This is a genomic window from Streptomyces sp. NPDC005281 (assembly GCF_040607495.1).
Taxonomy (GTDB): domain Bacteria; phylum Actinomycetota; class Actinomycetes; order Streptomycetales; family Streptomycetaceae; genus Streptomyces.
In genome coordinates this window covers 171,488-229,158 of record NZ_JBEXGX010000013.1, presented here as the reverse complement: position 1 = coordinate 229,158, position 57,671 = coordinate 171,488, and the positions used below count along the sequence as shown (strand labels likewise).

Annotated in this window: 43 protein-coding genes and 1 pseudogene (1 of these 44 cut by a window edge); 28 read left to right on the top strand and 16 right to left on the bottom strand. The window is 72.4% G+C overall.

From position 1 onward, the window contains the following. From ABZV42_RS20245 to ABZV42_RS20205, 9 genes are all read left to right on the top strand, one after another. Positions 1-447: the end of an NADH:flavin oxidoreductase gene (locus tag ABZV42_RS20245; RefSeq protein ID WP_355978993.1), read on the top strand. 672 nt of this gene lie to the left of the window's left edge; the window shows 447 of its 1,119 coding nt (coding positions 673-1,119); its start codon lies beyond the left edge, outside the window; the stop codon is at positions 445-447. 166 nt (positions 448-613) lie between these two features. Further along, entirely contained in the window at positions 614-1,828 is a 1,215-nt protein-coding gene (locus ABZV42_RS20240; protein WP_355978995.1) for an MFS transporter, read from the top strand. A 314-nt stretch (positions 1,829-2,142) separates the two neighbouring features. Then, positions 2,143-2,487 (top strand): LuxR C-terminal-related transcriptional regulator, encoded by a 345-nt coding sequence (locus ABZV42_RS20235; RefSeq protein ID WP_355978997.1) that lies wholly within the window; start codon positions 2,143-2,145, stop codon positions 2,485-2,487. Between the two features lie 213 nt (positions 2,488-2,700). Further along, entirely contained in the window at positions 2,701-4,119 is a 1,419-nt protein-coding gene (locus ABZV42_RS20230) for an acyltransferase domain-containing protein (RefSeq protein ID WP_356053000.1), read from the top strand. A 74-nt stretch (positions 4,120-4,193) separates the two neighbouring features. Continuing rightward, the gene (locus tag ABZV42_RS20225; RefSeq protein WP_356052997.1) at positions 4,194-10,640 is read left to right on the top strand and encodes an SDR family oxidoreductase; all 6,447 of its coding nucleotides are present in this window, start codon (positions 4,194-4,196) and stop codon (positions 10,638-10,640) included. Then, a complete protein-coding gene (locus ABZV42_RS20220) occupies positions 10,637-12,130 on the top strand; it encodes a cytochrome P450 (RefSeq protein WP_356052995.1) in 1,494 nt (497 codons plus the stop codon). The genes ABZV42_RS20225 and ABZV42_RS20220 overlap by 4 nt, the downstream gene beginning before the upstream one ends. After that, the gene (locus tag ABZV42_RS20215) at positions 12,127-14,661 is read left to right on the top strand and encodes an SDR family NAD(P)-dependent oxidoreductase (protein ID WP_356052992.1); all 2,535 of its coding nucleotides are present in this window, start codon (positions 12,127-12,129) and stop codon (positions 14,659-14,661) included. The genes ABZV42_RS20220 and ABZV42_RS20215 overlap by 4 nt, the downstream gene beginning before the upstream one ends. Continuing rightward, positions 14,658-15,899 (top strand): cytochrome P450, encoded by a 1,242-nt coding sequence (locus ABZV42_RS20210; protein ID WP_355979006.1) that lies wholly within the window; start codon positions 14,658-14,660, stop codon positions 15,897-15,899. Before ABZV42_RS20215 ends, ABZV42_RS20210 begins: the two co-directional genes overlap by 4 nt. Beyond that, positions 15,896-17,335, top strand: coding sequence for a carotenoid oxygenase family protein (locus ABZV42_RS20205; protein WP_356052990.1), 1,440 nt, complete (start codon positions 15,896-15,898; stop codon positions 17,333-17,335). The genes ABZV42_RS20210 and ABZV42_RS20205 overlap by 4 nt, the downstream gene beginning before the upstream one ends. Positions 17,336-17,417: 82 nt before the next feature. Here ABZV42_RS20205 and ABZV42_RS20200 read toward each other — a convergent pair whose 3' ends face one another. Continuing rightward, positions 17,418-18,179 (bottom strand): SDR family oxidoreductase, encoded by a 762-nt coding sequence (locus ABZV42_RS20200; protein WP_356052988.1) that lies wholly within the window; start codon positions 18,177-18,179, stop codon positions 17,418-17,420. Positions 18,180-18,330: 151 nt separating this feature from the next. Between ABZV42_RS20200 and ABZV42_RS20195 the strand changes: the two genes are divergently transcribed. Continuing rightward, the gene (locus ABZV42_RS20195; RefSeq protein ID WP_355979012.1) at positions 18,331-19,815 is read left to right on the top strand and encodes an aldehyde dehydrogenase family protein; all 1,485 of its coding nucleotides are present in this window, start codon (positions 18,331-18,333) and stop codon (positions 19,813-19,815) included. A gap of 43 nt (positions 19,816-19,858) precedes the next feature. Here the strand turns inward: ABZV42_RS20195 and ABZV42_RS20190 are convergent, their stop codons facing one another. Next, positions 19,859-21,334, bottom strand: a complete 1,476-nt coding sequence (locus ABZV42_RS20190) for an IucA/IucC family protein (protein WP_355979384.1) — start codon at positions 21,332-21,334, stop codon at positions 19,859-19,861. Positions 21,335-21,481: 147 nt separating this feature from the next. On the opposite strand from ABZV42_RS20190, the gene ABZV42_RS20185 reads away from it, so the two are divergent. From ABZV42_RS20185 to ABZV42_RS20175, 3 genes are read left to right on the top strand one after another with little or no spacing between them, the layout of a single operon-like run. Continuing rightward, positions 21,482-22,993: an IucA/IucC family siderophore biosynthesis protein gene (locus ABZV42_RS20185; RefSeq protein WP_356052986.1), complete on the top strand. Its 1,512-nt coding sequence runs from the start codon at positions 21,482-21,484 to the stop codon at positions 22,991-22,993. A 54-nt stretch (positions 22,994-23,047) separates the two neighbouring features. Beyond that, complete coding sequence (locus tag ABZV42_RS20180) at positions 23,048-24,310, top strand: VWA domain-containing protein (protein ID WP_355979014.1); 1,263 nt, start codon at positions 23,048-23,050, stop codon at positions 24,308-24,310. Next, positions 24,310-25,155, top strand: coding sequence for a hypothetical protein (locus ABZV42_RS20175; RefSeq protein WP_355979015.1), 846 nt, complete (start codon positions 24,310-24,312; stop codon positions 25,153-25,155). The genes ABZV42_RS20180 and ABZV42_RS20175 overlap by 1 nt, the downstream gene beginning before the upstream one ends. Before the next feature lie 213 nt (positions 25,156-25,368). Here the strand turns inward: ABZV42_RS20175 and ABZV42_RS20170 are convergent, their stop codons facing one another. Continuing rightward, complete coding sequence (locus ABZV42_RS20170; RefSeq protein ID WP_355979018.1) at positions 25,369-26,007, bottom strand: helix-turn-helix domain-containing protein; 639 nt, start codon at positions 26,005-26,007, stop codon at positions 25,369-25,371. Positions 26,008-26,091: 84 nt separating this feature from the next. Between ABZV42_RS20170 and ABZV42_RS20165 the strand changes: the two genes are divergently transcribed. The 4 genes from ABZV42_RS20165 to ABZV42_RS20150 all read left to right on the top strand — a co-directional run bounded on the left by ABZV42_RS20165 (position 26,092) and on the right by ABZV42_RS20150 (position 29,334). Further along, positions 26,092-27,309, top strand: a complete 1,218-nt coding sequence (locus tag ABZV42_RS20165; protein ID WP_355979021.1) for a pyridoxal phosphate-dependent aminotransferase — start codon at positions 26,092-26,094, stop codon at positions 27,307-27,309. Between the two features lie 103 nt (positions 27,310-27,412). After that, positions 27,413-28,063: a histidine phosphatase family protein gene (locus ABZV42_RS20160; protein WP_356052984.1), complete on the top strand. Its 651-nt coding sequence runs from the start codon at positions 27,413-27,415 to the stop codon at positions 28,061-28,063. A 54-nt stretch (positions 28,064-28,117) separates the two neighbouring features. Continuing rightward, the gene (locus ABZV42_RS20155) at positions 28,118-28,753 is read left to right on the top strand and encodes a hypothetical protein (RefSeq protein WP_356052982.1); all 636 of its coding nucleotides are present in this window, start codon (positions 28,118-28,120) and stop codon (positions 28,751-28,753) included. Between the two features lie 158 nt (positions 28,754-28,911). Then, on the top strand, positions 28,912-29,334 hold the full coding sequence (locus ABZV42_RS20150) for an acyl-CoA thioesterase (protein WP_355979386.1): 423 nt from the start codon (positions 28,912-28,914) through the stop codon (positions 29,332-29,334). A 34-nt stretch (positions 29,335-29,368) separates the two neighbouring features. On the opposite strand, the gene ABZV42_RS20145 is transcribed toward ABZV42_RS20150, so the two are convergent. Beyond that, on the bottom strand, positions 29,369-29,770 hold the full coding sequence (locus ABZV42_RS20145; RefSeq protein WP_355979029.1) for a helix-turn-helix domain-containing protein: 402 nt from the start codon (positions 29,768-29,770) through the stop codon (positions 29,369-29,371). 122 nt (positions 29,771-29,892) lie between these two features. Between ABZV42_RS20145 and ABZV42_RS20140 the strand changes: the two genes are divergently transcribed. Beyond that, positions 29,893-31,398: an MFS transporter gene (locus ABZV42_RS20140; RefSeq protein ID WP_356053014.1), complete on the top strand. Its 1,506-nt coding sequence runs from the start codon at positions 29,893-29,895 to the stop codon at positions 31,396-31,398. A gap of 38 nt (positions 31,399-31,436) precedes the next feature. Then, positions 31,437-32,252 (top strand): chitosanase, encoded by an 816-nt coding sequence (locus ABZV42_RS20135; protein WP_355979032.1) that lies wholly within the window; start codon positions 31,437-31,439, stop codon positions 32,250-32,252. 93 nt (positions 32,253-32,345) lie between these two features. Here ABZV42_RS20135 and ABZV42_RS20130 read toward each other — a convergent pair whose 3' ends face one another. The 7 genes from ABZV42_RS20130 to ABZV42_RS20100 all read right to left on the bottom strand — a co-directional run bounded on the left by ABZV42_RS20130 (position 32,346) and on the right by ABZV42_RS20100 (position 38,517). Next, positions 32,346-33,680 carry a nucleobase:cation symporter-2 family protein gene (locus ABZV42_RS20130; RefSeq protein WP_355979391.1) on the bottom strand — a complete coding sequence of 445 codons (1,335 nt, stop codon included), beginning with the start codon at positions 33,678-33,680 and terminating at the stop codon, positions 32,346-32,348. A 362-nt stretch (positions 33,681-34,042) separates the two neighbouring features. After that, positions 34,043-35,419 carry an 8-oxoguanine deaminase gene (locus ABZV42_RS20125; RefSeq protein ID WP_356052980.1) on the bottom strand — a complete coding sequence of 459 codons (1,377 nt, stop codon included), beginning with the start codon at positions 35,417-35,419 and terminating at the stop codon, positions 34,043-34,045. Positions 35,420-35,605: 186 nt separating this feature from the next. Further along, positions 35,606-36,553 (bottom strand): factor-independent urate hydroxylase, encoded by a 948-nt coding sequence (gene pucL, locus ABZV42_RS20120; protein WP_355979037.1) that lies wholly within the window; start codon positions 36,551-36,553, stop codon positions 35,606-35,608. A gap of 5 nt (positions 36,554-36,558) precedes the next feature. Then, positions 36,559-36,978, bottom strand: a complete 420-nt coding sequence (gene uraH, locus ABZV42_RS20115; RefSeq protein WP_355979040.1) for a hydroxyisourate hydrolase — start codon at positions 36,976-36,978, stop codon at positions 36,559-36,561. A gap of 50 nt (positions 36,979-37,028) precedes the next feature. Next, complete coding sequence (gene uraD / locus ABZV42_RS20110) at positions 37,029-37,559, bottom strand: 2-oxo-4-hydroxy-4-carboxy-5-ureidoimidazoline decarboxylase (protein ID WP_355979043.1); 531 nt, start codon at positions 37,557-37,559, stop codon at positions 37,029-37,031. 332 nt (positions 37,560-37,891) lie between these two features. Then, complete coding sequence (locus tag ABZV42_RS20105; protein WP_355979046.1) at positions 37,892-38,260, bottom strand: helix-turn-helix domain-containing protein; 369 nt, start codon at positions 38,258-38,260, stop codon at positions 37,892-37,894. Further along, positions 38,257-38,517, bottom strand: a complete 261-nt coding sequence (locus ABZV42_RS20100) for a hypothetical protein (protein ID WP_355979049.1) — start codon at positions 38,515-38,517, stop codon at positions 38,257-38,259. The genes ABZV42_RS20105 and ABZV42_RS20100 overlap by 4 nt, the downstream gene beginning before the upstream one ends. A gap of 236 nt (positions 38,518-38,753) precedes the next feature. Here ABZV42_RS20100 and ABZV42_RS20095 point away from each other — a divergent pair, with 236 nt between their 5' ends. The 4 genes from ABZV42_RS20095 (at position 38,754) to ABZV42_RS20080 (ending at position 42,260) form a co-directional block, all read left to right on the top strand. Further along, the gene (locus ABZV42_RS20095) at positions 38,754-39,593 is read left to right on the top strand and encodes a TIM barrel protein (protein WP_355979052.1); all 840 of its coding nucleotides are present in this window, start codon (positions 38,754-38,756) and stop codon (positions 39,591-39,593) included. A gap of 44 nt (positions 39,594-39,637) precedes the next feature. Then, positions 39,638-40,531 carry a 2-hydroxy-3-oxopropionate reductase gene (locus tag ABZV42_RS20090; protein WP_356052978.1) on the top strand — a complete coding sequence of 298 codons (894 nt, stop codon included), beginning with the start codon at positions 39,638-39,640 and terminating at the stop codon, positions 40,529-40,531. A 593-nt stretch (positions 40,532-41,124) separates the two neighbouring features. Then, entirely contained in the window at positions 41,125-41,355 is a 231-nt protein-coding gene (locus tag ABZV42_RS20085) for a hypothetical protein (protein WP_355979056.1), read from the top strand. A gap of 314 nt (positions 41,356-41,669) precedes the next feature. Beyond that, positions 41,670-42,260 (top strand): TIGR04222 domain-containing membrane protein, encoded by a 591-nt coding sequence (locus tag ABZV42_RS20080; protein WP_355979059.1) that lies wholly within the window; start codon positions 41,670-41,672, stop codon positions 42,258-42,260. Here the strand turns inward: ABZV42_RS20080 and ABZV42_RS20075 are convergent. Next, entirely contained in the window at positions 42,229-43,137 is a 909-nt protein-coding gene (locus tag ABZV42_RS20075) for an alpha/beta hydrolase (RefSeq protein ID WP_356052976.1), read from the bottom strand. The two genes, ABZV42_RS20080 and ABZV42_RS20075, sit on opposite strands and share 32 nt — an antisense overlap. Before the next feature lie 125 nt (positions 43,138-43,262). Continuing rightward, positions 43,263-45,047 (bottom strand): glyoxylate carboligase, encoded by a 1,785-nt coding sequence (gcl, locus tag ABZV42_RS20070; RefSeq protein ID WP_356052974.1) that lies wholly within the window; start codon positions 45,045-45,047, stop codon positions 43,263-43,265. 926 nt (positions 45,048-45,973) lie between these two features. Here gcl and ABZV42_RS20065 point away from each other — a divergent pair. After that, positions 45,974-46,354 (top strand): annotated as a pseudogene (locus ABZV42_RS20065) (hypothetical protein); the annotation flags it as partial. A gap of 51 nt (positions 46,355-46,405) precedes the next feature. Here ABZV42_RS20065 and ABZV42_RS20060 read toward each other — a convergent pair. Both ABZV42_RS20060 and ABZV42_RS20055 read right to left on the bottom strand, forming a co-directional pair. Further along, positions 46,406-48,013 (bottom strand): AMP-binding protein, encoded by a 1,608-nt coding sequence (locus ABZV42_RS20060; RefSeq protein ID WP_356052972.1) that lies wholly within the window; start codon positions 48,011-48,013, stop codon positions 46,406-46,408. Continuing rightward, the gene (locus tag ABZV42_RS20055; RefSeq protein ID WP_355979070.1) at positions 48,010-49,689 is read right to left on the bottom strand and encodes an AMP-binding protein; all 1,680 of its coding nucleotides are present in this window, start codon (positions 49,687-49,689) and stop codon (positions 48,010-48,012) included. The genes ABZV42_RS20060 and ABZV42_RS20055 overlap by 4 nt, the downstream gene beginning before the upstream one ends. 101 nt (positions 49,690-49,790) lie before the next feature. Here ABZV42_RS20055 and ABZV42_RS20050 point away from each other — a divergent pair, with 101 nt between their 5' ends. The 3 genes from ABZV42_RS20050 (at position 49,791) to ABZV42_RS20040 (ending at position 55,013) form a co-directional block, all read left to right on the top strand. Beyond that, positions 49,791-50,642, top strand: a complete 852-nt coding sequence (locus ABZV42_RS20050; protein WP_355979073.1) for a helix-turn-helix transcriptional regulator — start codon at positions 49,791-49,793, stop codon at positions 50,640-50,642. A gap of 148 nt (positions 50,643-50,790) precedes the next feature. Beyond that, on the top strand, positions 50,791-53,643 hold the full coding sequence (locus ABZV42_RS20045) for an AAA family ATPase (protein WP_356052971.1): 2,853 nt from the start codon (positions 50,791-50,793) through the stop codon (positions 53,641-53,643). A gap of 575 nt (positions 53,644-54,218) precedes the next feature. Continuing rightward, positions 54,219-55,013: a serine protease gene (locus tag ABZV42_RS20040; RefSeq protein WP_355979079.1), complete on the top strand. Its 795-nt coding sequence runs from the start codon at positions 54,219-54,221 to the stop codon at positions 55,011-55,013. Positions 55,014-55,160: 147 nt separating this feature from the next. On the opposite strand, the gene ABZV42_RS20035 is transcribed toward ABZV42_RS20040, so the two are convergent. After that, positions 55,161-56,267, bottom strand: a complete 1,107-nt coding sequence (locus ABZV42_RS20035; RefSeq protein WP_355979082.1) for a winged helix DNA-binding domain-containing protein — start codon at positions 56,265-56,267, stop codon at positions 55,161-55,163. Between the two features lie 146 nt (positions 56,268-56,413). Here ABZV42_RS20035 and ABZV42_RS20030 point away from each other — a divergent pair, with 146 nt between their 5' ends. Next, complete coding sequence (locus ABZV42_RS20030) at positions 56,414-57,646, top strand: magnesium and cobalt transport protein CorA (RefSeq protein WP_356052969.1); 1,233 nt, start codon at positions 56,414-56,416, stop codon at positions 57,644-57,646. The last annotated feature ends 25 nt before the right edge of the window (positions 57,647-57,671 follow it).

The following is a 57,671-nucleotide window of genomic DNA, read 5'->3' as shown; positions in this document are numbered from 1 at the left end:
CCGATCTCCTTCCGCTTCTCCCAGTGGAAGATGAACCACTACGGGGCCCGGGTCGCCGAGACCCCGCAGGAACTGGAGACGATGCTCGGCCTGCTGGCCGACGCCGGCGCCGACGCCTTCCACTGCTCCACCCGGCGCTTCCACCTCCCGGAGTTCGAGGGTTCCGAGCTCAACCTGGCGGGCTGGGCCAAGAAGCTCTCCGGCAAACCCGCCGTCAGCGTCGGCTCGGTGGGCCTCAGCAACGAGTTCATGGAGGTGTTCCAGGGCGAGCAGGCCACGGTCACCGACATCGGCGCGCTGCTCGACCGGATGGAACGCGAGGAGTTCGACCTCGTGGCGGTCGGCCGGGCCCTGCTCGGGGATCCGGAGTGGCTGGAGAAGGTCCTCGCCGGGCGCGTCGACGAACTCACCCCCTTCCACGCCGGTCTCGTCCGCAGCCTCGCCTGATCCGTACGGCCGCCTGCCCGACCGCAGGCCGACGATCCCGTCGCTCCGGAGGGCCTCCGGAGCGACGGGCCGCACGGGGGCGCGGGGGGGGTGCGGAGGTACGCACGAGTCCGGTGCCACCCCGACCGGCCGCGTGCCCGCATGTCCGGAAATTCGGAGGATCCAGGTGAACCCACGCTTGCTCGTGCTGACGTCGGCGACGTTCGCCGTCGGCACCGACGGATTCCTCATCGCGGGGATCCTGCCCGACATCTCCCGGTCCCTGGACGTCTCGCCGTCCGTCGCCGGGCAGTTGGTGACATTCTTCGCACTCGCCTACGCGCTGCTCTCGCCCGTGCTGGCCGCGGCCACCGCCTCCTGGCAGCGGCGCCGGCTGCTGGTGACGGCGCTGCTGGTCTTCACCCTCGGCAACATGATCGTCGCCGTCGCCCCCGACTACGGCGTCGCCATGGCCGGCCGGCTGGTGGCCGCCGCCGGGGCCGCCGTGGTGACGTCGGCCGCCACCGTCGTGGCCACCGGGCTCGTCCCACCGGAACAGCGGGGCAGGGCGCTGGCCCTCGTCGTGGCCGGGCTGAGCGCGGCGACCGCGCTCGGCGCTCCGCTCGGCACCGCGCTCGGCGGCGCGGGCCACTGGCGGCTCTCCCTCTGGGGAGTGGCCGCCCTGGGCGTCCTCGCGGCCCTCGGCGTCGCGGCCCTGCTCCCGGAGACGCCCCGGCCGCCCTCCGTCGGCCTGCGCCGGCGGCTCGCGCCCCTGCGCGACCTGCGGATCGCCGCGGTCCTGTCGACGACCCTGCTGACCCTGACCGGCCTCTACACCGTCTACACCTACATCAGCCTCTCCTTCGACCGGGCGACCGACGGCAGCGGCACCCGCCTCGCCGTCCTGCTCTGCGTCTTCGGCCTCGCGGCCACGGCCGGCAACCTGACCGCCGGCAGCCTCACCGACCGCTTCGGATCCCGCCGGGTGCTCACCGTCGCCCTGCTGGCCTGCGTCGTGGACTTCGCCCTGATGCCCTGGAGCGGGTCCGGCCTGCCCGGCGCGCTGCTCGCGGTCGCGGTGTGGGGCGTGTGCGGCTTCGGTGTGCTCGTCCCGCAGCAGCACCGGCTGATCTCCGTGTCCGGCGCGGGAGCCCCGCTGTCGATCGCGCTCAACGCGACCGCGACCTACCTCGGGGTCGCCCTGTCCGGCGTCATCGGCGCGGCGGGCCTGCATCTCGTGGGCGCCCATCGGCTCGGTCTGATCAGCGTGGTGTTCCTCGCCCTGGGGCTGTGCGCCGCCGAGCTGGCGCACCGGGTCATCCGGCGCCGGGAGGAGTCCGCCGCCGCGCCGGCCGACGGCGCCGTGCCCATTCCCGACTCCCCGAGCGGGAGCGTCCGTTGACCCGTTCCGCACACCATGGCAATTTCTCCAGGCTGCCATAGAAATTCGTGCCCAGGTCTTGCTACGGTAGTGGCCAGCTCCGTTACGGGACCGGTTTGAATTCCCAGGTTCTTACGGGAATTGCCCCGGTCGAGCGGCCATCGTATCCCTGAGATCCGGTCAACGGCCCCGCCCCCGGACGGAGTGGTTCTCCGGCGTTGCCGCGACGGTCGCCCACCCATGCTGATCCGGTGATCCGCCGCGCGCGCCGCACGAGATTGCACGCTCTCCGGGGCCTGCCCGATCGGCGCCCCGCTGCTCAGCAAGGGGGACTGTTGAACGCCCTGCTCTCTGAAACCTGGCGTGAAGCGACCGACAACGGAGGGGAATCCGGACAGGAATGGAGACGCATCAGCTCACTCATCGGTGAGAGCGGCGCCAACTGGGTCGAAGACCCCGTGCGCCACATCGAGGAACTCACGGACCGCGAATTCGACGTCTTCATCCTGCTGGGCAGAGGCCTGTCGAACCAGCGGATCTCGAAGTCCCTCTACGTCACCGAGCGCACGGTGAAGTCGCATGTCACGCGCATCCTCGCCAAGCTGCAACTGGACTCGCGGCTCCAGGCCGGCCTGGTGGCCCAGGCCTACACCCACCGGGTCGCGGACAACGCGGCCTAGTCCAATCGTCAAGTGTACTTTCGTCCGGTGCGCCGCCCACCGGTCCGGTGGTTGACTCCTGGCCAACGTATACACGCTCCTCAAGTCTCGTATTCCGCAACAGCTTTCACGGTTCGATCGAGTGGAGTGAAAACGGGGATGACAGCAGAGGGACCGGCGATTCTCTTTCCGGGACAGGGCGGATTCGACGGCGCGGCTCTCAACGCCGCCAGAATGAAATATCAGCAAGTCGGTACGACTTTCAAGGCCGTTGACGCGGTGGCACGGGAAAGATTCGGCAACGCGGTCTCCGCCGTGCTCTTCGACGGTGTTCCGCTCACCGCCGACGACCTGGTGGAACAGCCCGGCTGGGTTTCCCAACTGGCCGTCTACGCAAGTGCTGTGGCCGCCTGGCGCATTCTGCGCGACAACGGCCTGCGGCCGCGAATTCTGGTGGGCCACAGCCTGGGCGAAATACCCGCGCTCGTCGCCGCCGGCGTGTTCTCCGTCGAGGACGGCGCGCGCGTCGTGGCGGAGCGGCTGCGCACCCTGGAGGAGGCGGACCTGCCGACGGGGCGGATGGCGGCCCTGACGCTCGACGGGCAGCGGACCCGGCGGCTGCTCGACCTCCTCGACGACCCGGCCGTGGTGGTGGCGGCCGAGAACCACGACCGGCAGACGGTGATCAGCGGTCCCGAGTCCTCCGTCCGCGCCGCGCTGCGCGTGGCCCGCGAACTGAACGCCGGCGGCCTCCTGCTGGCCTCGCCGTTCGCCTTCCACAACCCGGCGCTGGAGCCGGTGCGGGCGCCGTTCGCCGCGCGGATCGGCGGCCTGCTCCGGCAGGCGCCGGACACGGACGTGTACTCGCCGATCCTGCGCCGCGCCTACCGGGCGGACGACGACCTGGCGGCGCTGCTCGCCGAACACCTGGTCCGGCCGGTCGACTTCCGCGGAACGGTGCGCGGTCTCTACGAAGCGGGTGTCACGACGTTCGTAGAGGCGGGCGGTCTCGGCGCCCTCGGCCGGTGCGTCGCGCGCGTCCTGCCCGAGGCCGACGACCTCACGATCCGCTCGACCTTCACGCTGGAGGCGGACGGGCGGCTCGGTGTGGAGCGGGCCGTCGCCGGCCTGGCCGAAGACCCCGCGCCCGACACCTTCGAGCGGTTCTGGGCCGCCTACGGCACGCGGCTCGTCGCCCGCGTCCAGGCGGGGCTGGCCGCCTCCGCCGTCCCGCTCGCGGGCCCGGCGGAGCCTGCACCTGCCACTGCCGCTGCCCCGTCCCCCTCGCCCGTGGAGCCGGCGCAGACCGGGATGCCGACACCGAACGGGACTCCCCCGCGGACCGGGGCGCCCGTCGCGCCCTCGCCCGCCCCGGCCGGGGCCCCGGACCGGGAGGAGCTCTTCGCCACCGTCCGGGCGCTGTACGCGCAGGCGCTGGAGTATCCCGAGGAGGTCTTCACCGAGGAGGTCCTGCTGGAGGCCGAACTCGGCATCGACTCCGTCAAGCAGGTGGAGCTCCTGACCCGGGTGACCGGCCGCTACGGGCTGCCGCCGAGCGACGTCCGTCTCTCCGACCACGACACCGTCGGCAAGGTGGTCGACCTGCTGCACGCCCACCTGGTGAGCGGCGGCGTGTCCAGCGCCGCCGCCTGAGCGGCTCACCCCGGCCGGAGCAGCGGCGAGCGCCCGCTCCGGTCCCGTACCGCGCGACAAGGAGCAATCTCGCGATGCAGCAGCAGCTCGACGGCAGACTCGCCCTGGTCACCGGCGGTGCCAGGAACATCGGCCGGAGCGTGGCCAGGGCGCTCGCCGAGCGCGGCGCCCACGTCCTGGTGAACTACTTCCACTCGCACGAGGAAGCCCTGCGCACGCGCGAGGAACTGGTGACGCTCGGCGCCCGGGTGGATCTGATCAGGGCCTCCGTGGCCCGGCAGGATCAGGTCGACCGGATGTTCGCGGAGATCGAGGAGCGCTTCGGCCACCTGGACATCCTGGTGAACAGTGCCGCGAACGGCGCGCTGCTCCCGCTCGACCGGATAACCGAGAACGACCTCGACAAGGCCCTCGACACCAACTACAAGGGCAGTCTGCGCTGTTCCCGGGCCGCGGCGCCGCTGATGGCACGCCGGGGCGGCGGCTCGATCGTCCAGCTGTCGGCCCTCGGCAGCTCGCAGCTGGTGATGGCGAACTATCTGGCCTGCGCTCCGGCGAAGGCCGCCGTGGAGACGCTCACCCGCTATCTGGCCGTGGAGTTCGCCCCTCTCGGCATCAGGGTGAACACCGCGTCCGCGGCCATGCTGGTCAGCGAGGTCGCGGACGCGTTCCCGGACGCCGAGGCCATGCAGGAGGTCATCCGGGACGCCACACCGCTGGGCCGGCTCGGCACGCCTGAGGAGCTGGCCGCCCTCGTCGCCTTCCTGGCCGGCGACGACTCCCGCTGGATCACCGGCCAGACGATCCTGGCCGACGGCGGCCTCTCCCTGGGGGCGGCACTGCTGTCGCCACCGCGCGGAAAGGAAACCGCTCCCGCCCGCGAACACGGCCCGGACGACAACACCCTTGAGCCGAGCGCAGTCGGGCCACCCGCTCGGGACGCTCACGGCACGCCCGCGGACCACACGGACGACCACGCGGCCGTGGACGAGGGCGATGTCGTGGACGTGAGCAAGGACGTGGGCGAGGAAGGTGCCGAGGACTCGGAGGATGGCGAGGACGCGGTGGCCATCGTCGGTATGGGGCTGGCCGTCGCCGGGGCCGACAGCCCGGAGGAGTTCTGGTCGTTGCGCACCAAGGGGGCCGAACTGTTCGTCCCCGTTCCCGAGGACCGCTGGGAGCGCTCGACGTTCCATTCCGCGGACCTCTCGGCGCCCGACAAGTCGTACCAGGACACCTGCGTCTTCATCACCGACTTCCAGCCGGTCGCCGGAGCGCTCGAGACGATGGACCCGGCCGGCGGCGGGGACCACGAGCTGACGACCACCTGGCTGCGGCACAGTCTGGTGCAGGCACTGGAGGGGGTGCGGCGCGACCCGTCCGCCCGTCACTCGTTCCTGGTGGGCTACACCCCCGACGGCAGCCAGCACCTGGAGGAGGCGGGCGTCCTCGCGGGCATGGACGCCCGGGCCCGGCGGACGGCGGGCTCGCTCGGCCTCACCGCACCGCAGCGCGAACACCTCCTGGACACGGTCAGGGACACCCTGACCCGGCGGTACCGGCGCGGCGCCCGCGCCCCGGAGCGGTTCCTGCCGCACCGGGTGGGACAGCTGGCGATGGCGGGCGTCCTGCCGGACGACACCGAGGTACAGATGATCGACACGGCCTGCTCGTCGTCGCTCTACGCCATCGACATCGGAGCCAAGGGTCTGCTGAGCGGCAGGCACGACGTCGCGGTCTGCGGCGGCGCGTTCGCCCTGGCCCCGCGCGGGACCGTGCTGTTCTCCAAGCTTCAGGGCCTGTCACGGCGCGGCGCGGTCCACTCGCTCGACGCCGACGCGGACGGTGTGATCTTCGCCGACGGCGCGGGCGTCGTCGTCATGAAACGGCTCAGCGACGCGCGGCGCGACGGGGACCGGATCCTCGGTGTGCTCGGATCCGTCGGAGCCTCCTCCGACGGCCGGGGCAAGGCGGTCTACGCACCGAACTCGGCCGGTCAGGACCTGGCGGTCCGCGCCGCGTTCTCGCGGGGCGGCTCACCCGCCGACGTCGACTGGATCATCGCCCACGCCACGGGCACCCCGGCCGGAGACCTGGCCGAGTTCACCACGCTCCGCGCTCACTTCGGCCGGACGAAACCGGCGTACGTCACGTCCAACAAGTCGCTCATCGGGCACACCGGCTGGGCGGCGGGCGTCGTGTCGGTCATCGAGGCGCTGCTGGCGATGGAGCACGAAACGATCCCGAAGCAGTTCCGGTTCACCCGGGCGCCCGAGTCGTTCGGCATGGACGGCAGCCTGCTGGAGATCCCGGCCGGGAACGTCCCCTGGCCCTCGTCGGCGGACCGGACCCGCACGGTCGCGGTGTCCGGCTTCGGCTTCGGCGGCACGAACGCGCATGTGCTGGTCAGGGAGCACCGGGAGGGAAAGCGCCGGCCCTCCGGACAGCGTCCGCGCGACAGCCGTCCCACGCGGTCCGCGCCCTTCGGCGCCGAGGACCGGGTGGTGGTCGTCGGATGGGCCGCGCATGTCCCCGGCCTCGACCGCGAGGGCGTCGTGGAGTGGATCGGCGGACGGGGCGCCGGGCCGGCCGACAGCTTCGGCCCCGCCTACCCGACACCGCCGCTGCACCGGGTCCGGCTGCCTCCGGCGACGGTACGCACCATCGACCGCTGCCAGCTGATGATCCTGGAGTGCGCCCACGACCTGCGTGGCCGGCTCACCGGATTCTGGGACGCCAGTACCGGGGCGGCCGGTGTGTTCGTGGGCCACATGGGTCCCACGAGGGCGGCCATGCTGTTCGCCGACCGCTGCTACCTCGACGACGTCGAGGAGGCCCTCGGCCGGGATCCGGCCGCGGCGTCCTCGCCCGGACTGCCGGGGTTGCTGGCGGGGATGCGCGAGCTCGTGCAGGGGGAGATACCGGCGTCCAACGAGGACTCGTTCCCCGGCATGATGCCCAACGTCATCTCCGCCCGGGTCGCCAACTACTTCGACCTCAAGGGCCCGAACATCACCCTCGACTCCGGGTACGCCTCGAGTCTGAACGCCATCGAGACGGCCGCGCGCTATCTGCGGGCCGGACAGCTCGACCTGGCTCTGGCGGGCGGGATCAACGGCAACAGCCTTCCCGAGTACGCGGCACTGCTGGCCGGGCTTCCGGAGGGCGGCGTCGCGGACGGGCGCCTCGCCGAGGGGGCGTTCATGTTCGCCCTCACCACCGAGGCCAAGGCCGTCGCGGCGGGGCTGCCGGTCCTCGGCCACGTGGCGGATCTGACGGTGGGCGCGGTTCCGCCCGGCGACAGCGCGTCCGCCGGCACCACGTCCCCGGGGACTCCGACCGGCGGGACACCGACAGGCGGGACACCCTCCGGCACCGCGTCCACCGGGACACCGACCGGCGAGACACCCTCGGCCGTCCCCACGTACGACGGAACGCCCTCCTCCGACACACCGTCCGGCGGTCGCCGCATCGACCTTCTGTCGGCGCGTCCGGACGCGGCCTCCACCGCCCGTTACCTCGGCGCCGCGGGCGCGCTGGGCGTTCTCCAGGGGCTGCTCGGCCCGTCCGGCACGGTGGACGTCATCTGCCGCGGGCGGACCGCTCGGAGCACCGTCCGCCTCGCCCTGGCCACGGCCGGCCCCCCGACCGAAGTGTCACCGGCGGCCCTGCGTCCGGCCGCCGCACTCCCCCCGGCACCCGCACCCGCACCCGCACCCGCGCAGGCACCGGCACCCGCACCCGCACAGGAGCCCGCACCACCGACGGCCCCCGGTCCACGACCAGGCCCGGACCCCTCGCCGGCCCCGCTGCTCCCCCTGCCCGCCCGGTTCACCGGGGCCGGTCAACCTGCCACCGGCGAGCGCCTGCTGACCGTCCGTCATGTGTCGATACTTGCCGAAGCCGAGGCCGGGCCCGAGGCGCACGAGCGGGTCGCGTTCCTGCCGCCCGGCGTCGTGGTGCTCACCGATCTGCCCGACCTGTGGGCCTCCCTGCGCCATCTGCCGGCCGACGCGACCGTGCTGTGCACCGCGCCGGTCAGCGTGACCCGGCCCGGCTGGCACCATCTGCCCGAGGTCACCCCGGACGCGGTCCGGGCGGCGCTGGCCGACCATGGGCCCGTACGGCATCTGCGGGTCGTCGCCGATCTGGCCCGCTCGGCGCCGCTGCCCGGGTCCCCGGACGGTGCGTACGCCCCCCGGGACGGCCTGGCCCCCTCCCTGACCGCCCTGCACGACGCGGCGTTCCTCGTCCTTCAGACCGCCCACGCGGACCTGGGGGCCGCGGGATCGTCGTTCGTGACCCTGCTGCTGGGAGCCGTCACGGACCGGATCCCGCACCCCTGCACCGGTCTGTTCTCCGGGCTGGTCAAGTGCGCGGCCCTGGAGTCGCCCGACACCCTGACGTTCCTCCTGGCCACCGACGAACGAGGACCGCGCGCGGGCGCGCTGCTGGCGGAGCGGGAGTCACGCGCCGTACGGGTCTTCCCCGTCGTCCTCCACGCGGACGGCCGGCGTCACGTGCCCGTCCTCGTGGAGGAGCCCGCCCTCCCCGCCGCCGGGCGGGGAAGGGTCGCGAGCCGGCTCGGCCCCGACTCCGTGGTGGTCGCCGTCGGCGGCGCCCGAGGCATCACCGCGGAGGTGGTGACGGCGCTGGCCGAGCACTTCCGCCCACGGATCTACCTGCTGGGAAGCAACCCGCTGGACGGGTATCCCGAGGCCGTCTTCGAAGGGGACGACGAGACCTTCGCCGCCACCCGGCGGTCGTACATCCGCGAGAACCTGGCGGGCGGCGGCCGGACGGTCGCCGAGATCAACCGCGCGTTCGACCGGCTGCTTGACGCCCGCGCGGCCCGCCGCACCATCCGGCGGCTGGAGGAGTTCTGCGGCGCCGCCCGGGTGACCTATCTGACGTGCGACGTCCGGGACGAGAAGGCGGTGGGCCGGGCCGTCGGCCGGGTGCTGGCCGAGCAGCCTGCCGTGGACCTGCTCATCAACGCGGCCGGCCGCAACCGGTCCGCCCTGATCAAGGACAAGGACTTCGCCGAGTTCAAGGCCGTCCGTGATCTGAAGTCCCTCGCCTACCGCAACCTCAAGCGCGCGTTCGCCGGCCGGGCCCCGGCGACCTGGTGCAACTTCGGCTCCCTGCTCGGCCACTTCGGCCAGCGCGGCGAGCCCGACTACGCCGCGGGCAACGACTACCTGGCGGCGGCCGCGGTCGACGCGGCCGCTCACGGGGCCGACGAGTTCACCGTCGGCTGGACGCTCTGGGACGGCGTGGGGATGGGAGCCGACAAGCTGACCAAGGCGTACTTCGAACGCGCCGGCTCCTACAGCCACATGCCGGCCCGCGAGGGCGTGCACCACTTCCTCCAGGAACTCCACGCCGAGCGCCGTACGGCGTCGGTGGTGCACATCGGCGCGGCGGAACGGGAGACGATCGAGGGCTTCTACCCCGGCTACCTGGCGCGCCCTGCGGCCGAAGCGGCCACCCGTGACGGAACCGCGCGCCGCGCGGACCCGGAGGGGGACGGGCAAGGCGCGTTCTATCTGCGCGAGACGCTGTCCTCGGACGCCGACTCGGCGGTCTTCGCCTGCGCCTTCGACCTGAGCGCCGACGACTACCTCGCCCACCACACCGTCCGCGGCGTGCCGACCCTGCCGGGCACGTTCGTCGTGGAGATCGCCGCGGAGGCGGCGCGTCATCTGGCGCCGGGACTCAGGCCCGTCGCCTTCGAGGACCTCCGCTTCGCGCACTTCCTCCGTGTCCCTCGCACCACCCGCTCCCCCGCCCTCAAGAAGATCACCGCCCGGGTGACGGAACGCGCCGACGACCTCACCGTCGTCGAGGTCTCCGTCACCGGAGACGTACGGGCCCCGGGCGGCGTCCTGCTGGTGAAGGACAAGGTGCACTTCACCGCGCGCGTGCTGCTGCGCCGCGAACTGCCCGAGGCCCCGGCCTGGGAGCACTGGGACGAGGCCGACGACGTCCCGGTCGTCGACCCGTACCACGCCCCGGCGTCACCGGTGTCCCTGACGGGCCCCTTCGTCTCCACCGCGCGGACGCGGCTGCACCCCCTGGGCAAGCGCTCCGTCTACCGGGCCGGCATCGCCGCCGACGACTCCGCGCTCTCCCGTTTCACCACCCCCGCGATCCTGCTCGACGGCCTGGCCCGCACCGGTGTCCTGCACCTGGAGCAAGGCCGCCTCGTGCCCGTCGCCGCCCCCCTGTCCATCCGCCGGGTGGACCTGTACGAGGAGGCCAACGACATCGAACTGACCAGGCGTTACGGCCGGCTCCACCTCTACGTCACGCCCACCGGCTTCGACCTGACGCGGGACGTGCCCGACAACCGGTTCGTCGCCGTCACCCCCGCGGGCCGGGTCGTCGCCCAGATGCAGGGCGTCTCCGCCACCGTGGTCGGCCGTCTGGACGCGGTCTCCGGGCGCCTGTACCTCCCGGACGAGCGACCGCTTCCCGGGCCCGTGGACACCGAGACCAAGAGGAAGGCGAACCGATGAAGCGGCGCGCGACGACCGGGGACGTGGTCGAGGAGCGGCGGGCCGAGCAGGCGCCCGGCCCCGTCGGCAGTGTGCTGTTCGGCGCCCTCAGCAGCTTCAGGAAGGACACCCTGCGTCTGCTGACGGAGCTTCAGCGCGAGTACGGCGGCGTGGCCCGGATGAAGATGGGCCCCTACCTCGTCCATCAGGTGACCGCGCCGGAGGCCGTCAGGCACATCCTCCAGGACAACGCGCGGAACTATGTGCGCGGCAGGTTCTACCGGGGCTTCAACCTGTTCTTCGGCCGGGGGATGCTCACCACGGACGGCGCGGAGTGGCGGACCCGTCGCGCGGTCGGCCGGCCCTTCTTCCACCGGGCCGGGCTGCGTGCGCGCTCCGATGTGATCACCGGCACGGTGGAGGAACTGCTGGCGAGCTGGGAGCCCAGCGCGCGTTCGGGAGAGCCGGTCGACATCACCGACGACATGATGCGGCTCGCGATGGGCGTGCTGGGCCGCATGCTGTTCGGCGTGGACCTGCGCAGGTACGCGGACCGATTGCTGCCCGCGGTCCGCTTCTCCCTGAAGGCCATGATCATCACCGGCGAGGTCGAGCAGTTGCTGCCCCGCTGGGTGCCCACCTCCTACCAGCGCAGCCTCAAGCGGCACCAGCGGACGCTCAACGACGTCATGGACGAGATCATCGACCTCCACCGGCGCGGCGAGGGCAGCCCCGACAGCGTGGTGACCGCGCTGCTGAAGGCGACCCACGGGGCGACCGGCGAGCCGTTCACCCAGCGGCAGATACGGGCCGAGCTCAAGACGCTGTTCCTCGCCGGTCATGAGACCACGGGCTGCGCCCTCACCTGGACGCTGTACGCGATCGCCCGGCACGAGGACGTCAGGCGCGCACTCGACGCCGAGCTGACCGAGGTGCTCGGCGGCCGGGTGCCCACCGCCGAGGACCTGGACGACCTGCCGTATCTGCGGGCGGTCGTCGACGAGTCACTGCGCCTGTACCCGCCGATCTGGCTGTTCCCTCGGGACGCGATCGCCGACGACCAGGTGGGCGGCTACCACGTTCCGGCCGGCAGCACGGTGCTCGTCCCGGTGTACGCGGCCCACCACAACCCGGCCGTGTGGGACAACCCCGAGGCGTTCGTCCCGGAGCGTTTCTGCCCCGCCCAGACGGCTCGCCCCGCGAACTCCCTTTCCGCATGCCCCCGTTCCGCGAGTGGCACGGACGCGGACGCGGAGACGGAGGGCGCGCCCCGGCAGCGTGACCGTTACGACTACTTCCCCTTCGGCGGCGGCGCCCGCAAGTGCATCGGCATGGATCTGGCCCTGCTGGAACTGCGCCTCGCCGTCGCCATGGTGGTGCAGCGCTACCGCCTCGAACTGGTCCCGGGCCACCCGGTCAGCCCGACGGCGCTGGTCTCCCTGCGTCCGCAGCCCGGTGTTCTCCTGCGCATCGGGCCGGCGGACCGTGACCGTACGGCGCCCTCGGCATGAGCGCCGTCGCCCGGCCCGCCCCCGCGGTGGCCGGCCCCCCGGCACCGGCGCAGGCGCCCGCTGTGGCCCCGGTCCGCCGAGTCCGGTGGCGGACCGTCACCGCGGCCGGTACGCCACCGAGTCCGGCACCGGCCCTGCGCGGAGCGAGGGTGCTCGTCCTCGGCGGCACACCCCGCCTGGCCCGCGCCGTCGCCGCCGCTCTGCGGGCCGCGGGCGCCGAGGCCCACGCGGACGACTCGGGCCGCTGGCCGGCCGCGGGCGAGGCGCCCGACGGACTGGTGGACCTGGGGCACGCCGAACCCTTCGTACCGGGAGAACACCACGGCTACCGCCGGGCGCTGCTGCGCTCGGTGACCGCGCTGCGGGCCTGCTATCCGCACTGGCGCCGGGAACCGGACGCGCACCGGCTGTTCTACGTGGCCGTCACCTACCTCGGCGGCGGCATGGGCTACGACGCCCCCGACGACGCCGCGACGGCCGTGCAGCCGCTCGGCGGCATCTGGGCCGGGCTGGCCAAGACCGTGCACCGGGAGATCGCCAACTGCAACACCCGGGTGGTGGACACCGACTTCGCCGACCTGGCGGAGCTGCCGCGCCGGATCACCCACGAGCTGTACCGGTGGGGCCTGTTCGAGGTCGGCTACCGTGCGGGCCGCCGCCACACCCTGGAGGCGGTCCCGGAGGACGCCGGCCCGTCGGCGCTGTCCCTGGACGCCGGGGACCTGGTGCTGCTCTCGGGCGGCGGACGCGGCATCGGCTGGCGGCTCGCGCTCACGCTGGCGGCCCGGCACGGCTGCCGGGTGGTCGTCACCGGACGCAGCCCGCTGCCCGGCCCGGACGACCCGTCCCGGGCGCTCGACGACGAGCGGTTCGGGGCCCATGAACGCGGCCTGTGGGCGGGGCGGCGACAGGGCCGCGGGCTGGCGGCCGTCCGCGCCGCCGTCGACGCCGCCCGGCGCGACCGGGAGCTGGTCCGGAATCTGGACCGGGCCGGGCGGGCGGGGCTGCGCGTCTCCTACGCGGTGTGCGACGTCACCGACCCCGACCAGACCGCGGCCCTGGTCGCCCGGTACGGGACGGCGATCACCGCCGTGGTGCACAACGCGGGTGTCGACTCGCCCGCACGGCTGCCCAAGAAGAGCGACGACGAATTCCTGAGCACGGTCGCCACCAAGGTCGACGGCTTCGTGAACCTGTTCCGCGCGGTGCGCGAGCTGCCCCTGAAGTTCTTCTGCAACGTCGGTTCCCTCACCGGACGGCTGGGCGGCATGGTCGGGCAGCTCGACTACGCCGCCGCGAACGACGGGCTGGCCCGGCTCGGCCTCTGGGCGGGTCCGCGGGCCGCGTTCCCCGTCATGACGCTGTGCTGGCCCACCTGGGACCGGCTCGGCATGGTCGCCAACTTCGAGGCCACGCTGCGATATATGGCGGCGCTCGACGTGCGGGAGGGGCTCGGCCTGTGGACGCGGGAGCTGATGGCCGGCACCCGCGGCGAGGTCACGTACATCGGCCCGCTGGGCCGCGCGCTCGGCCCGCACCAGAGCCGCGGGTACCGGGTGAGCGCGGGAGTGCCGGGTCACCGGGACGTGCTGTCCGCCGTGTTCCACCTGGGCGATCTGCGCACCCAGGTGCCGCATGCCGCGCAGAGCGCGCTGTTCGCCCTGGACCGCGCGCACGCCCCCGTCCTGAACGACGTGCTGGTGGGCGGGGAGCCCTCGCTGCCGGTGTCCCTGCTGCTGGAGAACGCGGTCCGGGGCGCCGCCTGGGTGCAGCCGGGGGACTATGCGCCGCTGACCCTGCGATGCGTGCGGGACGTGTACGTGTCCCTCTCCCAACTCCGCCTGCGGAACGGCCGTATCGCCCTCCGGCGGTCGGTCGACGCGGGCTACGCCGACGGCCGCTGGACCGCCGACGTCCGGTTCCACCACCCCGGCACCGGCCGTGAGGCCGCCCGCCTGCGCCTGGTGTACCACCGCGCGGACACCCCGGCCCCTCCGTACACCGAAACGGTCGGCGCCGACGAAGCGGGCGAGACCCGGGAGCCGCGCACCAGAGCGGCCGAGGACCACGAGGTGGGCGGGACCGGGGAGCCGTACGCCGGTGACGCGGCGGACCTCCGCGAGGCCGCCGCGGTCGCCGACCGCCCGCCGCGCCCCGGTCCGGCGGGACCTCCGCTGCGCTGGTCCGGACTGGTGCTGCGGCGCGCCCGCTGGCACACCGGACCGCGGGGCGAGTGCACGGCCGAGATCCGGGAGACACCGGCCGGCGATCTGTGGGTGCTGCCCGGCTGGCCGGTCAGCCTGCTCCCGCTGACCTCCCTGGAGAACGTCTTCCGGCGCACGGCGGAGCACGCCCCGGGCGCCGCGCTCACGATCGGGCGCATCGAGATACGGGGCGGGATCCCCCTACCGGCCCCTGGCTCGGCGCTCGTCGCCCGGGGAGACCCGGCCGCCGGCGGCTGGACGGTGTCCGGCGCCGAGGACCGCGCACTCCGCCTTTCCGGCGTCGCCTACCGAGGAGACAAGCCATGACACAGCCGACCGCTCCCGAAGTGTCCCTGTCCCATGTGTACCGGCCCGAGTTCATCGAAGACCCGTATCCGCTGTACCGGCGGGCCCGGGAGACGGACCCGGTGCTCTGGGACCCGTGGATGGGCGACGCCGGGGCCTGGATGGTGACCGGCTACGACTCCGCTCTCACCGCGCTGCGCGACCCGCGGTTCTCCGCCCGCCGCCCCCAGTGGGACCCGGCGGGCGGCACCGAGCGCACCGCGTCCCCGCTGCGCGCCCTGCACACCCAGGTGTTCGTGAGCGACGCACCTGACCACCAGCGCATCCGCGGGGCCCTGTCCCGGCCCTTCCTGGCGCGCTCCGTGGACGCGATGCGCGCGGACATCGAGCGGTCCGCGCACCGCCTGCTGGACGCCGTGCTGCCCCGCGGGGAGATGGACTTCATGGCGGACTACGCCATGGCGCTGCCGTCCGAGACGGTCTGCCGGATGCTCGGCGTCCCGCGCGAGGACCGGGACACGGTCTGGCGGTTCATCCTCAGCTGGGGGCTCCTGGTGGACGAGGGGCCGCTCAGCAAGGACCACCCGGAGTACCACCTGGCCGGGATCGGGAAGTACATGGACTACTTCCGCGCGCAGCTGGCCAGGCGCCGCGACGGGCGCACCGACGACCTGATGCAGACCGTGGCCGACGCCTGGGACGACGGCGGGTTCAGCAGCGAGGAGGAGCTGCTGGGCAACCTCATCTTCCTGCTGACGGCCGGTCAGACGACGACGGCCCATCAGATCGGGAACACCGTGCTGGCCCTTCTGAACCAGCCTGAGGTGTACGCCGCTCTCGCCTCCGACCCCTCCCGGGTGCCCGCGGCCACACCCGAGTTCCTGCGGTACGACAGCTCCGTGCAGCTGACCAGGCGGCGCGCGACCGAGCCGGTGGAGCTCGGCGGCCGGCTGGTCGAGGAGGGCCAGGAGGTGTTCGTCTGGATCGGCGCGGCGCACCGCGATCCCGCGGCCTTCGCCGACCCCGACCGGATGGACCCGGACCGTCCGCGCACCCCGAACCTCGCGCTGGGCCACGGGGCCCACTACTGCCTGGGCGGCCGGCTCGGGCAGCTCGTGAACGAGATCGCCGTGCGGTGCTTCCTGGAGCGGGTGACCGGACCGAAGGTCGACCCGTCCGGGGTCCACCGGGCGGTCACCGCCACGTTCCGCGGACCTCATGTCATGCCGATGAACTTCGACGCGAAGGAGACGCGATGAGCACCGCCAGGCCGCCGCTGCCGGACTTCGCCGGTTTCACCACCCTGGACCGGGAGGTGTCGCTGGACCGGCTGCCGGTCAGGGGTGCCCTCCCCGACTGGCTGAGCGGCACCCTGCTGCGCAACGGGCCGGCGAAGTTCGAGGTCGGCGACTACCGGCTCACGCACTGGTTCAACGGTCTGGCGATGCTGAACGCGTTCTCCTTCGCGGACGGCCGGGTGAAGTACGCCAACAGGTTCCTGCGCACGAAGGCGTACGAGCTGGCCACCACCAAGGACCGGCTCTACGGGAAGCAGTTCGGCCACGATCCCTGCGAGCGGCTCTTCGGACGGCACTTCGCCGCCTACTCGCCGAACATCACCGACAACACCAACGTCAACGTGGCCCGGATGGGCGGGCGTTACTTCGCCTTCGCGGAGCAGCCCCTGGCCAACGAGTTCGACCCGCTGACGCTGGAGACCCTGGGCGAGGTCCCGTTCGAGGGCGGCGTCCGGGGCGAGACCTCGACACCGCACCCGCACGCCGACTTCGACCGGCGGGTGCTGATCAACTACACCACGTCGATGGCCGACCGGGCGGCCTACCAGATCTTCTACGTCCCCGACGGCGAGCTCGTCCAGCGGCCGCTGGCCACGATCGAGGTCGACGAGCCGTGCTACATGCACAGCTTCGCCGCGACCGAGAACCACGTCGTCCTCGTGGAGTTCCCGGTCGTCATCGACACCGAGCGGTTCCGGCAGGTCCGGAGCCCGTTCCTGGACACCTTCAGCTGGCGGCCCGAGCGCCCCGCCCGCTTCCTCGTGGTGGACAAGAGGGAGGGCCGGCTGACCGCGGTCTTCGAGAGCGAGGCGTTCTTCGCCTTCCACCATGTCAACGCCTTCGAGACGGGCGGCGACCTGCTGATCGACATCGCGGCCACACACCATCCGTACGAGACAGTGCTCGGTCTCGAACCCACGGAGGACCAGCTCGACCTCGCGGCCTACGGTTACGGGCTGCGGCGCTACACACTGCCGCTGGCGCGCGGGGGCGGCTCGGTCGGATGGGAGCCGCTCGCCGACGCCGGCGTGGAGATGCCGCGTATCGACTACCGTCGGCACAACGGAAGTTCGTACCGCTATGTCTACGGTCTCGGGCACTCACCGCGCAGTCCGCGCGCGATGAACCGGCTGCTGAAGGTCGACGTGGTCGCGGGCACCCACCGGGCCTGGTACGAGAAGGGCTGCTTCCCGGGCGAGGGGGTGTTCGTGCCGCGTCCGGGGGCCACGCGCGAGGACGACGGCGTGGTGCTGTCGGGCGTGCTCGACGCCTGCGGCGGAACGTCGTTCCTGCTGGTCCTCGACGGGCCGTCGTTCGAGGAACTGGGCCGGGCCGAGGTGCCGCACCACATTCCGAACGACTTCCACGGACAGTTCTTCCCGGATCTGCTGCGCTGAGCGGAACAGGCCGCGTCGGGCCCGGGTCCCGCCGGTCCCTCCGGTGGCCGGGCAGGAGCGCTCCCGCCCGGCCGGGCCGGGGTCAGGGCGTCCAGGCCCGGTGGAGGAACCGCATGGCGCCGACACCGATGCCGCCGTCCGCGTACAGCGTCTGCCCCGTGACGTAGCGGGCCTCGGCGGAGCCGAGGAAGGCGATGACACCGGCGATGTCGTCGGCCTCGCCGAGCCGGCCGAGCGGGAGGTACGCCCCGCGCCGGGCGTGCTCGGCGGGGTCCGGCCCGAACAGGCCGGCGGCCCCCTCGGTGCGGATGAGGCCGGGGCCGACCGCGTTGACACGGATTCCGGCGTCGGCGTACTCGGCGGCGGCCTGTTTGGTGAGAGCGATGATCGCGGCCTTCGCCGCGGGATAGACGCCGGAATGGGCGCGGGCGGTCTCGGCGAGGAAAGAGGTGACGTTCACGATGGCCCCGCCGCCAGTGCGCGCGATGATCGGAGCGAAAATCTGGGTGCAGATCAGAGTACCGAGGACATTGACGTCGAGGACACGGCGAAAATGCTCGATGTCGATTTCCTCCAGCGAACTGAACGTCCATACCCCGGCGTTGTTGACCAGCAGATCGAGCCGGTCGAGGCCCGCCGCCAGGGACCGGAGCCCCTCGGCGTCGCGGACGTCACAACGGGCCCCGACCCCACCGGTCGAACGGGCCGTGCTGTCCGCGGACTCGTCCTGGTCCACGGCGACGACGGAATAGCCGCGCTCGGCGAGCAGCAGGGCTGTGGCCCGGCCGATTCCGCGGCCGGCTCCGGTGACCAGGGCGACGGGTTTTTCGGACATGGTGCTCATCGGGTCTCCTCACGTCCGTAATCCCGGAATGCGAATGCATCACGGGCAGGGATATGGAATATCCGGACGGCGAGACCTGTCAAGCAATGCCCGTCGCCGGAAGAAAGACGACCGTTTTCTTTGAGTCCGAGAATGGAGTAGGGAAATGTCAGTGACGACGACTGAGATCGACGGGCCCGGAATTTCCACGGCGCCGCGGAAGATGCTGGTCGACGGCGTGTGGGCGGACGCGCTCGACGGCGCCGTCCTGGAGACCGTGGACCCCGCGACGGAGCGGGTGCTGGCCACCGTGCCGATGGGCGGCGCCGCGGATGTGGACCTCGCCGTCCGCGCCGCCCGCGCGGCCTTCGAACCGGGCTCGGCGTGGCGGCGGATGCCCCCGTCGCAGCGGGGCCGGCTCATCCACCGGCTCGGCGACCTCGTCCTTGAGCACGCGGAGGAACTCGCCCTGACCGAGTCGCGGGACAGTGGCAAGCCGGTGTCGTACGCGGCGTTGGCGGACATCCCGATGGCCGCCGATCTGTTCCACTACATGTCCGGGTGGAGCACGAAGACCGAGGGGAACACGATCCCGTTCTCGGCCGCGCCGCCCGGCAGCTTCCTCTCCTACACCACGCGTGAGCCCATCGGCGTGGTCGGCCAGATCATCCCGTGGAACTTCCCCCTGATGATGGCGGCCTGGAAACTGGCCCCGGCGCTGGCGGCCGGCTGCACCGTCGTCCTCAAGCCGGCCGAGCAGACCCCGCTGAGCGCGCTGCGGCTCGGCGAGCTGATCCAGGAGGCCGGGTTCCCGGACGGCGTGGTGAACATCGTGACCGGGGACGGGCGGACGGGGGCGGCGCTGGCGGCCCACCCGGACGTCGACAAGGTCGCGTTCACCGGTTCGACGGAGGTCGGCAAGGAGATCGTCCGGGCCGCGGCGGGCAATCTCAAGAAGCTCACGCTCGAACTGGGCGGCAAGTCCCCGAACATCGTCTACGCGGACGCCGACCTCGGACGCGCCGTGGCGGCCTCGGCCGGAGCCGTCTTCTTCAACCAGGGCGAGTCCTGCATGGCGGGCTCGCGGCTGTACGTGCAGCGGCCGGTTCTCGACCAGGTGGTCGACGGGCTGGTCGCCGAGATGAACCGGCTCGTCGTCGGCGTGGGCGCCGACCCCGCGACCCAGCTCGGGCCGCTGGTGTCCAAGGAACAGCTCGACCGGGTCCGGGGCTACGTCGAGTCCGGTGTGCGCGACGGGGCGGTCCCGCACACCGGGGAGCAGCGCCTGCCGGACACGGGGTACTTCGTTTCGCCCACGATCTTCACGGGCGCCGAGCCCGGCATGAGGATCGTCGACGAGGAGATCTTCGGCCCGGTGCTGGTGGTCCTGCCCTTCGACCGGCTCGACGACATCGTGGCCGTCGAGCGCGCCAACCCGTACGGTCTGGCCGCCGGCGTCTTCACCCGCGACGTCGGCAGGGCCTTCCGCACGGCCGACGCCATGCGGGCGGGCACCGTGTTCGTCAACACCTGGAACGCCCTGGACGCGGCCCTCCCCTTCGGCGGCTACAAGCAGTCCGGATGGGGCCGGGAGATGGGGCACGCGGTCCTGGAGAACTACCTCGAGACCAAGACGGTCATCGCCGACCTGTCCTGACCCGGCCGGCCTCAGCCCCGGCCCCGGCCCCGGCTGACGGGCGTCATGTCCCGGCCAGCGGATTCGGCAGCGGCACATAGCGGGCGGCAGCGCCGTCCGCGTCCGTCCAGCGGAGCAGCAGATTGGTCTTGCCGGGCAGGGAGGGAGAGGAGAGCAGCTCGGCGACCTCGGGAAGGCCGAGGTCCGCGCCGCGGAGGTGGAGTTCCCGTCGTACGGCGGGCCAGGGGTCCGCGCCGGGGAACCGCTCGGCGAGGAGGGCGGCCAGTTCGGAGAGGTGGTTGACGACCAGGCAGTAGACGAGCCGCTCCCAGCCGGCCGCCCGGGTCACCCCCGGCAGCAGTTTCACGCCTTCGGCGTCCCGGAACAGGGCCTGGACCGGCATGCCGGCCGCGTCCACGGCCACCAGGGTGTTCTGGAGGTGGGCCTCGACGACGACCCCGTGGCGGGCGAAGGCCTCCAGTACCGGGGGCACCACCTGGCCGAGGTAGGCGGCCCACCAGTCGGCGGGGTCGGTGAGCCGGTCGAGCGGGCTGCCGTCGAAGCCCTCCACGAGGGCGGCGGCGAGCAGCGGCGTGGCGCCGGGGACGAGGTGGCCGCGCAGTCCGTCGCGGACCAGGACGGCGAGTTCCTCGAAGGCGAAGTCGGCGGTGCGGTAGCCGCGGTCGCTCAGCCAGGCCGCGGGTCCCTCCTGCGCGGCGAAGGCGGCGGTGGTGGCCGCGTCGGTGGCCCGGGCCTTCAGCAGGTCGTGCTTCCACAACCGGCGGATGTCGTTGGTGATGCGGACGTCGAGGCTGAACTTGAGGAACAGGTCGTCCTCGGGGGCGTAGAGCGTGCGCACGGCGGCCGTCGGCCACAGGGGGCGGGGGGCGGGTCCGAGGCGCAGGAGCCGGCCGTCCGCGAAGGCGTCCCGGACCGCCGGGCCGCCGCCGGTCAGGGTCAGCTGCCAGGGGTGGGCGGGCAGCAGCCGGTACCCGGCGGGGGCCCGGCCCAGTGTGTCCAGCGCCCGTGTGTCGCCCTCCTCGACGACCATGTCCTCGCGCACGGCGAGCAGTTCCAGTGGGAAGCGGGTGAAGGCCTCGGGCGCGTACGGCAGCCAGTCGGCGGCCGGGCCGCCGCCGCGGGTCTTGGGTGCCGGGTGGTAGGGGTGCCCCATGATCAGGGACTGTTCGGAGCGCAGATACGGGTCCTCGGGGGGCGCCGTACGGGCGCGGGCGCGCAGGAGGGCGGCGACGACGTCCCGGCTGTCGGTCATCTCCGCGGGCAGGACGGTGTTGTCCACGCCGGTGAACAGGCGCAGTTCGCCCGCGGTCAGTGCGACCAGCTCCGGATGGGTGAGCCGGTGCCAGGCGCCGTCGGTGTACACCTCGGGCGCGAAGGGGCGCCGCGTCCCGCGCGTGCGCAGCGCCCGGCCGCTCGCGCGCAGCCGGTGGACACCCGGCCGCCCGGTGGGCTCCGCCAGCTCGCGAAGGAGACAATTGAGCAACGGCGCGGCGGCGTACGCGTCGGCGGCCTCGTCCATGTCGCCCGCGGTGAACTGGGGGAACACGGTCGGCTTGAAGTCCACGCGATCCTTCCGGTCCAGTCGATTCATACGGTGCACTGGTGATCAGTATGTCCGCCGCGGCGGACGATCACGACGCAGTCCCCGTACGCAAGGAGCCCGCCCGTGCCCCGTCCCTCCACGCCCGACACCGAGGCCGCGTTCGCCGAGGAGCTGAGTGTCGTACGCCCCGGGCTGTCGGCGCCGTACGCGCAGGCTCTGCCCGGTGCCCGGGCCGCCGTGCTGACCCGGCTGTGGCGGGCGCTGGCGTACGAGCCGCTGCCGTGGATCGCCCGGCGTGACACGGACGGCGAGGGCCTGACGCTCCGCCTCACGGACGGCCGCCCGCTGCGCGGACCGCTCCCCGACCCGTACTCCACCTCCGCCTACGTCACCGACGTGCGGCTCGACGGGCGGGTGTACGACCGGCCGGAGGCGCTCGTCGACGCGCTCGGCGTGCCGCACGGAGGTGCCTTCTCGGCCGAACTCGCGGACAGCGTCGCCTCCTTGGCCCTGTCGCGGGCGGACCGGACGTCCGCCGGTGCTCCCGGAACGTCCGCGGAGAGCTGGGCGTGGGAGCAGCGGATCGTCGACGGGCATCCGTACCACCCCAACTGCCGCGCCCGGCCCGGTTTCTCGGTGGCCGAGCAGCTCGCGTACGGGCCCGAGCACCGGACGTCCGTGCGGCTCGGCCTGGTCGCGGTGGACGACGCCCTCGTCACGGGCGAGTGGCCGAAATGGCTGCGGGACGGCGACCGCGTGCTGATCCCGGTGCACCCCTGGCAGGCCGCCCATGTGCTGGACGCGCCGGTCCAGGAGGGCTTCGCGGCACGCCCGTTGATGTCCCTGCGCACGCTGGCGGTCCCGGACGGCCCGCATGTGAAGACGGCGCTCAGCGCCCGGCTGACCTCGTCGGTGCGGGACATCTCGGTGTACTCGGTGCGGACGGCGGACACGGTGTCGGCGTTCATGGAGGAGCTGACGGCCCGCCTGGACGCGCCTCTGCACATCACCCGCACCCTCGGCGCGGCCACCGCCGGTTCCCCCGATCTCGCGGCGGTGGTGCGGGAGTCGCCGGACGGCTACGCGGGTGAGGGCGAGCGGTGTGTCCCGGTGGCCGCCCTCCCGCTGACCGGCCTGCCCGAAAAGGCCTCCTGGCTGGCCGAGTTCACCCGCCTCGCCCTCACCGTGGGGCTGCGGCTGCTGGAGCTCGGGGTGGCCCTGGAGGCGCACGGCCAGAACCTGCTCGTGATCCTCGACCGCGCGGATTCCCCGGTCCGGCTCGTCTACCGCGATCTCGCCGACATCCGGGTGAGCCCGGCCCGGCTGGCCCGCCACGGCGTCCCGGTACCGGAGTTGTCCGGGCGCATCGTGACCGACGACGAGACCGCGCTGCGCCGCAAGCTCTTCGGTTCCCTCGTCGGCGGGGCGCTGGGCTCGACGGCGGGCTCGACGGCCGTCCTGCGCGAGGCGCTCGCGAGCGTCGAGCGCGAGCTCCCGCGCACCGCGGACCTCCCCGCGCTCCTCGGCGAGCCGATCCCCGCCAAAGCGCTGACATTGATGCGGCTTTCCCCCGGCACCCCCGGTGACCTGTGGACACGGCTCCCTCAGCCGCTCGACGGACCCCCATCGCCATGACGCGGGACACCGCTCGTTTTTACGAGCGGCACCTTTGATCAATAGGATCCGCCGATGATCACAAGACAACGGCTGGCGGCGGGCGTCTGCGCCCTGCTCGCCGCCCTGGCCGCCGGGATCGCCTTCCCGGCCGGAGCGGTCGCCGACGAAACCACGGCCGCCGCACCCAAGGTCGAACTCCTGCTGGACGTCAGCGGTTCGATGCGTGCCCGGGACATCGACGGCGAGTCGCGGATGTCCGCGGCGAAGCAGGCGTTCAACGAAGTGCTCGACGCGACGCCGCAGGAGGTGCAGCTCGGCATCCGCACCCTCGGCGCCAACTACCCGGGGAACGACCGCAAGACGGGCTGCAAGGACACGGCTCAGCTGTACCCGGTGGGGACGCTGGACCGGACCGAGGCCAAAACCGCAGTCGCGACCCTCAACCCGACCGGCTGGACCCCGATAGGCCCCGCCCTGCTCAAGGCGGCCGACGACCTCCAGGGCGGTGAGGGCACCCGTCGCATCGTGCTGATCAGCGACGGCGAGGACACCTGCCAGCCGCTGGACCCGTGCGAGGTGGCGCGCGAGATCGCGGCCAAGGGCATCGACCTGACCATCGACACCCTGGGTCTCGTCCCCGACACCAAGACGACCAAGCAGCTGAGCTGCATCGCCGAGGCCACGGGTGGCACGTACACCTCGGTGGAGCACAAGGAGCAGCTCAGCGACCGCGTCAACCAGTTGGTGGTCCGGGCCGCCGATCCCGTCGTGAAGCCGGTGGCCGTGCAGGGTGCGGACTCGTGCACCGGCGCGCCCGCCGTCAAGTCGGGCATCTACACCGACCGCGAGGAGTTCGCCCAGCACCGCTGGTACCGCGTGGAGGTCGCGCCCGGCAAGGAGCTGCGCGCCTCGGTGAGCATCGGGGCCGACCGTCAGGTCAACCCCGACTACGGGGTGCTGCTGCGTGCAGTCACCGTGCACGGCCGGGAGATCGTACGCGGCGAGTCGGCGGGGAACGGCCGCACGGACGTCGTCTCGACCGGTCTGCGCTACCCGAAGGCCGAGAGCGACGACGACAACGCGCCCGCCGAGGTCGTGTGTCTCCAGGTGTCCAACTCCTTCTCGGCCGCGCCCGGAGTCAAGACGACGCCCGGTCTGCCGCTGGAACTGACGGTCGACGTCGTCGCCGGCCCCGACCAGGCGGGTGACGTGGCCTCCTTCGGCCTCGGACGCGGCTGGTGGCTGCTGGGCGCCCTGGTGCTCACCGGCTTCCTCGCGGGTCTGCTGTGGGGCTGGATCTCTCGCTGGCGGTTCTCGGTCTGGAGGACCAACTGATGCGTATCCGACGTGTACTGAGCACCGCCGCCCTCCTCGTGGGGGCCGTCGCGGCGCCCGCGCTGCTCGGCGCGGCCGCCTCCCCGGCCCTCGCCGACTCCTCGCCGTCCGCGAGTCCCTCGGGTGACGGCTCCGCGCCCACCGAGGCCGGTACGTCGTTCCGCACGGCGACCGAGATCGAGCAGGGCGTGCAGGCCACGGCCGGCGCCTCCACGGGTGACTACCTGTACTGGCAGTTCGCCGCGGACGCCGGGCAACGGCCCACCGTGAAGGCGACGGTGAAGCTGCCCGAGGCGTCCAGGCGCGCCTCCTCCGAGACCTGGCAGATCGACGTGTACGACGGGCTGCGGCGCCGTCAGGCCTGCCAGTACGGGGCGCAGACCCGGACGGCGGGGTCGGACGCGTCCTCCCTGGAGCTGTCCTGCACCCTGCGCACCGTGCGCGCCTGGTCGGAGACCTGGGCCAACGACCCGCTGCCGGGCACCTATTACGTCCGGCTGACCGCCACCGGTCTCGGGGCGGCCGATCTGGGTCTGCCGATGAGCACGGAACTGCGCGTGGACTCGAAGGACATCGGCGGTTCGGCGGCGGTCGACGGCTCGCTCGCCAAGCCGTTGGTCCCGGGCATCGCCGTGACGTCGGCGAAGTCGGACGACGCCTCCGCCGACGGTTCCGGTTCCAAGACCGCGGTGCTGTCCTCGCTCCGGCCCGACGGCTCCGGCTGGTGGTCGGACCGCTGGGTGTGGACCGCGATCGGCGGTTTCCTCGCGGCCCTCGCGGGCATCTGGGGATACTCGCTGACGCGTGGCCGCGGACGTCCGTCCCGGATTCCGCCGGCCGCCTGACCCGCAGACCGCCACCGAGGCCCGCGCCGCTCTCCGCCAGGGAGCGGCGCGGGCCTCTCGCCTTCCCCGCAGGCCCCTCGCCTCCCGCGCAGGCCCCTCGCCTCCTCCCGCGGGCCTCTCGCCTCCCACGCGGGGCACGACGGACCCGTACGCACCCGGGAGCCGGTGCGGGAACCCTCCCTGGAGCGCCGGGTGTACGCCCGTCCGGCCGCGTCAGACCTCGCGGAGCGCCTTGGCGAGGGGCCCGTCGCCCGTCACGCCGACGCTCCGCTCACGCAGCGCGTCGAGCAGTGTCAAAGTGCCCTGGTTCAGGGCCTCGCACGTCCGCGCGTCCGGCGCCAGACGGGCGTCCGGCTCCCGCGGGGCGGGCCCGTCTCCGTAGAGCGGCCCTTCCTCCGCGCCCAGCCGCACATGGAACAGCCCTTCGTCCAGGCGGACTTCGACCAGTCCCTCCCCCGCTCCGGCGGCGTCGAGACCGCGCAGCAGCGGCAGCGCGAACCAGTGGGCCCGAACGGCGTCGGTGGGCCGCCGCTCACCGAGCGCGGGGCCGCCCCACTCACCGAGCGCGTGCAGGACGGGCAGCAACTCTCGTCCGCGACCGGTGAGTTCGTACACGTAGGCCGCGCCGGGCGGCGGCAGGCGCCGACGGGTGGTCAGCCCGTCGCGCTCCATGTCCTTGAGTCGGGAGGCCAGGACATCGGTACTGACGCCCGGAAGGTCGGCGTGCAGATCGGTGTAACGGCGCGGTCCGCCGAGCAGTTCGCGGACGATCAGGAGGGTCCACCGGTCCCCGACGGCGTCGAGGGCACGGGCGGCGGAACAGTACTGGTCGTAGCTTCGGCGCGGTGACATGCGACGCAGTCTAGCTATCTTGTTGGACTTTCCAAGCTCCTACTTGGTAAAACCAAGCAACACCACAACCGGAGGGCGCAGCGCATGGAGTTCCGGCAGTCGAGCAAGCTCAGCGAGGTCTGTTACGAGATCCGCGGCCCGGTGATCGAGCACGCCGACGCACTGGAGGCGGCGGGCCACAGTGTGCTGCGCCTGAACACCGGCAACCCCGCCCTGTTCGGCTTCGAGGCGCCGGACGAGATCCTCCAGGACATGATCCGGATGCTGCCCCAGGCGCACGGCTACACCGACTCGCGCGGAATCCTGTCCGCCCGCCGGGCCGTCGCCCAGCGCTACCAGGACCGGGGCCTGGACGTCGGCGTGGACGACGTCTTCCTCGGCAACGGCGTCTCCGAGCTGGTCTCCATGGCCGTACAGGCCCTGATCGAGGACGGCGACGAAGTCCTCGTCCCCGCCCCGGACTACCCGCTCTGGACCGCCGTCACCACCTTCGCCGGCGGCCGGGCCGTCCACTACCTCTGTGACGAACAGTCCGAGTGGTACCCGGACCTGGACGACATGGCGGCGAAGATCACCGACCGGACCCGCGCGGTCGTCATCATCAACCCCAACAACCCGACGGGCGCGGTCTATCCGAAGGAGATCATCGAGGGAATCCTCGATCTCGCCCGCCGTCATGGCCTGATGGTGTTCGCCGACGAGATCTACGACCAGATCCTCTACGACGACGCCGTGCACCACTCGGCCGCCGCCCTCGCCCCCGACCTGGTGGTCCTCACCTTCTGCGGGCTGTCCAAGACCTACCGCGTGGCGGGTTTCCGCTCCGGCTGGCTGGTCGTCACGGGACCCAAGCAGCACGCCCGGAGCTATCTGGAGGGGCTCACGATGCTGGCCTCGATGCGGCTGTGCGCCAACGCCCCGGCCCAGTACGCCATCCAGGCCGCGCTCGGTGGCCGCCAGTCGATCCACGAGCTGACCGGGCCCGGCGGCAGGCTCAGGGAACAGCGCGACCGCGCCTGGGAGAAGCTCAACGAGATCCCCGGCGTCTCGTGCGTCAAGCCCAAGGGCGCGCTGTACGCGTTCCCGCGCATCGACCCCGCCGTGCATCCGATCCACGACGACGAGCGGTTCGTCCTGGACCTGCTGCTGCGCGAGAAGATCCAGGTCGTCCAGGGCACCGGCTTCAACTGGCCGCGCCCCGACCACTTCCGCATCCTCACGCTCCCGCACGCCGACGACCTGGACGCGGCGATCAGCCGGATCGGCCGGTTCCTGAGCGGGTACCGGCAGGAGAAGGGCTGAGCCCCCGGGTGGGCCGACCGGGGGATCCGGTGCTGCGGCCGCGCCCACCCGGTGTCACCGTACGAGGGACAGCACCCGGCACAGGGACGGAAAGGGCACGGCGATGGGTGACCTGCTCCTCGTACGGCACGGTGAGACCGAATGGTCGATGTCCGGGCGGCACACGGGGTCGACCGATGTCCCGCTGACCGACAACGGCCGCGAACAGGCCCGGCGGCTGCGACCGCTGATCGCCCGGCACCACATCGCGGCGGCGTTCGTCAGCCCGATGCGCCGGGCGCGGGAGACCGCCGAGCTGGCCGGGATCGGCCACGCCCGCGTGGACGCGGACCTGAGCGAGTGGGACTACGGCGGGTACGAGGGGGTCACGGCCGTCGAGATCCACCGGGAGCGGCCCGACTGGTTCCTGTTCACCGACGGTGTCACGGCCGGGCCGCCGGAGCACCCCGGGGAGAGCCCGGAACAGGTCGGGGTGCGCGCCGAGCGGGCGCTGGCCAGGATCGACGCGGCGCTCGCCGAGGCGGAGGGCAGCGTGGTCGTCGTCTCGCACGGCCACTTCCTGCGGGTGCTGACCGCGCGGCGGCTCGGTCTGACCGCCCAGTCGGGCGCCCTCTTCCAGCTCGGCACCGGGACGATGAGCCGGCTGAGCACGGAACACCGCCGGCATGTGGTGGCCGGCTGGAATGTCAGACCCGACGCGTACTGTTCCCATGACGTCCTCTCCCCGGCCGGAGAGGGACCGGAGGAACACTGAGCCGCGGCCGGGCCGGAACGCCGTGGCACCACCGGGTGGTGGAGGGAGCGCGCCGTGACACGACCGCCGACCGCCGCGCAGCGGCGCGTCGTCGAGGCGGCCGATCCCGTGACGGGGCGGCTGAGGGGTACGGAGGCCCAGCTCGCCGCCCTGGTGCGGCACGGGCTCGCCTTCCGCCATCCGCGTCCCCCGCGCGACCACTTCCTGACTCCGGCCGGCCATCGGCTGCGTGAGGACCCCGGGGCCCCGGAGCCGGCGGTCGCCGCCGAGGCGTCCGCCCCCGCGGCCTCCGGGGTGTTCTCGGCGCGGGTCGGCGGCGAGCAGGGCGCGGAGGACGGCCCCGCGCGGCCGCGCGAGGTGCACAGCGCCTGGCAGGGGCTCCTGGAGCTGCGCCGGATGACCCGTCCGGACGGTGCGACCGGTCTTCCGTGCGCCTGGGAGCGTACGCATCTGGTGCAGGCCGCCGCGCTCGCGCTGGAGGCGGCGGGGCACCGGCCCGCCCTGGCGGAGGGCGGCGGTTACCGGATACGGGCGACACCGCAGCCGGAGGCCGTCGCCGTGCACGAGCCGGACCCCGTGGCGCTGCGGGCCTGCGCGGCCACCCTGGAGAAGGCCGGCTGGCAGGTCGGCGAGCACACACAGCCACGCACGGGCACCCGGTACGTTCTGGCCTCGCCCCGGCGGACTTGAGCCGTGCGCGCAGGGCCGCCAAGTCGTGGAAACAGCCGCAAGCCGCAGCCGTGCGAGCGGGCTCCGTCGCGGAAGCGGTCGTCGTGGTGACAGCAGTCGTCGTGACAGTCGCCGTGGAAGCAGTCGTCGTGGAAGCAGTCGTCGTCGAAGGGAAAGCCGTGGCAGAGCCGTTCTTCGTCCCCGTGACCGTGCGCGGATACGAGACCGATGTGCAGGGCCATCTCAACCAGAGCGTGTACCTCCAGTACGCCGAGCACGCCCGCTGGTCGGTGCTCCGGGCGGCCGGGATCACCCAGGCGGAGCTGAGGACCCGCGATGTCGGCCCGGTCGTGCTGGAGACGACCATCCGCTACCGGCGCGAGCTGAGGGCAGGTGACGAGGTCGAGGTGACCTGCGCCTTCCTCTGGGGCGAGGGCAAGAGCTTCCGCATCGAGCAGACCATCAGGAGGACCGACGGCACGGTGGCCGCCGAGATCACGGCGGTCGGCGGGCTGATGGACCTCACCGAACGCCGTCTGGTCTCCGGGGCGCGGGACGCCTTCAAGTCGCTGGCCACCGACCCGGGCCCGCTGGGCCTCTGACCCGGCCAGGCCGCCCGACGGCCCGCCGCACCGCCTACGCGTCGACCAACTCCGGCCGGTGTTCGGCGTCGTAGGCCGCGCGGGATTCGGCGATCGCGACCCGGTGCCGCTCGGCCCAGTCGGTCAGGGAGAGCAACGTCGCGTGCAACTCACGTGCCACCGGCGTGAGTTCGTACTCGACCTTCGGCGGCACCGTCGGATGCACGGTGCGGGTGACAAGACCGTCGCGCTCCAGGTTGCGCAGGGTCAGGGTCAGCATGCGACGGCTGATCCCCTCGATGCTGCGCTCCAGTTCGGTGAACCGGATCGGGCCGTGCGCCGCGGCCACGATGATCAGCACACTCCATTTCCCGGCGACCCTGTCAAGAACCTCACGGACCGGGCACGCCTGCGCGAGCACTGCCTGCGACGTAACACCGGTGTTCCCCTGGGACATCGAAGTGCCTCCTTATGCCGGTCTCCCATGGTCACTCACGATGTCCCCCGTTACAAGTCGTGCACCAAGGGAGAACGCCCGTGGAACCGAAGCGGTCCACGGAGAACGCGGAGGTCATCGTCATGCTGTCCCGGACCGGACCGGCGGGGTCGTCGGCACCACGAACCTACTCCCGGTGGGCCTCGCTGGTCGTCCTCTGCGCGGGAACCCTGATGACGGTCCTGGACGGGAACATCGTCACCGTCGCCATGCCCGCCGTCCAGAGCGACCTCGGCTTCTCCGCCGCCTCTCTCGCCTGGGTCGTGAACGCCTATCTGATCCCGTTCGGCGGGCTGTTGCTGCTCGTGGGCAGGCTCGGGGATCTGCTCGGCCGCAAGCGGATGTTCACCGCGGGGCTGGTCGTGTTCACCGCGGCGTCCGTGCTGTGCGGCATCGCCGACGGGCAGGGCACGCTGATCGCGGCCCGCGCCCTCCAGGGCGTCGGCGGGGCCATGACCTCGGCCGTCGTCCTCGGGATGCTGGTGGCCCTCTTCCCCGAGCCCCGCGAACAGGGCCGCGCCATCGCGGTGTTCAGCGCGGTCGGCGCCGCGGGCGGGGCCCTCGGCACCTTTCTGGGCGGCGCGCTGACCCAGGCCCTCGACTGGCACTGGATCTTTCTGATCAACCTGCCGATCGGCGTGCTGGCCCTGGTCGCCGCGCTGCGGATCCTCACTCCGGACAAGGGGGCCGGACTCGACGCGGGCGCGGACTACCCGGGCGCGGTCCTGGTCACCGGCGCCCTGATGCTCACGGTGTACGCGATCGTCGGGGCCGGGCAGCGGGGCCTCGGCGGCACGCTCGCCCTCGGCGCGCTCGCCCTCGCCCTCTTCACCGGCTTCACGGTCCGCCAGGCACGGGCCGCCCGCCCGCTGCTGCGGCTGCGGCTGTTCCGCTCGCGGACCCTGACGAGCGCGAACGCTGTACAGATCCTGATGATCGCCGGGATGTACGGCTTCCAGTACATCGGCGCGCTCTACCTCCAACGCGTGTTCGGTTTCAGCGAGTTGCTCACCGGCACCGCGTTCCTGCCCGCGCCCGTCGCCATCGGCGCGCTGATGCTCACCCTGTCGGCGCGCACCGTCGCCCGGTTCGGCCCGTACCGCGTCCTGCTCGGCGGCCTCGCCCTCATCACGGCGGGCCTGGCCCTGCTCGGCCGGGCCCCGACCGAGGGGGCCTACATCACCGACGTGCTGCCCGCGCTCCTTCTGCTCTCCGCCGGTTTCGCGGCCGCGATGCCCGCGGTGACGGGCCTCGCCATGTCGGGCGCCCGCGCGGAGGACGCCGGTCTGGCCTCGGGACTGTTCAACACCACGCAGGTGGTGGGCGGTTCGCTGGGTCTGGCGGTGCTGACGACCGTGGCGGCGAGCCGCACCGGACGGCTGACCGCCGCGGGCGAGCACGTCGTCGCGGCGACGGCGGACGGTTACCGGCTGGCGTTCACGGTGGCCACGGCCGTCGCGGCCGCGGCCCTGATCCTCGCCACCGCTCTGCTGCGGCCCCGGCGGGCCCTCTCCGACCCAGCAAACGTCAACTCCCTTCTCCCCAATGGGTATACGTCACCTCTGAACTCTGGTAGGAAACTTTCCTAACAGTACGCGGCAACACCGCTCCCCCAATCGGAGGTACCGTGCACACCCCCCACATACGCACTTCGCGGCGCACCCTGCTCGCCCTGATCGGCGCCTCACTGGTGGCAGGCCCGCTGATCGCCACGCAGACCGCGACCGCGTCAGCGGTCGGCCTGGACGACCCGGCGAAGAAGGAGATCGCCATGAAGCTCGTCTCCAGTGCGGAGAACTCCTCGCTGGACTGGAAGGCGCAGTACAAGTACATCGAGGACATCGGCGACGGGCGCGGCTACACCGCCGGGATCATCGGCTTCTGTTCGGGCACGCACGACATGCTCGACCTGGTCGAGCTGTACACACGGCGCAAGCCCGGCAACGTGCTGGCCAAGTATCTGCCGGCGCTCCGCGCGGTCGACGGCAGCGACTCCCACGAGGGCCTGGACCCCGGCTTCCCGGCCGACTGGCGCCGCGCAGCCCAGGACACGGCGTTCCAGCAGGCCCAGAACGACGAACGGGACCGCGTCTACTTCAACCCCGCCGTCCAGCAGGGCAAGACCGACGGCATCGGGGCCCTCGGCCAGTTCACGTACTACGACGCCATCGTGATGCACGGCAACGGTGACGACAGCACCAGCTTCGGCAGCATCCGGCGGCGTGCCCTGGCGAAGGCCAAACCGCCGGCCCAGGGCGGCGACGAGGTGACGTATCTGAACGCCTTCCTCGACGCCCGGGTGTGGGCCATGAAGCAGGAGGAGGCGCACTCCGACACCACCCGGGTCGACACCGAGCAACGGGTGTTCGTACGCAAGCGGAACCTGAACCTCGACACTCCGCTGGACTGGAAGGTCTACGGGGACAGTTACCACATCGGCTGAGAGGCGCGGGGCGGGGCGCGGCAGGTTCCCCCTGCCGCGCCCCGCGTGTGCCCGCCGCGGACGCTCCGGTCACCGGGCCGGTTACCGGGCAAGTCAGCGGGCCGGTGCAGCCGTGAGGTCCTCGCCCGCCTCCATGGGGTGCGTCACGTCGCCCGCGTTCTCGCGTCCGGCGCCCAGGTGGTTGAAGACGAGGTTGAGGACGACGGCCGTGACGCATCCCGTCGAGATACCGGAGTCGAGGACGATCCGGACCGTCTGCGGGAACGCGTGATAGAACCCGGGCGCGGTGATCGGGATGATGCCGACCGCGAGGGAGACGGCAACGATCAGAACGTTGTTGTCCTTCTCAAGGCCCGCCCTGACCAGGGTCTGGATGCCACTGGCCGCGACCGATCCGAAGAGGACGACACCCGCCCCGCCGAGCACCGGGCGCGGTACGACGGCGATCAGTGACGCGGCCGTCGGGCACAGCCCCATCAGGACCAGGAATCCGCCGCCGGTGGCGACGACGTACCGGCTGCGGATCCTCGTCATCGCGACGAGACCGATGTTCTGGGCGAAGGCGCTGCACATGAAGCCGTTGAAGAGCGGGCTCAGCGCCGAACCGAGGGTGTCGGCACGCAGTCCGGCCGCGATGGTGCGCTCGTCGGCGGGACGCTCCACGATCTCGCCGAGCGCCAGCATGTCCGCCGTCGACTCGGTCATCGAGACGACCATGACCACGCAGAGCGAGACGATCGCCGCGAGCTGGAACTCCGGGGCGCCGAAGTGGAACGGCGTCGGGAAGCCGACCACGTCCGCGGCGGCCACCGGCCCGAAGTCCGTGACGCCGAAGGGGATCGCCACGAGCGTGCCGATGACCAGGCCCAGCAGCACGGCGATCTGCTTGACGAAGCCCCGGGTGAAGCGGCGCAGCAGGAGGACGACGAGGAGGGTCGCCGCCGCGAGTCCGAGGCTGGTCCGTGAGCCGTAGTCGTCCGCCGTGGGATCGGGGCCCTGGGCCCAGCCGAAGGCGACCGGGAGCAGGGACACGCCTATGAGCGTGATCACGCTGCCGGTGACGACGGGCGGGAAGAAGCGGACGGCCCTGCTGAAGTAGGGGGCGGCAAGGAATCCGAGGAGACCGGCGACGATCACCGCTCCGAAGATGACCGGCAGGGCGTCGCTCTTGTCCTTGACGGAGGCGACGACCGCGGTCATGGGGGCGACACCGGCGAAGGTGACGCCGTTGACGAAGGGCAGCCGGGCTCCGATCCTCCAGACGCCGAGGGTCTGGAGGAAGGTGGCGAGTCCGGCGGTGAACAGGCAGGAGCCGGTGAGGAAGGTGAGTTCACCGGCACTGAGGCCGACCGCGGCTCCGACGATCAGGGGCGGGGCGACGACCCCCGCGTACATGGCGGCCACGTGCTGAAGTCCGGCGGCGGCCATCCTGAGGGCGGGCAGTCTCTCGTCCACGGGGTGTACCGAAGGGCCGGCCGGCCGAGGTGATCCGCCCCCTGTGCCGGCATGCGTCGATCGGGTCGGTGGTGCGTCGGTGCTGGGCTCGGGCTGGGCGGTCACGGCGGCTCCTCCGGTCGGGTACACGTCGCCGTCGACGTGGGTGTCAGGGAGGTGATGCGCGGTCGTGCGGGACCGGGACGACGCCGTCGCGCGGACCCGGTGTCCACGCGGCGGAGACCGTTCCGGGGCGCGCACGTCCGCGCGCGCCCCGGAGGCGGCCGCCGTGGACCCCGCTCGGGTCCACGGCTACCGGCCGAGGGCCGTCCCCCTCGGCCGGAGTTCTGTGGTGGTCAGGCCTGTCCGGCGATCCGGGCGAGGCGTCGCGCCTCGTCCCGGGTGGAGCGGGCGATGGCGTCCTCGTCCACGTGCAGCAGGTGACCGTCCTCGACGACCGGGCGGCCGTTCACGAGGGAGAGGGTGAGCGGGGCGGCGGCGCCGAGGACCAGCGCCGTCACCGGATCGGCGATCGAGGAGTGCGCCAGGGTGTCCAGCTTCCACAGGACGAGGTCGGCGAGCTTGCCGGCTTCCAGCGAGCCGATCTGGCTTGCGCGGCCCAGGACTTGGGCTCCTCCGTAGGTGCCGAGGCGCAGCGCCTGACGGGCATTCAGTGCGGCCTCGCGGTGGGCGCCGAGCCGGTTGATGAGCAGGGCGTTGCGCAACTCGGTGTGCAGTTCGCCCGATTCGTTGGACGCGGTGCCGTCGACGCCGAGGCCGACCGGGACGCCGGCGGCGAGCATGTCGGGGACCCGGGCGATGCCCGCGGCCAGCCGGGCGTTGGAGGAGGGGCAGTGCGCGACACCCGTTCCCGTACGGGCGAAGGCGGCGATGTCGGAGTCGTTCATGTGGACGCAGTGCGCCATCCACACGTCCTCGCCGAGCCAGCCGGTCGACTCGAAGTAGTCGGTCGGGCCCATGCCGAACAGTTCCTTGCAGAACTGCTCCTCCTCCACGGTCTCGGACCCGTGCGTGTGCAGCCGTACTCCCTTGCGGCGGGCCAACTCTGCGCCCTGCCGCATGAGTTCGGTGGAGACGGAGAAGGGCGAGCAGGGTGCGACGGCGATCTGGGTCATGCTGTCGAAGGAGGCGTCGTGGTGCTCGTCGACGGTCGCCTCGGTGGCGGCCAGCGCCCCTTCGAGGGTCTCGACGGCGAAGTCCGGCGGCAGTCCGCCGTCCTTCTCGCTGCGGTCCATGGAGCCGCGGGCGAGGGTGAAGCGGACGCCGGTCTCGCGGGCGGCCCGGATGATCGCGCCGGACAGATCGCCCGAGCCCTCGGGGAAGACGTAGTGGTGATCCATGGCGGTGGTGACCCCGCCGCGGGCCATCATGGCGAGGGAGCCCTGGGCGGCCGCGTGGACCATGGGCTCGTCGATGCGCGCCCAGGTCGGGTAGAGCGCGACGAGCCAGTTGAAGAGGTTGTGGTCCGTGGCGAGGCCGCGGGTGATCCACTGGTAGAAGTGGTGGTGGGTGTTGACCAGGCCAGGAGTGGCCAGGTGCCCGGTCCCGTCGACACGGCGGACCACGTTCTCCAGGTTCTCGGGAGCCCTTCCGGCGCCGACCGACTCGATCCTGTTGTCGGCGACGACGATGTGGCCCGAGGCGTACTCGGTGTCGGCCGTGTCCACGGTCGCGATGGCGCAGTTCTCGATGACGATGCGCTGGACTGCCACTGCGGTTCCTCGTTCTTCCCGTCGGCGGACGGACCCGGGGGCCGAGCGGGGTGACGACCGGGTCCGTGGTGCTGTGGTTGCGCAGATGCCCCCGCTCTCCCCCGGGACGTGACGCCGGCGCCCGCGTCGGGGGTACAGCGGCAGTACCGCGGGGGCGGTCCGGGCGACGGACCGCCGGGTGCGGTTCTACAGGTTGGTGAGGTCCACCGGGATGCGCGGCTCGCAGCCGTCGCGCAGGACGGTGGCCTCGATGAGCCCGTACGGGCGGTCGGCCGCGAAGTAGACCTCGTTGTCGTTCTCGAGGCCGAACGGTGTCAGGTCGACCAGGAAGTGGTGCTTGTTCGGGAGCGAGAAGCGGACCTCGTCGATCTCGTCGCGGTGGTCGATGATCCGCGCGCCCATCTGGTAGAGGGTCTGCTGGAGGGAGAGGGAGTAGGTGTCGGCGAAGGCCTGGAGCATGTGTGTCCGTACCTGGTCGTAGGACTTGTCCCAGTCGGGCATCCGCTGCCCGTCGCCGGTCCAGTTGAAGCGCCAGCGGCCGGAGACCTGGGTGGCGAGGATGCGGTCGTGGGCCTCGGGGAGCGTCGTGTACCTGTCCTTGACGTAGCCCCAGAACTCGGAGTCCGTCGAGTTCATCACGACGAGGTCCTTCAGGCCCGAGACGACCTCCCAGGTCTCACCGTCGTAGGTGATCTGGGTGACCCGGGTCTCCTGGCCCTTGCGGACGAAGGAGTGCCGGGGCTGGTCGGCGCCGGCGTCCCCGGACCCGGCGCCCGGGGTCTCGATGCGCTCCCAGGCGTACTCCTCGATACGGATGCGCGCCCGCCTGATCGGCTCCTGGCTGGTCACGAAGTGCCGGGCCAGGTGGATGCCGAACCGCTCGGCGGACTCGATGCCGTGTTCCTTGGCGAAGGCGTACACCGTGTTCTTGGTGGTGTCGGTCGGCAGGACGCTGGCGTTGGAGCCGGAGAGATGGACCTCCTCCATGTCCCCGCTCAGCGCGACGGACACGTTCAGGTCCTTGATGTGGTGCGTGGCGCCGTCGCGGGTGATCCTGACGACGCGGTTCTCGGCCTTGCCGTACTGGTTCTGGCCCAGGAGCACCGGGCGGCCCTTGGCGGTGGGTTCGGTCATGTCTGCTAGCTCCCTCGGTAAACGGAGTAGCCGAACGGGTTGAGCAGCAGCGGTACGTGGTAGTGCTCGCCCGGCCTGACGGCGAAGGTGATCGTCACCTCGGGGAAGAACACGGGGGAGAACGTCTCGCTGTCCCGATTCGCGGGGGCGTCCTGCTGCGCATCGGCTTGCTGTGTCGGTGTCGCCGGATCCTGCTCGAAGTACCGCTCGACCTCGAAGTCGAGCCGTACGTGGGTCGTGCCCTCCGGCAGCGCCGGAAGGTCCTTGCAGCGGCCGTCCGCGTCGGTCGCGGAACCGCCGAGCGCCCGCCAGTCGCCCTCGCGCCCGGCCCTGGCGGCGAGCCGGACGGCGACGCCCCGGGCGGGGCGGCCCACGCTGGTGTCCAGGATGTGGGTGGACACGGAGGCCGTGGTGTCGGTGCTCATGCCTCTACTTCCTGTACGGGGCTGCCGGGCACTTCCTGCGTGGGTGACCGTCAGCCGCCTGGTGTGCCGGGCGACTCGTCCCGCACGAGGTTCCCGAGCCGGATGCGGTTGATCTTCCCCAGTTCGACGCGGACGATCTCGCGCTCCCGCTCGGCGGAGTTGCCGATCCGCTCCTTGAGCGCGTCGCGCATCTGCTCGCCGGACCGGCCGGTGGCGCAGATGAGGAAGACATGGCCGAACCTCTCCTGGTAGGCCAGGTTCAGTTCGAGCATCTCCTCCCTGAGCTCGGCGGAGGCGCCGGCCATCCCGCGCTGTTCACGGGAGGAGGCCGGGTCGCCGGGCTTCGGCCGTCCGATGGGCGGGTGCCCCGCCATCGCCTCCGTCAGGTCGGCGGTGGTGAGGCCTGCCGTGGCGGCGTCGCTCTCGGCGTACAGGTCGTCGGCGCCGGCGTAGGGACGGGAGGCGAGCAGCCGCTCGGCCCAGGCGCGGGAGGCGCACACTTCATGGAGGACGGCGAGGGCCTCGGCCCCCTCGAGGGCGTTGAAGCGGTCGAGGCCGCCGGCTGCCGTACTCGACGTCATGGGAAGCCTCCGTGGCCTTGTGCTGGACGGGCTGCGCACAGCTAACGCCCTCGGCGAGACAACGTCAACACTTTGTTGAAAACTTCGGGTTACGAGAGGTTACGGAAACCACCGCCCGCTCGCGGCGGACAGCGATGGACGGCGGCGGACGACGGCGGACCGCCACGAACAGCGGCGGGACGACGGTGGACCGCTACGAACAGCGGCCGCCGGCGGCGACTCGCCACGGACGGCGACCGACGACGGTGACCCGCCACGGACATCGACCGACGGCGGCGAGTCGACGCGGACGCGACCGGTCGCCCTGCCGCGCCAGCGCGTGTTTTCGCCGGTCAGGCGCCCTTTTCGCGGTTCAGGTAGTTGTAGACGGTGAACCGGCTCACGCCGAGCGCGCTCGCCACGGTCTCCACTCCGTGCCGCACGGAGAAGGCCCCACGGGCCTCCAGTATCCGCACGATCTCCTGTTTGGCCTTGCGGTCGAGCTCGGCGAGCGGCTTGCCGCTCTTGCGCTCCAGGGCGGCGAGGATGTGGTCGAGCGAGTCGGCGAGCTGGGGCAGCCGCACGGCGACGACGTCCGCGCCCTCCCAGGACAGCACGACGTCGTCGACGCCGGCCAGCTCGGGCGGCAGCATCTCGCCGCCCATGGCGTCGACCAGCGGCTTGACCGCCGCGACGAAGGGGTCGTCCGCGATTCCGGTCACTTATCGCCCTCCCCGGCCGCGCCCAGCACGTTCACCTGGAGCGAGACCCGGGTGGCGCCCGCCTCCAGGACCTTGCGCAGCAGCGCGTCGACCGCGGTGAGCACGGCGTCCGAGCCGCCCTCCGCGGTGTTGCCGAACGGGCCGACGTCCACCGCGTCCAGTTCGGCCGCCTCGATGACCTCACGGGCGACCAGCGCGTGCCGGGGCGCCTCGTCGAGGTCGAAGGGCTCGGTCGTGAACTCCACTCTCAATCGCACGGGCTCAACCTACTGCGCGGCGCGGACATCCCGGCAGCCCCCTGTGGACCGAGCGGCCCACGGCTGCCGCTTTCCGCCGGCACCCCCTTGACAAGCCTCGACACCCGGCGGCAATCTTCCATTAAGCAGAAACGAACTTCCGCAATACGGAAACTGTGCGGAACGCATCGAAGCAGCGTCCATCGCCGGCCCGGCCGACAGCACGGCCGCCAGTACGGAAGGGAGCGCCGACCCCCATGGGATTCGCGGACCAGCGCTTCAACGTCAACCTGTCGATCCTGTTCACGGAACTCCCGCTCCTGGAGCGCCCGGCGGCAGCCGCCGCGGCGGGCTTCACCGCGGTCGAACTGTGGTGGCCCTGGGTCGACTCCCCCACCCCCGGGCGGTCCGAGCTGGACGCCCTGCGAAAGGCGATCGAGGACGCGGGCGTACGGCTGACGGGACTGAACCTCTACGCCGGGCGGTTGCCCGGTCCCGACCGGGGCGCCCTGTCCCTCCCCGGGGAGGAGTCGGCGAGGTTCCGGGCCAACATCGACGTGGCCGTCGACTTCGCCGCCTCTCTGGGCTGCACGGCGCTCAACGCCCTGTACGGCAACCGCGTCGACGGGGTGGACCCGGACGAGCAGGACGCGCTCGCGCTGGAGAACCTGGTCCTCGCGGCACGGGCCGCCGACCGGATCGGCGCGGTCCTGCTCGTCGAGACCCTCAACGAACGGGAGTCGCCCGACTATCCGCTGGTGAGCGCCCCGGCAGGCGTCGCCGTCGTCGACAAGGTCAACGCGGCGACCGGCCTCGGCAACACCCGGTTCCTCATGGACCTGTACCACCTCGCCATGAACGGTGAGGACCTGCCGCGGGTGATCGCCGCCTACGCCGACAGGACCGGCCATGTGCAGATCGCCGACAGCCCCGGCCGGGGCGCGCCGGGCACCGGCACGCTCCCCCTGGAGGAACTCCTCGACCAGCTGGCCGAGGCGGGCTACGAGGGCTGGGTCGGCCTGGAGTACAAGCCGGGCGACCGGCCGAGCGCGCAGGCCTTCGACTGGCTGCCGGCCGCGGCCCGCGCCGCCCGTTGAGCGGCACCCCGATGACGCAGCACGGATTTCAGAGAGGCACCCTCATGAGCGACAACCTCCCCAAGGTGGCATGGATCGGTCTCGGCATCATGGGCTCGCCCATGTCGGAGAACCTGGTCAAGGCCGGGTACGACGTCACCGGCTACACGCTGGAGCGGGACAAGCTGGACCGACTGGCCGCCGCGGGCGGCACCGCCGCCGGCTCGATCGCCGAGGCCGTACGGGACGCCGACGTGGTGATCACGATGGTGCCGGCCTCCCCGCAGGTGGAGGCCATCGCGTACGGTCCCGACGGCATCCTGGAGAACGTACGGCCTGGCGCGCTGCTGATCGACATGTCCTCGATCACCCCGCAGACCTCGGTGGACCTCGCGAAGGCCGGTGCCGAGAAGGGTGTCCGTGTCCTGGACGCCCCGGTGTCCGGCGGCGAGGCCGGAGCGGTCGAGGCCGTACTGTCGATCATGGTCGGCGGTGAACAGGACGCCTTCGACGAGGCGGAGCCCCTCTTCGAGGCGCTCGGAAGGACGATCGTGCTGTGCGGTCCGCACGGCTCGGGCCAGACCGTGAAGGCGGCCAACCAGCTCATCGTCGCCGTGAACATCCAGGCGTGCGCCGAGGCCGTGGTCTTCCTGGAGAAGTCCGGGGTGAACCTGACGGCCGCCCTCGACGTCCTCGGCGGCGGGCTCGCGGGCTCCACCGTGCTGGCCCGCAAGAAGGACAACTTCCTGAACCGCGACTTCAAGCCGGGCTTCCGTATCGACCTGCACCACAAGGACATGGGCATCGTCACGGACGCCGCCCGCAACGTCGGCGCGGTGCTGCCCGTGGGGGCCGTGGTCGCCCAGCTCGTCGCCGGCCTGCGCGCGCAGGGCGACGGCGGCCTCGACCACTCCGCGCTGCTGCGCGCGGTCGAGCGCCTCTCCGGCACCCGGGTCTGAACCGCGGCCGGGCAGAAGGGAATTGCCCGACGGGCCCTGGGCCCGGACACCTGGAACTTCCGGGTCGCGGCGGCGCCGACACTTGTCCTGTCGCGCCCAGGCGCCGCCGCGACCCGGAACCGCGTTCGGAGAGATGAGCTCCCGGACCGCGTCACGAACGGCCCGGATGAGGGGTGGCCGTCCCGGGACTCGGTGCGGGCGGTGTGCGGACCGCGGCGGCACGCGAGCCAGTGCGGTGGTGAAGGATCCGGTTCCCCTTCTCGACCTGAGGGAAGGGTGAGTCCGGTCCGTCGCGGCCGCCGCGGTCCCAGCCACACATAGGCGTTCGCCCCACACGCCTCGGCCTCGGCCACACCCTGGTCTCGGCCGCACCCTGGCCTCGGCCACTCTCTGACCTCGGCCGCACCCCGGCCTCGACCGCTCTCTGACCTCGGCCACACCTCACAGACCCCGTCCGGCGGCGCGAACGTACTGTCGCGCCCAGCCTCGCGCCGTCGGACGGCCATCACCCCCCGGGTCCCGGCGCCGGACGCCTCGCTCCGGGTGCGGATCGCGGCCGGGGCCAGCAGCCTTGGACCATGGAGGCTGACGGCATGGAATTCCCGAGGATCGTGGTGCACACGCCGGGGCTGGACGGGTCGCGCCGGGTCACCGAGGGCGACCGGGTGCTCGGCATCGCGTACCACCTCGACGACGTGGTGGAGATCCTGCGCCAGGCCGACGTCGACCTCGACGTCATCGAGGTCGAGGAGAGCGACATCATCGAGTGGCAGGGCGGCGGCCCGGACGACTGGCCCGGCCTCTCCGAGCACACGGACGGATGAGGACCACGGACACGGGCCCGCCCCCGGCTGCCGGGCGCAGGTCCGAGCCGCGCCCCTCAGGGCGACCCGGCCCTCAGGGCGACGCGCGAGCTTCACGCCGACGCATGGGCTCACGCCGACCCGCGAGCCGAAACGGGCGGCAAACGGACTCGGTCCGTACACAAGCGGGCGTAGAACGCCTACGGAACCCTCAAATCAACCTCTGAACACGGCCCCAGGGGCTTCACCTCCCGCCGGATGAGGCACATCCTCGGCACACGGGGCCCGCCGGCACGGGGGCGGCGGGTCCCGAACGGGGGCACGGGGGTAGCACCATGAGCGGGAGCGCGGCGGTCGGGCCTGGGCCTCAGACCGTCGCGCTGCTGCGTGGCGGGCCGCGCGCGGCCGTGCAGGTCGCCGTGCTCGCCCTGCATCTGCGGGGTGCCGTGGCCGCGGGACCGCCGGGCACGATCCGGACCTCGGGCCCGTCTTCGGGAACCTCCTTCACCTCGGGGCTCGCCCTGGAGAGGGCCGTCCGCGGCTCCCTCTACCTCCCCGCGGGACTACGTGAGTTGATGCAACGGCCCCGCGTGCGGCGCGCGCTGGCGGAGCTGCGGAGCGAGGCCGCCGCGGCCGGGCTGCTGCGCCCCCTGCCTCCGCACCGGACCCGCGCCGCCCGGCGCACCCTCCGCGAACTGCGTGCCGCGTTCCCCCCGCCCACCGGACCGCGGGGCCTGTCCACCGACGAGGTCCTGCTCGCGGTCGCCCTGTACGGCGATAGCGCTCTGACCGAGCTGGTGCCGGGCTTCACCGAGGCAGCGGGGCTGACGGGCCGCGGCGGGCGGCAGGAGGAGCGCGGACTGCCCTGGAGCGGCGGCGGGGAGGGCGGCGGCTTCAGCGGCTGCGCGGGCGGCTGGGGAGCCTGAGCCGGCTTGCGGTGACCGCCCGCGGATCCTCCAGGAACGGCAGGACGTGCCGGAGGAAGAGGCCCGGGCGTTCGTTGTACGGCTCGTGGGCCGTGGGCAGCCGGACACTCGACGTCCCCGCGGGGAGCATGCGCCGGGCGCGGCGGCCGTCGAGAAGCACGGGAACGACCGGGTCACGCCTCCCCCACAGGAGCAGGACCGGCAGGTCGAGGCCGGCGGGGTCCACGAAGCCGAAGTCGGGGTCGGCGAGTCCGCGCCAGAGCGCGCAGTGCACCGCCAGTCTCTTGGCGTCGTGCGGCAGTTCGCGCGCCCGGGCGTACGTCTCCCGCGCGCTCGGTGTTCCCAGCCGGCCCAGGTAGGCACGGGCCAGCGGCACGACGAGCCTGCGGGCACGCGCGGGGCGGCCCATCACCTCGCGGCAGAACCAGCGGGTGAGGGCGGTCTGCCGGGTGAAGCCCGCCGGGTCGACCAGGACGAGCGCGGTGACCGAGGCGGCCCGGGGTCCCTCGGCGAGACGGCAGGCGACATAGCCGCCGACACTGTTGCCCAGCACGGCGACCTCCCGCACGCCCTGCTCCTCGACGAGCGCGTCGATGACCCGTTCCGCGACCCCCACCAGGCCTTCGGGAGTGACCCGCGCGGGTTCCGGCGCGGTCGAGTCGCCGTATCCGGGCCAGTCCACGACGAAGGTGCGGTACCGGTCGGCGAGGGCGGGCAGCACGGCGTCGAAGTCGCGGCCGTCCCCGGGGTTGGCGTGCAGGAGCAGCAGCGCGGGGGCGCCCGCCGGGGCAGGGTCACCCTCCGGCCGGGCTCCGGGGACCGGGTCGAGGCAGCGTACGGCGATGTCGCCGAGGGGGGTGGGGACGGTCATCCGCATGGGGCGAGCATGCCGGACCCGCCCGTTTCTGGGAACAACGCGATGAGGGCGGCCCGCCACTTGGGACGGGCCGCCCGGGCGGGCGCGAAGGGGCGGGCGCGAAGGAGCGCCCGCGTCGGATCGCGTCAGACCTTCAGTGTCCTGATCGCGGTGGGCGCGTGGCCCGGTTCGGTCGCGAGCTCCTCGAACTCGACCACGTTGCCGATGTCGTTCGTCCGGCTCATGGCGATGTTGGTGACGCGCTCCAGGATGACCTCGACGACCACGGGGACCTGGAACTCCGCGGCGAGCTTCCCGGCCCGCTCGAAGGCTGCGCCGAGTTCGCCCGGGTCGGTGACCCGGATCGCCTTGCAGCCGAAGCCCTCGACGACCTTGACGTGGTCGACGCCGTAGACGCCGAGCTCCGGGGAGTTGAGGTTCTCGAACTCGAGGTTGACCTGGAAGTCGATGTCCAGACCGAGCTGGGCCTGCCGGATCAGGCCCAAGTAGGCGTTGTTCACGAGGACATGGACGTACGGGATCCTGTGCTGGGCGCCGACGGCCAGTTCCTCGATCATGAACTGGAAGTCGTAGTCGCCGGAGAGGGCGACGACCTGCGCGCCGGGGTCGGCCTTGGCGACGCCGAGCGCGGCCGGGATCGTCCAGCCGAGCGGGCCCGCCTGACCGCAGTTGATCCAGTGGCGCGGCCGGTGGACGTGCAGCAGCTGGGCACCCGCGATCTGGGAGAGGCCGATGGTGGTGACGTACCGGGTCTCCGGTCCGAAGGCCTTGTTCATCTCCTCGTAGACGCGCTGCGGCTTGATGGGGATGTCGTCGAAGTGCGTACGGCGCTGGAGGGTGGCCCGCTTCTCCTGCGCCGAGGCGGCCCACGCGGAACGGTCGGGCAGCCCGCCCCGCGCCTCCAACTCCCTTACCACTTCGACGAAGAGCTCCAGCGCGGCCCCGGCGTCGGAGGCGATGCCGAAGTCGGGGGCGAAGATCCGTCCGAGCTGGGTGGGCTCGATGTCGACGTGCACGAAGGTCCGGCCGGCCGTGTAGACGTCCAGGTCACCGGTGTGGCGGTTGGCCCAGCGGTTTCCGATGCCGAGGACGAAGTCGGACTCCAGGAAGGTGGCGTTGCCGTAGCGGTGCGAGGTCTGGAGGCCCACCATGCCCGCGTTGAGCTCGTGGTCGTCGGGCAGCACGCCCCAGCCCATGAGCGTCGGAACGACCGGGATGCCGGTCAACTCGGCGAACTCGACGAGCAGTTCGGCGGCGTCGGCGTTGATGACTCCCCCGCCGGCCACGATCAGCGGGCGCTCGGAGGCGTTCAGCAGCGCGATCGCCTTCTCGATCTGGGCGCGGGTCGCGGCGGGCTTGAACGCCTGGAGCGGCTCGTACGTCTCGGGGTCGAACTCGATCTCGGTGAGCTGGACGTCGATGGGGAGGTCCACGAGGACCGGCCCGGGGCGCCCGGAGCGCATGAGATGGAAGGCCTGCTGGAGGACTCCGGGAACCTGCGCGGCCTCCAGCACGGTGACGGCCATCTTGGTCACGGGGCGCGCGATCGAGGCGATGTCGACGGCCTGGAAGTCCTCCTTGTGGATCACCGCGGTCGGCGCCTGGCCCGTGATGCACAGGATCGGGATCGAGTCGCCGCTCGCGGAGTAGAGGCCGGTGATCATGTCGGTTCCCGCCGGGCCCGAAGTGCCCACGCAGACACCGATGTTGCCCGGGTGCGTCCGGGTGTAGCCCTCCGCCATGTGCGAGGCGCCCTCGACATGACGGGCGAGGGTGTGGCTGATCCCGCCCGACGCCTTGAGCGCCGCGTAGAAGGGGTTGATCGCCGCACCCGGAACGCCGAACGCGTCGGTGACGCCCTCGCGCTTGAGGATCTCGACTGCCGCGCGGGCAGCGGTCATACGAGCCATGGGGTTCTCCTGCTTCGGCTGTCGGATTCGCGCTCCCGTCGCGCCCCGCGGTGAGTCGTGATTCCGCAATACGGAAAGTAACTTCTGCTATCTGGAAATAATGTAGGCGCCTGGATGGGGAGCGTCAAGGGTGGGCGGTGCGCCGGACCGGGCCGGGGCGCGTCACGGCGTTTCGCTGCCGCAGGCCGCCCGGCAGGAGGACGATGGACGCGCTGACCCGACGTGAGTTTCTGGAGCGGTCCATGGCCGAGAGCGTGCCGGTGCGGTGTCCGGCCTGCCGCCGCGAGCACCTGTACGAGGCTCCGTCCTACCCCTGCGTCTGCGGATCGCCGGTGTCGGCCCCGCTCGACCGCCTCGCGGAGGCGACCACCGTCGCCCACCGCGCGTGGGACGACGAATGGACCACGGTCCGGTGCGATGCCTGCGGCCGCGAGACCCAGTGGCCGCATCCGGAACTGGGCTGCGCCTGCGGAACGACGCTCCGGATCCCACTGCGGACGGCCCCGGGCGGGCAACCCGGGCCTGGCACCCACCAGGACCCCGCTGGCACCCCACCCCGGGACAGCCACCCGGACCGGCCCCGGCAAGCCGGCACCGACACACGCCGGGACCCGAACCACAACCTCGAGCCCGGCCCACCCGAGGACAACCACCCGGACCCGAACCCGCAAGCCGGCACCGGCACACCCCGGGACGCGAACCAGGACTCCGAGCCGGGCCCACCCGAGGACAACCGCCCGGGCGTGAACCGGAAAGCCGAGGGGGGCGCGCCCCGGGACGGTGAGGGTGACGCTCCGACGGGTGGTGGTGCGGAACGCGAGCGAGAAGCCACGGCCGGTGTTCCCCTGGACGGGTACGCGCCCGACGAAGCCGGTTCGGAGCGGCTGGGAGGCGGGCGGCCCGGCCCTGAGGGCGGCCACGGCCGGCGGCCGGAGTTCCGGCCCGTCACCATCCGTACGGCACGCGACGCCGTCACCGCCGCCGCGCTGTATCTCGGCTGGCTCGGCTATCGCGACATCCGGCGCGCGGACCAGCGGCCCCCGTCCGGGATCGGGCTCGCCGCGCGCGGCATCCTGGCCCAGGTGGACCCCACCGTGCGGCCGGCCTCGCTGCGCGATGTGGAGTGTCTGTGGCTGACCGCGATGACGGAGTCGTCGGACTGCGTGTTCTTCTCCCTGGCGGGCTACGCCGACGACGCCCGCGCCCGCGCCGACACCCTCGGCGTCCCCCTCTTCGTCCTGGACCTCACGGGCACGCCCCAGCCGGTGAACAGCCCCGCCGACGAACTGATCGCCGTCACGGACTGACCACCGGCCACGGGCAGGGTCACCGCGACGGGCACGGACACCCCCGGGTGCCTACTCGGCGTAGGTCTCCCGCAGTTCGATCTTCCGCACCTTCCCCGAGACCGTCATCGGGAAGGTCTCCAGGATGCGCAGCCGGCTCGGGATCTTGTAGTGCGCCAGCCGGCCCTCGCAGAACGCGCGCAGCTCGTCCAGGGTGAGGGGGTCGGCCGGATCGCGCGGGATGACACAGGCGAGCACCTCCTCGCCGTAGCGCTCATGGGGGATGCCGACCACCTGGACGTCGGCGATCCTCGGATGGGCGTACAGGAACTCCTCGATCTCGCGCGGGTAGATGTTCTCGCCGCCCCGGATGATCATGTCCTTGATGCGGCCGACGATCTCGACGTACCCGTCCTCGCGCATCACCGCGAGGTCGCCGGTGTGCATCCAGCGCCCCGCGTCGACTGCCTCGGCGGTCTTCCCGGGCTCGTTCCAGTAGCCGAGCATCACGCTGTAGCCGCGGGTGCACAGCTCCCCGGCGCTGCCGCGCGGCCTGGTCACCCCGTCCACCGGGTCGACGACCTTCACCTCCAGGTGCGGCAGGACCCGCCCGACCGTTCCGGTGCGGTGTTCGAGATCGTCGTCGCGGCGGGTCTGGAGCGAGACGGGTGAGGTCTCCGTCATCCCGTAGCAGATGGAGACCTCCTCCATGTGCATCTCGGCGACCACCCGTTTCATCACCTCGACCGGGCAGGGCGAGCCCGCCATGATGCCGGTGCGCAGGGTGGACAGGTCGTACGCGGCGAAGTCGGGGAGGTTCAACTCCGCGATGAACATGGTGGGTACGCCGTAGAGCGAGGTGCACCGCTCCTGCTGTACGGCCTTCAGGGTGGCGGCCGGGTCGAACGACGGCGCGGGGACGACCATGCAGGCGCCGTGCGAGGTGGCGGCCAGATTCCCCATGACCATGCCGAAACAGTGATAGAAGGGGACAGGGATGCAGACCCGGTCCTGCTCGGAGTAGGCGATCAACTCCCCGACAAAATAACCGTTGTTGAGGATGTTGTGGTGGGAGAGCGTGGCCCCCTTGGGGAAGCCCGTCGTGCCCGAGGTGTACTGGATGTTGATGGGGTCGTCGCAGGACAGTTCGCCCGCGCGGACCCGGAGCGCCCCCTCCAGGTCCGGTGTCCCGCGCCGCAGCATCGCGTCCCAGCCCGGGTCGCCGATGTACACGGTCTCCCTCAACTGCGGGCATCTGCCCCGGACTTCTTCGACCATGGCCCGGTAGTCGCTGCTCTTGTGGCTCAGGGAGGCGAAGAGCAGCGAGATCCCGGCCTGGTTCAGGACGTACTCCACCTCGTGGGTGCGGTAGGCCGGGTTGATGTTCACCATGACCGCGCCGACGCGGGCGGTGGCGTACTGGACGAGCACCCACTCCGGGCAGTTGACCGCCCAGATGCCCACCCGGTCGCCCTTGGCGATTCCGGACGCGAGCAGCGCGTACGCCAACTCGTCGACGGCGGAGCCGAATTGAGCGTATGTCCAGCGCCGGCCCGAGGGCACGTCGACCAGCGCCTCCCGGTCCGGCCAGGCGGCGACGGCCCGGCCGAGGTTCGCCCCGATGGTGTCGCCGAGCAGCGCCGTGCCGCCCGTCCCGTGCGCGTACGACAGTTCACTCACCGGAAGTCCTCCTCGCGGTACTCGGCGTCCGAGCCGGCGGCCGTGGCCTCGCGCAGTTCGATCCGGCGGATCTTGCCGGAGACGGTCTTGGGCAGTTCGCCGAACTCCAGGCGGCGGATGCGCTTGTAGGGGGCGAGGACCGTACGCGCGTGCTCGAAGAGGAGCTTGGCGGTGTCGGGTCCCGGCTCGTACCCGGCCGCGAGGACGATGTAGGCCTTCGGTACGGCGAGGCGCAGTTCGTCGGGGGCCGGGACCACCGCGGCCTCGGCGACGGCCTCGTGCTCCAGGAGCGCGCTCTCCAGCTCGAAGGGCGAGATCTTGTAGTCCGACGCCTTGAACACGTCGTCGGCCCGGCCGACGTAGGTGATGTAGCCGTCCTCGTCGCGCGAGCCGATGTCCCCGGTGCGGTAGTAGCCGCCCGCCATCGCCTCCGCCGTACGGTCGGGATCGCCGTGGTAGCCGGTCATCAGGCCCACCGGGCGATCGGACAGGTCGAGGCAGATCTCGCCCTCCGCGGCGCCGGGTGCGCCCGACACGGGATCGAGCAGCTCGACGCGGAAGCCGGGGCTGGGTCGGCCCATCGAGCCGGTCTTGAGCGGCTGGCCCGGGCTGTTGGACACCTGGACGGCGGTCTCCGTCTGCCCGAAACCGTCCCTGATGGTGATGTTCCAGGCACGCCTGACCTGCTCGATGACCTCGGGGTTCAGCGGCTCCCCCGCGGCGACGACCTCGCGCGGCGGGGTTCGCAGGAGGCCGAGATCGGCCTGGATGAGCATGCGCCACACGGTGGGCGGGGCGCAGAAGGTGGTGACGCCGGCCCGGTCCATCTCCGCCATCAGCCGGCCCGCGTCGAAGCGCGTGTAGTTGTAGAGGAAGACGGTCGCCTCCGCGTTCCACGGCGCGAAGAGGTTCGACCAGGCGTGCTTGGCCCAGCCGGGTGAGGAGATGTTCAGATGGACGTCCCCGGGCCGGAGCCCGATCCAGTACATGGTGGCCAGGTGGCCGATCGGGTACGAGACGTGGGTGTGCTCCACCAGCTTGGGCCGGGCGGTGGTGCCCGAGGTGAAGTAGAGCATCAGGGGGTCGTCCGCGTGGGTGGGGCCGTCCGGCTCGAAGGCGGCTCCGGCGCCGGCCGTCTCCTCGTACGACAGCCAGCCCGGGCGGGTGCCGCCGACCGCGATACGGGTGTAGTCGCCGGGCACCGCGTCGAACTTGGCGGTGTCCTCGGACCGGACGACCACGTGCCGCACCCGGCCGCGTTCGACCCGGTCGACAACGTCGGCGGGGCCGAGCAGCGGGGTGGCCGGGATGACGACGGCGCGCAGTTTCATCGCGGCCAGGGCCGTCTCCCACAGCTCGACCTGGTTGCCGAGCATGACGAGGACGCGGTCCTCGGCCCGTACGCCCCGGGCGCGCAGCCAGTTGGCCACCCGGTTCGAGCGCTCGGACATCGCCGCGAAGGAGACCTCGACACGTTCGCCGTCCTCCTCGACGATGTGCAGGGCGGTCCGGTCGTTGTCCCGCGCGATGGCGTCGAACCAGTCGAGGGCCCAGTTGAAGTGCTCCGGGCGGGGCCAGCTGAAGCCCTCGTAGGCCGTGGAGTAGTCCGCGCGGTGCTTCAGCAGGAAGTCCCGTGCGGCGCGGAAGCCGTCCGCCCTGCCCGTTGTCGCCGTCATGTGTCCTCCTCGTTGCCGGACCGCCGCCTACCATCGTGTATTCCGTGATGCAGGTCTCACCACCCCCGAACGGGGGGGTGCCGCGACGAAGGGACGAGCAGGTGGCGGCAGACACGGCCGAGTCGGTGGAAGTGCGTGCCGCGCTGGGGCGGCTGCGGCGCGCGACAGGGCTGCCGGTCGCCTTCGGCGGCCTGGTCGACTCCGGCGGCCGGCTGGTGCGCATCAGTGAGCTGAGCGGTACGGCGACGCCCGCGCTGAGGGCGCTCGCGGTCTCCTCGGGCAACGGTCTGGGCGGCAAGGCGGTGGCCCTCGCCCGGCCGTGCGCGGTGAGCGACTACGAGGCCTCGCGGCAGATCAGCCACGAGTACGACACGGCGGTGGCGACGGAGGGGCTGTGCTCCGTCCTGGCGGTTCCCGTCGTCGTACGGCGCCGGGTGCGCGGTGTGCTCTACGGCGCTCTGCGGACGCCCCAGCCGCTGGGCGACCGCACGCTCGGAGCGGCCGTCGCGGCGGCCAGGGACGTGGAGCAGGCGCTGGTCGTCCGGGACGCGGCGCACGAACTGCTGGGCGTCGTCCGCGCGCCCGGCCCGGTGAGGGAGGCGACGGGAGACGCGGCCTGGGAGGAGGTGCGCGAGGCGCACGGGACGCTGCGGGCGCTGGCGCCGAGGATCGCCGACCCGGGTCTGCGGGCCGAGCTGCTCTCCGTGTGCGGCCGGCTGGCCGGCGCCGCGGCTCCGCCCCAGCGGGTGCCGCGCGATGTCGGCCTGGCTCCGCGCGAGGTGGACGTCCTCGCCTGTGTCGCGGCGGGGGCGACCAACGCGGCCGCCGCCGAGCGGCTCGGGCTGCGTCCGGAGACGGTGAAGGGGTATCTGCGTTCGGCGATGCGCAGACTCGGCGCGCACACCCGTCTGGAGGCGGTCGTCGCCGCGCGCCGGGCCGGGGTGCTGCCTTAGCGCATCGTCCGCTCCGGGACCCTTGATTCAATCGTCCGGACCGTGAAATGACGTATACGCAACATCTGTTATTTCCCTCACCACCCGGACTGTCCGAAATTCAAAGAGACGTTGCCTAATATTGGCCAGACCACGACACACGAGGGGAGTGACCGTGCGAGGGGACTTCAGGGAACCCGCCAGACCGCGCCCCGAGCTGGTCATCGGCCGGGAGGAACTCTTCGCGGGGGCACGCGAGCAGCTCTCCGGCGGCGGCAGTGTGCTCGTGCACGGGCCGGCGGGAATAGGAAAGTCGAGCGTCCTGCGGGCGCTGGCCGCCGAATGCGCCGAATCGGCGCAGACCGTCCTGCGTTGCTCCGCCACCGAGTCCGAATCCCATCTCCCCTTCCTCGCGCTGGCCGACCTCCTCGGTCTGGTCGTCGACGAGATAGCCGACCGGCTGCCCGCACCGCAGCGAACCGCCCTGGAGTCGGCGCTCACCGGCCGCGGTGAATCCACCCTCCAGCGCGACGGTCTCGCGCTGCGGCTCGCGGTGCTGTCGGCGTTCCGCGCCCTGGCCGCGCGCGGACCGGTGCTGATCGTCGCGGACGACCTTCAGTGGCTCGACCCGGCCAGCGCCGAACTCCTCGGCTTCGCCGCCCGCAGGCTCGGCGGCACACCGGTCCGCATGCTGTGCGCGGTCCGTACGGAGACCGAGCCGCAGGCACAGGACCACGACCGTTACCTGCGGGCGTCCGTGCCGGAGACCCTGGCCCTGCGGGTGGCCCCGCTGGCCCGCGCCCAGGTGGCCGAACTCCTCGCCCAGCGCGGCTACACCGGGCTGCCCCGCTCCACCGTGCGCGACATCCACCGCACCAGCGGCGGCAACCCGCTCTTCGCGCTGGAGCTGGGCCGCGCCCTCGCCGAGTCGCCGACCCGGCCGAGTCCGGGTGAGCCGCTCCCCGTACCGACGTCGCTGCGCGCGCTCGTCCTCAGCCGTCTCGACCTGCTGTCCGCCGAGGCCCGGCGCACGCTGCTGGTGGCGAGCGCGGGAGCCCGCCCGACCCTGGCCCTGCTGCACGCCGCGGGCCGGGAGAACGCCGAGGCGGAGACCGCTTCGGCCGCCGCCCTCGGGCTCCTCGCCACCGAACGCGACACACCGGGCATCCGCTTCGCGCACCCCCTCGTCTCGGCCGCCCTCTACGCGGAGGCCGACGCGCAGGAACGGCGCGCCGCGCACTCCGCCCTGTCCCGCGCGGCCTCCGATCCCATCGAACGGGCCCGGCACCTGGCGCTGTCCACCACCGGCACGGACCCCGCGGTCGCCGCCCGGCTCGGCGAGGCCGCGGCCGCCGCCCGTGACCGCGGCGCCCCCTCCGTCGCCGTAGGGCTCGGGCTGCTCGCCGCCCGGCACACGCCTGCGGGCACCCGGCCGGGCCCGGACGAACGGCGCCTGCAAGCCGCGGAGGACGCGCTGACGGCCGGTGAGACGGACCTCGCCCGGGACATCGCCCGCCAGGTGCTGGCACGAGCCACCGCCCCCGCGGACCGGGTGCGGGCCTGGATGGTCGTCATCGACGCCGCCGGACAGGCCATGGCCGAGATCGACGCCGTCTTCCCGCAGGCACTCGCCGACGCGGGCGACGACCCCGGCCTGGTCGCCCGCGTCCGCTACCAGCTCGGCTGGCGGGCCCTGCTGATGGACGGCGAGATGACCAAGGCCCGCGAGGAGGCCGCCCGGGCGGCGCGGCTCGCGGCCCGCGCCGGGGACCGCCGCACCGAACTCCTCGCGCTCGGCTTCCAGGCCCAGATGGAGACACTGATGGGGCACCCGGACGCGCCCTCGACCATCCAGCGGGCGATGCGCGAGCCGCAGGACCCCCGGGTCGCCTGCGACCACAACGGGGCCGGCGCCGCCCGCTTCCGCTGGCTCATCATGGGCGACCGGCTCGCCGAGGCCCGTACGGCCATCACCGCGCTGCTGCGCGAGGTGCAGCGGCGCGGCATGGTCGAGAGCGAACTGCACTTCCTGCGCGGGCTCGCCGAGACCGAACTGCGCTCCGGCCACTGCGGCCGCGCCCTCGACCTGGCCCGAGAGAGCCTGCGGCTGGCCCGCGACACCGGGATCGGCGAGGCGGCCGCCGCGATGCTCACCTCGCTCGCCGAGGCGGCGGGCGGTGACGTGGACCGGGCGCTCTCGCTCGCCCACGAGGCCGTGGACCGCGCCGAGGAGGACGGCGACATGGTCTACCTCTCGCGGACCCTGGGCGCACTCGGGCACGCCCAGCTGGTCGCGGGGGACGCCGCGGCCGCGGTCCGCTCCCTGCGCCGGGTCCGGGAGCTGGAGGAGGCGCTCGGCGTCATCGACCCGGCCCGGGGCCGCTGGCACGGGGACCTCGCCGAGGCCCTGGTCAGGATCGGCGAGACCGCGGAGGCGCAGGACGTCATCGACGTGACCCGCCGGCGGGCGCTGCGGCTGGAACGCGAGAGCGTACTCGCCGTGCTCGACCGCGCCGAGGCGCTGGTACGGGCCGCACGCGGCGAACAGGGGCCCGCGGAACGCCAGTTGGCCTCGGCCCAGGACCGTCTCGGCAAGCTGGGCTACGGCCTGGAGGAGGCCCGTGCCGCGTATGTACTCGCCGGGCTGCGCGCCTTCCCCCAGGCCTCGTCCGGCTCCGCCAGAACGGCGGGGACCGCCCTGCCCGGGCCCACCTCCTACGACGAGGCGGCCCGCCTGTTCCGCCGCTGCCGTGCGCTGCCCTGGCTCCGGCAGGTCGAGGCGGCGTCCGCGCTCCCGCCGGCCGCGCCGCCCCTCGCCCCCGCCGCCCTCGACACCCTCGCGGCCACCGAGCGCCAGGTCGCCGCACTGGTCATGGAGGGCGCCACCAACCGCGAGATCGCCGGGCGCCTGTTCATCAGCGTCAAGACCGTGGAGGCCACGCTCACCCGGGTGTACCGGAAGCTGGGGATAAGGTCGCGCGTCGACATCGTGAGGCTGGCGGCGGAACGCAGGCCGGACTGAGTCCTGGGGCCGGCGGCTGAGCTCGGGCCCGGCCGACGCTCCCTCGGCCCACGGGGAGAGCGGCCTCGCGGACGGAGCCCCGGGCGGTCCCACGGACGGAACCGGGGACGGAATCGGGGATCGGGGATCGGCGCGCCTTCGCGGTGCGCGGGGCCGTGCGGGCCGTGCGGGCCGTGCGGGCCGTGCGGGCCGAAACGGTGACTCGGGCCGCGCGGGGAGCGGCCGGACCGGTGAGACTGCGGGCCAAGGCGGTGACGCTCGGGCCCACGGCGGTAGAGCTCCGGGCCAGGACGGTATGGCTGCTGGGTGACTCCTTCGGGTGAACGTGCGCCGGACGGGCGGGGCCCCCGGGCCGGGACCAACCGGACGGCGCCCGCGTCAAACACGGCCCGCGCCGTGCAAGGGTTTTCCCTCCCCCGTCTCCACTAGGGGGTTCCCTCATTGGGAGAGAGCGGTCACACCCCCTAGCGTGTGGGCGTGCCGCTCGCTCGGGCCTACGACACCCCACCCAGAGGCGTCGTGACTCCCCCACACACACCCGTGCGTCCCCCCACCGGCAACTTTCAAGGAGACCGATGTTCGGGCTCAACCGCGTCAAGAAGAGCGCCGCCGTCTGTACGGCGGTCGCCGCAGCCGCCGCGACCACCCTGTTCGGCGCCCACTCCGCCGCAGCAGTTCCCCAGCCCATCGTCGGCGGCACGACGACCACGACGTCCGCGTACCCGTTCATGATGCAGATCACCGACGCCAGGCAGAACCAGTTCTGCGGCGGCACGCTCGTCGCCGCCGACAAGGTCGTGACCGCCGCCCACTGCATGTCGGGCGAGACGACCAGCAGCATCCGGGTGGTGGGCGGAAGGACGTATCTCAACGGCACGGACGGCACCGTCAGCACGGTCGGCAAGATCTGGATCAACCCGGACTACACGGACGCCACCGAAGGCGACGACGTGGCCGTGCTGACCCTGTCCACGCCGATGTCGTACACCCCGGCGCCGTACGTCTCCGGCTCGGACAGCGGTCTCTACGCGACCGGCACCACGGCCCGCATCGTCGGCTGGGGCACCACCTCGGAGAACGGCGCCTCCTCCAACCAGCTGCGCACCGCGACCGTACCGATCGTGTCCGACTCCAGCTGCGCGAGCTCGTACGGCTCCCACTACGTGTCCTCCGACATGGTCTGCGCCGGTTACACCGCCGGCGGTGTCGACACCTGCCAGGGCGACAGCGGCGGTCCGCTGCTCATCGGCGGGGTGCTGGCCGGCATCACCTCCTGGGGCGAGGGCTGCGCGGAGGCCGGCTACCCGGGTGTCTACACGCGCCTGTCGACGTTCTCCAGCCTGGTGACCGAGCAGGTCGACTCGCAGTAACCGAAGATCTCCTGAGTACCCCTCAGGTAGAAGCCGAGGGGCGTTGCGAGCCTCCACGAGCGGTCCGCAACGCCCCTCATCCAATGGTTCGGCCCTGTACCCGCCGGCGGACGTCTTCCCCGCGTGCCTCCGCCGTCCGCCGGCACCTCAGGGCAGCGCGACCGCGCCGAACCGGATGTCGTACCCCTCCCCCGCGTGCATCGCCGTGAGCATCCGCTCCCCTTCCGCGGTGACCTCGTCCCGCTGTGCCTTCGTGAGCGCGCCGAACGGTTCGACGACCAGCACGCCCTTCTCCAGCTTCCACAGTCCGGACACGAAACCGTCGACGAGCAGGGTGCGGTAGGCCTGATTGCCCCGCCAGGTACGCCCCTTGAGGTCCGCCGGGACGACCCGGGAGCGATCGGCGTGGGACAGCAGGAGGTTGTCGAACTCGGGCAGGAAGCGGGGCGGGGCGGGGGTGTCCGGGCCGGGCCGCGGCGCGTCGGGAAGGTCGAAGAGCTCCGCTCCCTGCTCGTCGCGGAACACCGTCAGACCGGGCCGGAGCCGCTCGAAGACCTCGCGGAGCCGGGTCAGCCCGGCCCAGGTCTGCATGTCCTTGACCGAGGCGGGACCGAAGGCGGCCAGATAGCGGAGCACGGTCGCGTCGGGCGCGGGCGCGGGTTCGGCGGGGCGGCCCAGCCAGTGCTCGGCGGTGGTGAGGGCGACCTGGCCGCTGCGGCCCCACAGACCGCGCGGGGTGACCTGGACGAGCGGCAGGGTGCAGCGGGCCGCGACGGAGAGGGCGAACGGGTCGGCGTCCGGCCACCGGGCGAGCAGCGCCTCGCGGAGCTGCTTCATGGTGCGCGGTTCGCTCTCCACCAGCTCACGGCTGATCGCGGCGAGCCGGTCCAGGTCGACGCCTTCGAGGCCCTTGCGGAAGTGGACCAGCTCCCGGTCCCGGGCGGCCTGCACCAGCGGGCGCAGGGTGAGGGTGTCCTCCGCGGTGTGCGTGTGGATGGTGGAGCGCATGGTGACGATCCGGACGACCTGGCGTGCGTCCATGGCCGCCGACAGCTCCTCGGGCCGGAAGCCCTCCAGGCGGGCCGCGAGGGCGTAGTACGGCGGCTTCACGTTCTGCGCCTGAAGGCCGAGGAGGTGCTCGACCGCGGCCGTCGCGGACAACGGGGAGCGGCGCAGCAGGAGCTGACGGCCGAGGGTCGCGCGGTTGAGGGCGCGGGTGCCGAGCACGGGGGCCGTCGCGGTCGTCTTCGTCATACCCGGCACGCTATCGGCGGTCGCGGACACCCCCTGTCCGCAACTCTCACCCGATCCCGGTCCGGCCGACGGCACGCGGACCGTTTGCCCCGTATATCCTGCTCGGAGATCGTCCAGACGTTCGTACGACCCTGGAGGCAGCCGCGATGTCCGAGCGACGCGCCCGCCCGGCCTCGCAGAACCGGCGGGGCACGGGGGACACGGACGGCTCCACGGAGGCGAAGGGCGCCGGGGGTCCGAAGGGCGCGAAGGGCGCGCGGAGGTCCCTGTGGCGGCGGGCCCTGACTCCGCCGTCCGCGCCGCCCCCGCGGCATGCGGCGCCGCAGGAGCCACCGCCCTCACCCGAGCCCAGCGAGGTCGTCAGCGTCGTCCAGTCCGCGCTGTACCGCGACGGGGTGCGGGTGTCGACGCCCGGGTCGCTGGCCGAGACCTTCCGTGAACTGCGCGAGCAGCCGGACGGTATGGCCTGGATCGGTCTGGCCCGGCCGACGGCGTCCGAACTCCACTCGCTGGCCGCCGAGTTCGACCTGCATCCGCTGGCCGTCGAGGACGCGATGGAGGCGCACCAGCGTCCGAAGCTGGAGCGGTACGGGGAGACGCTGTTCGTCGTCCTGAGCGCCGCCCGCTATCTGGACGCGGTCGAGGAGGTCGACTTCGGCGAACTGCACGTGTTCGTGGGACCGGACTTCGTGATCACGGTCAGGCACGGCGCCGCACCGGATCTCTCGGCGGTGCGCCGGCGCATGGAGGGCAGCCCCGAACTGCTGAGGCTCGGCCCGGAGGCGGTCCTCTACGCGATCCTCGACTCCGTCGTGGACGGTTACGTCCCGGTGGTCTCCGGTGTCCAGAACGACATCGACGAGATCGAGACCGAGGTCTTCCGCGGTGATCCCGCGGTCTCCCGCCGCATCTACGAACTCTCGCGCGAGATGGTCGAGTTCCAGCGCGCCGCCCGCCCGCTGGTCGGCATGCTGCACAGCCTGATGGCCGGCTTCGCCAAGTACCGCACGGACGAGGAGCTCCAGCGCTACCTCCGTGACGTCGCCGACCACGTGACCCACACCAGCGAGCGGGTCGACGGTTTCCGTCAGGCCCTCACCGACATCCTCACGGTGAACGCGACGCTGGTGACGCAGCAACAGAACGCGGAGATGCGGGCGTTGGCGGAGGCCGGCTTCGAGCAGAACGAGGAGATCAAGAAGATCTCCAGCTGGGCCGCCATCCTCTTCGCGCCGACCCTGGTCGGGACGATCTACGGCATGAATTTCAGTCACATGCCGGAACTGCACTGGGTGTTGGGGTATCCCTTCGCGATCGTCCTCATGGCGGTCGTCTGCACAAGTCTTTACGTCATCTTCAAACGGCGCGACTGGCTCTGAGCGATCACAGTGGGCGCCACGGAGG

Bases quoted from the DNA above. Each gene is read 5' to 3' on its own strand.
- gcl (WP_356052974.1), bottom strand. From the start codon at position 45,047: ATGGCTCGTATGACCGCTGCCCGCGCGGCAGTCGAGATCCTCAAGCGC.
- ABZV42_RS20210 (WP_355979006.1), top strand. From the start codon at position 14,658: ATGACACAGCCGACCGCTCCCGAAGTGTCCCTGTCCCATGTGTACCGG.
- ABZV42_RS20145 (WP_355979029.1), bottom strand. From the start codon at position 29,770: ATGTCCCAGGGGAACACCGGTGTTACGTCGCAGGCAGTGCTCGCGCAG.
- ABZV42_RS20140 (WP_356053014.1), top strand. From the start codon at position 29,893: ATGCTGTCCCGGACCGGACCGGCGGGGTCGTCGGCACCACGAACCTAC.
- ABZV42_RS20160 (WP_356052984.1), top strand. From the start codon at position 27,413: ATGGGTGACCTGCTCCTCGTACGGCACGGTGAGACCGAATGGTCGATG.
- ABZV42_RS20040 (WP_355979079.1), top strand. From the start codon at position 54,219: ATGTTCGGGCTCAACCGCGTCAAGAAGAGCGCCGCCGTCTGTACGGCG.
- uraD (WP_355979043.1), bottom strand. From the start codon at position 37,559: ATGACGTCGAGTACGGCAGCCGGCGGCCTCGACCGCTTCAACGCCCTC.
- ABZV42_RS20205 (WP_356052990.1), top strand. From the start codon at position 15,896: ATGAGCACCGCCAGGCCGCCGCTGCCGGACTTCGCCGGTTTCACCACC.
- ABZV42_RS20035 (WP_355979082.1), bottom strand. From the start codon at position 56,267: ATGACGAAGACGACCGCGACGGCCCCCGTGCTCGGCACCCGCGCCCTC.
- ABZV42_RS20075 (WP_356052976.1), bottom strand. From the start codon at position 43,137: ATGCGGATGACCGTCCCCACCCCCCTCGGCGACATCGCCGTACGCTGC.
- ABZV42_RS20080 (WP_355979059.1), top strand. From the start codon at position 41,670: ATGAGCGGGAGCGCGGCGGTCGGGCCTGGGCCTCAGACCGTCGCGCTG.
- ABZV42_RS20165 (WP_355979021.1), top strand. From the start codon at position 26,092: ATGGAGTTCCGGCAGTCGAGCAAGCTCAGCGAGGTCTGTTACGAGATC.
- ABZV42_RS20030 (WP_356052969.1), top strand. From the start codon at position 56,414: ATGTCCGAGCGACGCGCCCGCCCGGCCTCGCAGAACCGGCGGGGCACG.
- ABZV42_RS20230 (WP_356053000.1), top strand. From the start codon at position 2,701: ATGAAATATCAGCAAGTCGGTACGACTTTCAAGGCCGTTGACGCGGTG.
- uraH (WP_355979040.1), bottom strand. From the start codon at position 36,978: ATGAGCACCGACACCACGGCCTCCGTGTCCACCCACATCCTGGACACC.
- ABZV42_RS20130 (WP_355979391.1), bottom strand. From the start codon at position 33,680: ATGGCCGCCGCCGGACTTCAGCACGTGGCCGCCATGTACGCGGGGGTC.
- ABZV42_RS20200 (WP_356052988.1), bottom strand. From the start codon at position 18,179: ATGAGCACCATGTCCGAAAAACCCGTCGCCCTGGTCACCGGAGCCGGC.
- ABZV42_RS20190 (WP_355979384.1), bottom strand. From the start codon at position 21,334: ATGGACGAGGCCGCCGACGCGTACGCCGCCGCGCCGTTGCTCAATTGT.
- ABZV42_RS20180 (WP_355979014.1), top strand. From the start codon at position 23,048: ATGATCACAAGACAACGGCTGGCGGCGGGCGTCTGCGCCCTGCTCGCC.
- ABZV42_RS20175 (WP_355979015.1), top strand. From the start codon at position 24,310: ATGCGTATCCGACGTGTACTGAGCACCGCCGCCCTCCTCGTGGGGGCC.
- ABZV42_RS20085 (WP_355979056.1), top strand. From the start codon at position 41,125: ATGGAATTCCCGAGGATCGTGGTGCACACGCCGGGGCTGGACGGGTCG.
- ABZV42_RS20055 (WP_355979070.1), bottom strand. From the start codon at position 49,689: ATGACGGCGACAACGGGCAGGGCGGACGGCTTCCGCGCCGCACGGGAC.
- ABZV42_RS20170 (WP_355979018.1), bottom strand. From the start codon at position 26,007: ATGTCACCGCGCCGAAGCTACGACCAGTACTGTTCCGCCGCCCGTGCC.
- ABZV42_RS20225 (WP_356052997.1), top strand. From the start codon at position 4,194: ATGCAGCAGCAGCTCGACGGCAGACTCGCCCTGGTCACCGGCGGTGCC.
- pucL (WP_355979037.1), bottom strand. From the start codon at position 36,553: ATGACCGAACCCACCGCCAAGGGCCGCCCGGTGCTCCTGGGCCAGAAC.
- ABZV42_RS20215 (WP_356052992.1), top strand. From the start codon at position 12,127: ATGAGCGCCGTCGCCCGGCCCGCCCCCGCGGTGGCCGGCCCCCCGGCA.
- ABZV42_RS20090 (WP_356052978.1), top strand. From the start codon at position 39,638: ATGAGCGACAACCTCCCCAAGGTGGCATGGATCGGTCTCGGCATCATG.
- ABZV42_RS20220 (WP_356052995.1), top strand. From the start codon at position 10,637: ATGAAGCGGCGCGCGACGACCGGGGACGTGGTCGAGGAGCGGCGGGCC.
- ABZV42_RS20095 (WP_355979052.1), top strand. From the start codon at position 38,754: ATGGGATTCGCGGACCAGCGCTTCAACGTCAACCTGTCGATCCTGTTC.